At 71.4% G+C, this 43230-nt stretch carries 38 protein-coding genes and 1 pseudogene; 17 read left to right on the top strand and 22 right to left on the bottom strand.

Annotated features, from left to right (window positions below; genetic code table 11):
- The 3 genes and pseudogenes from ACWD4B_RS07280 to ACWD4B_RS07270 all read right to left on the bottom strand — a co-directional run.
- A pseudogene (locus ACWD4B_RS07280) lies at positions 1–209 on the bottom strand (hypothetical protein); the annotation flags it as partial.
- Between the two features lie 129 nt (positions 210–338).
- Entirely contained in the window at positions 339–2948 is a 2610-nt protein-coding gene (locus ACWD4B_RS07275; RefSeq protein WP_451419851.1) for a bifunctional FO biosynthesis protein CofGH, read from the bottom strand.
- Between the two features lie 132 nt (positions 2949–3080).
- A complete protein-coding gene (locus ACWD4B_RS07270) occupies positions 3081–3938 on the bottom strand; it encodes a TIGR03619 family F420-dependent LLM class oxidoreductase (RefSeq protein WP_451419850.1) in 858 nt (285 codons plus the stop codon).
- 152 nt (positions 3939–4090) lie between these two features.
- Between ACWD4B_RS07270 and ACWD4B_RS07265 the strand changes: the two genes are divergently transcribed.
- Complete coding sequence (locus ACWD4B_RS07265; protein ID WP_451419849.1) at positions 4091–5614, top strand: CehA/McbA family metallohydrolase; 1524 nt, start codon at positions 4091–4093, stop codon at positions 5612–5614.
- A gap of 84 nt (positions 5615–5698) precedes the next feature.
- Entirely contained in the window at positions 5699–6220 is a 522-nt protein-coding gene (locus ACWD4B_RS07260; RefSeq protein WP_451419848.1) for a DUF6624 domain-containing protein, read from the top strand.
- A gap of 7 nt (positions 6221–6227) precedes the next feature.
- Here ACWD4B_RS07260 and ACWD4B_RS07255 read toward each other — a convergent pair whose 3' ends face one another.
- The 4 genes from ACWD4B_RS07255 to ACWD4B_RS07240 form a co-directional block, all read right to left on the bottom strand.
- Entirely contained in the window at positions 6228–7013 is a 786-nt protein-coding gene (locus tag ACWD4B_RS07255; protein ID WP_451419847.1) for a helix-turn-helix domain-containing protein, read from the bottom strand.
- 784 nt (positions 7014–7797) lie between these two features.
- The gene (locus ACWD4B_RS07250; protein WP_451419846.1) at positions 7798–8643 is read right to left on the bottom strand and encodes a helix-turn-helix domain-containing protein; all 846 of its coding nucleotides are present in this window, start codon (positions 8641–8643) and stop codon (positions 7798–7800) included.
- A gap of 9 nt (positions 8644–8652) precedes the next feature.
- Entirely contained in the window at positions 8653–9177 is a 525-nt protein-coding gene (locus ACWD4B_RS07245; protein WP_451419845.1) for a DUF6879 family protein, read from the bottom strand.
- A complete protein-coding gene (locus tag ACWD4B_RS07240) occupies positions 9158–9556 on the bottom strand; it encodes a hypothetical protein (protein ID WP_451419844.1) in 399 nt (132 codons plus the stop codon). The genes ACWD4B_RS07245 and ACWD4B_RS07240 overlap by 20 nt, the downstream gene beginning before the upstream one ends.
- A gap of 178 nt (positions 9557–9734) precedes the next feature.
- Here ACWD4B_RS07240 and ACWD4B_RS07235 point away from each other — a divergent pair, with 178 nt between their 5' ends.
- From ACWD4B_RS07235 to ACWD4B_RS07225, 3 genes are all read left to right on the top strand, one after another.
- Positions 9735–10106, top strand: coding sequence for a DUF6415 family natural product biosynthesis protein (locus tag ACWD4B_RS07235; RefSeq protein WP_451419843.1), 372 nt, complete (start codon positions 9735–9737; stop codon positions 10104–10106).
- Positions 10107–10112: 6 nt separating this feature from the next.
- Positions 10113–10307 (top strand): hypothetical protein, encoded by a 195-nt coding sequence (locus ACWD4B_RS07230; protein ID WP_451419842.1) that lies wholly within the window; start codon positions 10113–10115, stop codon positions 10305–10307.
- Between the two features lie 221 nt (positions 10308–10528).
- Positions 10529–11149 carry a DUF1707 SHOCT-like domain-containing protein gene (locus tag ACWD4B_RS07225; protein ID WP_451419841.1) on the top strand — a complete coding sequence of 207 codons (621 nt, stop codon included), beginning with the start codon at positions 10529–10531 and terminating at the stop codon, positions 11147–11149.
- Between the two features lie 6 nt (positions 11150–11155).
- Here the strand turns inward: ACWD4B_RS07225 and ACWD4B_RS07220 are convergent, their stop codons facing one another.
- The 6 genes from ACWD4B_RS07220 to ACWD4B_RS07195 all read right to left on the bottom strand — a co-directional run bounded on the left by ACWD4B_RS07220 (position 11156) and on the right by ACWD4B_RS07195 (position 19228).
- Positions 11156–12709 (bottom strand): APC family permease, encoded by a 1554-nt coding sequence (locus ACWD4B_RS07220; protein ID WP_451419840.1) that lies wholly within the window; start codon positions 12707–12709, stop codon positions 11156–11158.
- A 220-nt stretch (positions 12710–12929) separates the two neighbouring features.
- Positions 12930–14693, bottom strand: a complete 1764-nt coding sequence (locus tag ACWD4B_RS07215) for an N-acyl-D-amino-acid deacylase family protein (protein WP_451419839.1) — start codon at positions 14691–14693, stop codon at positions 12930–12932.
- A 125-nt stretch (positions 14694–14818) separates the two neighbouring features.
- A complete protein-coding gene (locus ACWD4B_RS07210) occupies positions 14819–15949 on the bottom strand; it encodes an LLM class flavin-dependent oxidoreductase (RefSeq protein WP_336412961.1) in 1131 nt (376 codons plus the stop codon).
- Positions 15950–16038: 89 nt separating this feature from the next.
- Positions 16039–16809 carry an SDR family NAD(P)-dependent oxidoreductase gene (locus ACWD4B_RS07205; RefSeq protein WP_451419838.1) on the bottom strand — a complete coding sequence of 257 codons (771 nt, stop codon included), beginning with the start codon at positions 16807–16809 and terminating at the stop codon, positions 16039–16041.
- Positions 16810–17013: 204 nt separating this feature from the next.
- Complete coding sequence (locus ACWD4B_RS07200) at positions 17014–17949, bottom strand: TIGR03619 family F420-dependent LLM class oxidoreductase (protein WP_451419856.1); 936 nt, start codon at positions 17947–17949, stop codon at positions 17014–17016.
- Between the two features lie 46 nt (positions 17950–17995).
- Entirely contained in the window at positions 17996–19228 is a 1233-nt protein-coding gene (locus ACWD4B_RS07195) for an amidohydrolase family protein (RefSeq protein WP_451419837.1), read from the bottom strand.
- A gap of 177 nt (positions 19229–19405) precedes the next feature.
- Here ACWD4B_RS07195 and ACWD4B_RS07190 point away from each other — a divergent pair, with 177 nt between their 5' ends.
- The 3 genes from ACWD4B_RS07190 (at position 19406) to ACWD4B_RS07180 (ending at position 23865) form a co-directional block, all read left to right on the top strand.
- Positions 19406–22333 carry a BTAD domain-containing putative transcriptional regulator gene (locus ACWD4B_RS07190; RefSeq protein ID WP_451419836.1) on the top strand — a complete coding sequence of 976 codons (2928 nt, stop codon included), beginning with the start codon at positions 19406–19408 and terminating at the stop codon, positions 22331–22333.
- 283 nt (positions 22334–22616) lie between these two features.
- Positions 22617–22871 (top strand): hypothetical protein, encoded by a 255-nt coding sequence (locus ACWD4B_RS07185; RefSeq protein WP_336412965.1) that lies wholly within the window; start codon positions 22617–22619, stop codon positions 22869–22871.
- Between the two features lie 748 nt (positions 22872–23619).
- Complete coding sequence (locus tag ACWD4B_RS07180; protein WP_451419835.1) at positions 23620–23865, top strand: hypothetical protein; 246 nt, start codon at positions 23620–23622, stop codon at positions 23863–23865.
- A 132-nt stretch (positions 23866–23997) separates the two neighbouring features.
- Here ACWD4B_RS07180 and ACWD4B_RS07175 read toward each other — a convergent pair whose 3' ends face one another.
- Both ACWD4B_RS07175 and ACWD4B_RS07170 read right to left on the bottom strand, forming a co-directional pair.
- Positions 23998–24432: a pyridoxamine 5'-phosphate oxidase family protein gene (locus ACWD4B_RS07175; RefSeq protein ID WP_451419834.1), complete on the bottom strand. Its 435-nt coding sequence runs from the start codon at positions 24430–24432 to the stop codon at positions 23998–24000.
- Entirely contained in the window at positions 24423–26054 is a 1632-nt protein-coding gene (locus tag ACWD4B_RS07170) for a FadD3 family acyl-CoA ligase (protein WP_451419833.1), read from the bottom strand. Before ACWD4B_RS07170 ends, ACWD4B_RS07175 begins: the two co-directional genes overlap by 10 nt.
- Before the next feature lie 144 nt (positions 26055–26198).
- Between ACWD4B_RS07170 and ACWD4B_RS07165 the strand changes: the two genes are divergently transcribed.
- From ACWD4B_RS07165 to ACWD4B_RS07155, 3 genes are read left to right on the top strand one after another with little or no spacing between them, the layout of a single operon-like run.
- A complete protein-coding gene (locus ACWD4B_RS07165) occupies positions 26199–27371 on the top strand; it encodes a lipid-transfer protein (protein ID WP_451419832.1) in 1173 nt (390 codons plus the stop codon).
- Positions 27372–27375: 4 nt separating this feature from the next.
- Positions 27376–27837 (top strand): Zn-ribbon domain-containing OB-fold protein, encoded by a 462-nt coding sequence (locus ACWD4B_RS07160; RefSeq protein WP_451419831.1) that lies wholly within the window; start codon positions 27376–27378, stop codon positions 27835–27837.
- On the top strand, positions 27834–28601 hold the full coding sequence (locus tag ACWD4B_RS07155; RefSeq protein WP_451419830.1) for an enoyl-CoA hydratase/isomerase family protein: 768 nt from the start codon (positions 27834–27836) through the stop codon (positions 28599–28601). The genes ACWD4B_RS07160 and ACWD4B_RS07155 overlap by 4 nt, the downstream gene beginning before the upstream one ends.
- A gap of 27 nt (positions 28602–28628) precedes the next feature.
- On the opposite strand, the gene ACWD4B_RS07150 is transcribed toward ACWD4B_RS07155, so the two are convergent.
- Together ACWD4B_RS07150 and ACWD4B_RS07145 are read right to left on the bottom strand one after the other, a co-directional pair.
- Positions 28629–31133 (bottom strand): outer membrane protein assembly factor BamB family protein, encoded by a 2505-nt coding sequence (locus tag ACWD4B_RS07150; protein WP_451419829.1) that lies wholly within the window; start codon positions 31131–31133, stop codon positions 28629–28631.
- 172 nt (positions 31134–31305) lie between these two features.
- Positions 31306–32109, bottom strand: coding sequence for a VOC family protein (locus tag ACWD4B_RS07145; protein ID WP_451419828.1), 804 nt, complete (start codon positions 32107–32109; stop codon positions 31306–31308).
- Positions 32110–32418: 309 nt separating this feature from the next.
- On the opposite strand from ACWD4B_RS07145, the gene ACWD4B_RS07140 reads away from it, so the two are divergent.
- The gene (locus ACWD4B_RS07140; RefSeq protein ID WP_336412973.1) at positions 32419–33066 is read left to right on the top strand and encodes a TetR family transcriptional regulator; all 648 of its coding nucleotides are present in this window, start codon (positions 32419–32421) and stop codon (positions 33064–33066) included.
- A gap of 129 nt (positions 33067–33195) precedes the next feature.
- On the opposite strand, the gene ACWD4B_RS07135 is transcribed toward ACWD4B_RS07140, so the two are convergent.
- Complete coding sequence (locus tag ACWD4B_RS07135; RefSeq protein WP_451419827.1) at positions 33196–33705, bottom strand: nitroreductase family deazaflavin-dependent oxidoreductase; 510 nt, start codon at positions 33703–33705, stop codon at positions 33196–33198.
- Positions 33705–34907 carry an acyl-CoA dehydrogenase family protein gene (locus tag ACWD4B_RS07130; protein WP_451419826.1) on the bottom strand — a complete coding sequence of 401 codons (1203 nt, stop codon included), beginning with the start codon at positions 34905–34907 and terminating at the stop codon, positions 33705–33707. The genes ACWD4B_RS07135 and ACWD4B_RS07130 overlap by 1 nt, the downstream gene beginning before the upstream one ends.
- A gap of 89 nt (positions 34908–34996) precedes the next feature.
- Here ACWD4B_RS07130 and ACWD4B_RS07125 point away from each other — a divergent pair, with 89 nt between their 5' ends.
- The gene (locus tag ACWD4B_RS07125) at positions 34997–36169 is read left to right on the top strand and encodes a thiolase C-terminal domain-containing protein (RefSeq protein WP_451419825.1); all 1173 of its coding nucleotides are present in this window, start codon (positions 34997–34999) and stop codon (positions 36167–36169) included.
- A gap of 46 nt (positions 36170–36215) precedes the next feature.
- Positions 36216–36917, top strand: a complete 702-nt coding sequence (locus tag ACWD4B_RS07120) for a pyridoxine/pyridoxamine 5'-phosphate oxidase (RefSeq protein ID WP_451419824.1) — start codon at positions 36216–36218, stop codon at positions 36915–36917.
- On the opposite strand, the gene ACWD4B_RS07115 is transcribed toward ACWD4B_RS07120, so the two are convergent.
- Together ACWD4B_RS07115 and ACWD4B_RS07110 are read right to left on the bottom strand one after the other, a co-directional pair.
- Positions 36895–37494, bottom strand: a complete 600-nt coding sequence (locus ACWD4B_RS07115) for a GNAT family N-acetyltransferase (RefSeq protein ID WP_451419823.1) — start codon at positions 37492–37494, stop codon at positions 36895–36897. The two genes, ACWD4B_RS07120 and ACWD4B_RS07115, sit on opposite strands and share 23 nt — an antisense overlap.
- A gap of 8 nt (positions 37495–37502) precedes the next feature.
- On the bottom strand, positions 37503–37961 hold the full coding sequence (locus tag ACWD4B_RS07110; RefSeq protein ID WP_451419822.1) for a Zn-ribbon domain-containing OB-fold protein: 459 nt from the start codon (positions 37959–37961) through the stop codon (positions 37503–37505).
- Positions 37962–38036: 75 nt separating this feature from the next.
- Between ACWD4B_RS07110 and ACWD4B_RS07105 the strand changes: the two genes are divergently transcribed.
- The 3 genes from ACWD4B_RS07105 (at position 38037) to ACWD4B_RS07095 (ending at position 41861) form a co-directional block, all read left to right on the top strand.
- Positions 38037–40259: an acetate--CoA ligase family protein gene (locus ACWD4B_RS07105; RefSeq protein ID WP_451419821.1), complete on the top strand. Its 2223-nt coding sequence runs from the start codon at positions 38037–38039 to the stop codon at positions 40257–40259.
- A 61-nt stretch (positions 40260–40320) separates the two neighbouring features.
- Complete coding sequence (locus ACWD4B_RS07100; RefSeq protein ID WP_451419820.1) at positions 40321–41160, top strand: enoyl-CoA hydratase/isomerase family protein; 840 nt, start codon at positions 40321–40323, stop codon at positions 41158–41160.
- Positions 41161–41216: 56 nt separating this feature from the next.
- A complete protein-coding gene (locus tag ACWD4B_RS07095) occupies positions 41217–41861 on the top strand; it encodes a flavin reductase family protein (protein WP_451419819.1) in 645 nt (214 codons plus the stop codon).
- A gap of 71 nt (positions 41862–41932) precedes the next feature.
- Here the strand turns inward: ACWD4B_RS07095 and ACWD4B_RS07090 are convergent, their stop codons facing one another.
- Positions 41933–43063 (bottom strand): hypothetical protein, encoded by a 1131-nt coding sequence (locus tag ACWD4B_RS07090; protein WP_451419818.1) that lies wholly within the window; start codon positions 43061–43063, stop codon positions 41933–41935.
- Positions 43064–43230: the final 167 nt, after the last annotated feature.

The raw sequence follows: 43230 nt of genomic DNA, 5'->3' as shown, positions 1-43230 counted from the left end.
TACTCCTTGAGCAGCGGCGGGACCGACGCCCCGCCGGGCGGCGGCGGGGGCGCCGGCACCGCGGGCTGCCCGATGACGGTCGGCTGCGCATGTCCGGTGCCGTCCGGGCCCCACACGGGAGGCGGCCCGAAGCCGCCCTGCGGAGGCTGAGGGCTCTGCGGCTGCGCGGGCTGCTGTTGCGGATCTTGCGGGTTCTGGGGCCAAGACATGCGGGACACCTTATGCAAGGTGTGTAGCCGAGGGATCGGTGGGCGGCGACAGCTTGGCAACACTTGCGCGGGACGCGCCCCGAAGGGGCGCGGGGAACTGCGCGACCAGCCACATCCGGCCCGCACCCGTCAATCCGACCCCAACACGGGCAAAAGCTCGGGCAGATGCCCGTCCGACGCAAGGGCAGCGGCCTGTCGCTCCTCCGGCACGTCCCCGTACAACGTCGTACGCGCCCGCGCAGGCCGCCCCGCGGCATCGGCTATCGCCACCAGATCCCGGATGGACCGGTACGAACCGTACGAAGACCCCGCCATACGGGAGATGGTCTCCTCCATCAGCGTGCCGCCCAGGTCGTTGGCGCCCGAGCGCAGCATGTCCGCTGCGCCCTCTGTGCCCAACTTGACCCAGCTCGTCTGGATGTTGGGGATATGCGGGTGCAGCAGCAGCCGCGCCATCGCCGTGACCGCGCGGTTGTCCCGGGTGGTCGGGCCCGGGCGGGCGATGCCCGCCAGGTACACCGGCGCATTGGTGTGGATGAACGGCAGGGTGACGAACTCGGTGAAACCGCCCGTCTCCTGCTGGATCTGCGCGAGCAGCCGCAGATGCCCCAGCCAGTGCCGCGGCTGGTCCACGTGCCCGTACATCATGGTCGAGGACGAGCGGATGCCCAGCTCGTGCGCGGTCTTGACGACCTCGACCCACGTCGCCGTCGGCAGCTTGCCCTTGGTGAGGACCCAGCGGACCTCGTCGTCCAGGATCTCGGCGGCGGTGCCGGGGATGGAGTCCAGTCCGGCCTCCTTCGCCTCGGCGAGCCACTCGCGGATGGACATCCCGGTGCGCGTCGCGCCGTTGACGACCTCCATCGGGGAGAAGGCGTGCACATGCATGCCGGGGACGCGCTTCTTCACGGCCCGCGCGATGTCGAAGTAGGCCGTCCCGGGCAGGTCGGGATGGATGCCGCCCTGCATGCAGACCTCGACCGCGCCCACGTCCCACGCCTGCTCGGCCCGGTCGGCGACCTGCTCCAGCGAGAGCGTGAACGCGTCGGCGTCCGTGCGGCGTTGGGCGAAGGCGCAGAAACGGCAGCCGGTGTAGCAGACGTTGGTGAAGTTGATGTTGCGCGTGACGATGTAGGTGACGTCGTCGCCGACCGTGTCGCGACGTACGGCGTCGGCGATCCCGCACAGGGCGTCCAGCGCCGGGCCGTCCGCGTGCAGCAGGGCCAGGGCCTGGGCGTCCGTGAGCTTCGTCGGGTCGTCGGCGGCCACGGCCAGGGCCTCGCGCACGTCGGCGTCGATGCGCTCGGGGACCATGCCCGGCGCCGCGGCCTCGCGCAGGGCCTCCCAGTCGCCGTAGACCTCGTCGAAGTCCTGGCGCCGGTCGCCGGTGCGGCCCTCGGTGTCGATGGCGCGGTGCAGATCCGTACGGCCGGACGGGACGAAGGCCTCCTCCGGCTCCTGCCACGGCAGGCCCCGGACCTCCACGTCCTCGCGGGCCAGGCCCGTCTCCGGGTCGGCCAGCGCGCGCACGTGGGGCAGCAGCCGGGGGTCCAGCCAGGGCTCGCCGCGCTGCACGAACTCCGGGTAGACCGCGAGGCGTTCGCGCAGCACGAAGCCCGCGGCGGCGGACTGCTCGGCGAGCCGGTCGATCTGCGGCCAGGGGCGCTCGGGGTTGACGTGGTCCGGGGTGAGCGGGGAGACGCCGCCCCAGTCGTCGATGCCGGCGCCGATGAGGCGCGCGTACTCGCCGTCGACCAGGTTCGGCGGGGCCTGCAGACAGGCCGAGGGGCCCATGATGTGCCGCGCGACGGCGACGGTGGCGACGAGCTCGTCCAGCTCGGCGTCCGGCATGCCGCGCATCGCCGTGTCCGGCTTGGCGCGGAAGTTCTGCAGGATGAGCTCCTGGATGCCGTGGTAGGAGCGGGAGATGCGGCGCAGCGCGAACAGCGAATCCGCGCGCTCCTCGTACGTCTCCCCGATGCCGATCAGCAGCCCGCTGGTGAACGGGACGGAGCTGCGCCCGGCGTCCTCCAGGACGCGCAGCCGGACGGCCGGCTCCTTGTCGGGCGAGCCGTAGTGCGGGCCGCCGGGCTCGCTCCACAGGCGCTCGGCCGTGGTCTCCAGCATCATGCCCATGGACGGCGCGACGGGCTTGAGCCGCTGGAAGTCCGTCCACGACATGACGCCGGGGTTGAGGTGGGGCAGCAGCCCGGTCTCCTCCAGGATGCGGATCGCCATCGCGCGCACGTACGCGATGGTGTCGTCGTACCCCTCGGCCTCCAGCCACTCGCGGGCCTCGGGCCAGCGGTCCTCCGGCTTGTCGCCGAGGGTGATCAGGGCTTCCTTGCAGCCCAGTTCGGCACCGCGGCGGGCGATGGCCAGGACCTCGTCCGGCGACATGAACATCCCGTGCCCGGCTCTGCGCAGCTTGCCGGGGACGGTGGCGAAGGTGCAGTAGTGGCACTTGTCGCGGCAGAGGCGGGTGAGCGGGATGAAGACGCTCTTGGAGTACGTGATGACGCCGGGCCGCCCGGCGGCCTCCAGGCCTGCGTCGCGCACACGCGCGGCGGAGGCGCACAGGTCCACGAGATCCGCGCCGCGCGCCTGCAACAGGACCGCGGCCTCGGCGACATCCAGCGCAACACCGTCCCGCGCGCGTTTGAGCGCGCGCCGCATGGCGTTGGCAGTCGGCCGCCCTGATTCCTGTGCGGGTCCCGGTCCCTGTGCGCTGGAAGTCATTGTCCGAGCATACGAGCGGACACTGACAGCGACACGTAGCGGAGGGCGAAGGTCCATGTGCCTCTCGTCACGTCAGACGGAGGCAGCCTCCGCAGGGTTGGGGCCACGCGCCGGCAACCCGTCAGCCACACGTCACAGGAACTCCGCATGCACGTCCAGCGCCCGCAGCACTTCCCCCTCGCCGCCCGACGGAAGCCCCACCACCGTCTCCTCGATCCCCATGTCCGCGAGGTGCGCGAGCTTCCCCGCCGAGGGGTGCACCGCATACGGCACCACCGCCGGCTCGCCGTGCCGCCCCGCCTCCCGCCACACCCGGCGCAGCTCCGGCAGCGTCTCGCGCAGCCCCTTGCCGCCGACGGGCATCCAGCCGTCCGCGTACTCGGCGATCGCCGCGAACAGCCGCGGCCCGGCCCCGCCCCCGAGCAGCGTGCGCGGCCCGACCAGCGGCAGGTCCCCCTTGCGCTCCCGCGGCGCCTGCACCGGCTTGGGATGCGCCCAGCTGGCCCGTACGGCCCCGAACTCGCCCACGTACGCCGTCGGCTCCTCCGCCCACAGCGCCCGCATCAGCGCCATCCTGTCGCGCACCAGACGGCGCCGCACCGGCCACTCCACCCCGTGGTCGGCGGCCTCCTCCACGTTCCACCCGAAGCCGACGCCGAAGGTGAACCGGCCGCCGCTGAGATGGTCGAGCGAGGCCACCTGCTTCGCCAGCACGATCGGATCGTGCTGGGCGACCAGGCAGACGCCCGTCCCGATCCCGATCCGGTGCGTGACGGCCGCGGCCTGGGCCAGCGCCACGAACGGGTCGTAGGCCCGCCCGTACTCCGGCGGCAGCGGCTCGCCCATGGGGGCAGGGGTGTCCCGGCTCGCCGGGATGTGCGTGTGCTGCGGCAGATACAGCCCGGCGAAGCCGCGCTGCTCCAGCTCCCGGGCCAGCCGGACGGGGCTGATCGTCTCGTCCGTGAGGAAGATCGTGGTGGCGATCCGCATGGGGCACCTCCGTCGCGGGGGCGTGTGTGACCCACGGTATGCCCTGACGGGCCGCCATGCCCCAGACGGACACGGGTGCGACGGCGCCTGTTCCGCGAGGCGCCACTCGGGCGTACGACGGTGGAGGTGCAGCCTCAGGATGGAGACCGACCATGCAGCGTCGCAACGTTCTCAAGATGACGGCTATCGCAGGAGCCGCGAGTGTGCTTACGCTCGAAGGCGTGACGTTCGCTCACGCCGACGGGACCGGTTCGCGATCCCCCGGCGAAGAGACCCGAAAGGTCACCGGCCGGCTGACGGCCGGTGCTCCGGACTTCGTCCACCTCCCCGTGGAAGTCCCCGGCGGCGTCCGCGAGATCGCCGTCTCCTACACCTACGAGAGGCCCTCGGTACCGCCCGGCACCCAGGGCAACGCACTGGACATCGGCATCTTCGACGAGCGCGGCACGGAGCTCGGCGGCTCCGGCTTCCGCGGCTGGTCGGGCGGTGCGCGCAAGGAATTCGCCATCAGCGCGGAGCAGGCCACTCCCGGGTACCTCGCCGGTCCCATCAGACCGGGCACCTGGCACGTCGTCCTCGGCCCGTACACGGTGGCCCCGCAGGGCCTGGCGTACGAGGTCACGGTCACCCTGCGGTACGGGAGACAGGGCGTCACCCCGCAGCCCGTCTACCCGCCGCAGCGGGCGAGAGGCCGCGGGCGCGCCTGGTACCGGGGCGACAACCACCTGCACAGCATCTACTCCGACGGCCTGCGCACCCCCGCCGACATCGCGGCCGCGGCACGGGCGGCCGGCCTGGACTGGATCACCACCACCGAGCACAACACGACCTCCTCGCACCGCGCGTGGGAGGGCCTGTGGGGCGACGACCTGCTGATCCTCACCGGCGAGGAGATCACCACGCGCAACGGCCACGTGGTCGCGCTGGGCACCGACCCGGGCGTCTTCCTCGACTGGCGCTACCGCTCCCGTGACCGCGTCTTCCCGCGCATCGCCCGGCAGATCCACCGGGCGGGCGGCCTGGTCGTCCCGGCGCACCCGCATGCCACGTGCGTCGCCTGCAACTGGAAGTTCGGCTTCGCGGAGGCGGACGCGGTGGAGGTGTGGAACGGGCCGTACACCCCGGACGACGAGGTGACGATCGCGGAGTGGGACAACACACTGGTCGCCGCGGTCCGGGGCGACCGGCGGGGCTGGCTGCCCGCCATGGGCAACAGTGACGCGCACCGGGAGCCGCAGGTGGTGGGCCTGCCCCAGACGGTGGTCCTGGCGGAGGACCTCTCGCGCCCGGCACTGCTGGCCGCGATCCGCGCGGGCCGCAGCTGGATCTGCGAGTCGTCGAAGGTGCAGCTGTCCTTCGAGGCGACGGGCGGCCGGGGCGCGCCCGCGGGCATCGGCGAACGGCTGCCGGTGGACCGGGACGCGCCGGTGACGGCACGGCTGAAGGTGTCCGGCGTCCCGTCCGGCTGCACGGCCTCGTTCGTGACGGACCAGGGCACCCTGTTCACGGCTCCGGTGCCGAGCGGGGGCGGGACGGTGGAGTGGCGGACGACGCCGTCGTATGCGGCGTACGTCAGGGCGGAGGTACGGCACCCGGCAGGTTCGGGGAGCGAGCTTCCGGGGGCCATGGTGGCGATGACGAACCCGATTTTCCTGGGGCCGGAGTCATCGGCGTAGATCCATTATCGCCGGGGAGAGCGATGCCTGTCACCGTCCGGCAGAACGATCTTGAGGCCTGCGATCGCCCCTAGCGTTGAGGCCATGAATGCGACGGAACCTCGTAATGCCGCACTGGCGGCGGAACTTGTGAACATGGCGGAGGCGGACCGGCGGACGTCGCCGGGCGCGAACAGTGAGGACCCGGCTGAGCAACTGGCGTGGCGCCGTCTGACCGCTCAGCACGGCGATCGGCTCGCTCAGATCATGACCGAACACGGCTGGCCGACCGTGCAACTGGTCGGTGAGGAGGCGGCAACGAGTGCGTGGCTGATCGCTCAGCACGCGGACCGCCAGTTGGATGTGCAGCGGAGGGCGCTGCGTCTGATGGAACAGGGGGAACAGATGGAACAGGGGGACGCAACGCCCCGTCGCCAGTTGGCATTTATGCGCGACCGGGTGCTCGTGAACGAGGGCCGCAAGCAGGTGTACGGCACGCAGATAGCGGGGGTGGGGAAGGACGGCGCACCGGTGCCGTGGCCGTGTGAGGAGCCGGAGCGCGTGGACGAGTTGCGGGCGGGGGTGGGGATCGAACCGTTCGGGGAGTACGTGGCCAAGTTCATGTGAGTGCGCGTCACACTGCTGCGGGCAGCTCCGCCCGACAGTCACGGCACAGCCCGGACCGCTCGGCCCGGAAGGCACGTTCGCAGCCGTCGCAGGTCTGCAGCGGCAGGGGCCGCGGCTTCGGCGGTTCGGCAGCAGGGGTGGGGAGTGCGGGCGGCAGCCAGTTCGCGAGGCGGTGGGCCAGGAGCCGGGCGGGCCAGGTGATGGCGCCGACGGGCAGGTCTGCACTGAGCGTACGAACGATCTGCGCGGCGCCGATGCCTCGGTCGAGCCATGCGCGTACGGCAGGAGAGAGGCGACGTACGTCCTTGCCGGACAGCAGCAGCCGGGGGTCGCGCCGCCGTAGCCCGGCGAGCAGCTCGGCTGCGGGCGGGTCGACGGGCGGCAGAGGCTCGGGAGGCCGCTTCGCGGGGGTGACGACGGGCTTGCGGCTGGTGCCGGTGGCCCCCGGCCGCTCGTACCACCGCGTCACGGTCACGACCCGCCCGCTCTCGGTACGGACGCGCTTGCGCTCCAGGTAGCCGGCCTGCTCCAACTCCCGCAGGGCGCGGGCGATGGTGATCTCGCCTTCGCGGAAACGGCGGGTGAGGTCCTTGATCCCGACGGTCGCGCCGTCGGGCAGCGACTGTACGTAGACGCCGATGCCGATGGCGACGAGGGACAGGTCGGGGTGCTGGGCGAGGTGGTTGCCCACGACGGTGAAGTGGGACTCGTGCCGGTGCCGGATGTGCACGACTCCGGCACGGGGAGGCCCGGTGCGCACGCAGGCGTGCGCGCTAGACTGCGCGTCAGTCATAGGGAAGGTTCTCGCTTCCTCGATGATCAGGCCCTCGATCGGGATGCCAGTCCCGGCGGGGGCCGTCGTCTTTTTGCGGTTGTCGGCGCGACCGTACCGCGCGGTCTTGCGCTCCTGCTACGCGCATCACCTGATGGAGTGACGTGCGCGGGGTTGGGTTGGTATTGGTGCTTCGCCAGTTCTTCAACGGGATGTCGGGGAGCGCCAGTTCACGGTGCACCGGGACCTGGACACCTCGATACGGATCGACAACTCGACTGATTGCGCAACCAGTTGCGCGAAGCACCGCTATGCTCCACCTGCGATGAGGCACTGACGTGACCGCCTGCCCGGGGCGCCCCGCACCAGTCAGCCACCCGTAAGGGAGGGCCGTCTGAGGACCTGGCTCCGTCGGCTCCACCGCTTGACCACCCCCATCGTGGGGGCGGTCGCTGCGGCGGTCGTCCGGTGGTGGCTTGAGACGCGGCACCGGCCATGAGGACCGATACACGGTGTACCCCCACCACAGCCACTGGTGGGGGGCCACTCGGTCTTCATAATCCTTCTTAACCGGAGCCCATCGCCGTGTCCCCGGCGGTGGGTTCCACTCACCGCACACCCTGCCCGCACCTGGCCGGCACGAGCTGACCGACCGCCCATTGCCGGTCGAGCACGCGGCTCGCCACCACCGTACCGGCCGGATGCCGGGCCAGCCACCAGGACACCAAACGTCCTGGCCACGTCGGTACTTGGCTTCGCCCAAGTGAGCTAATCCCAAGGCCTGCGCACGCACACTTGGCGGCCGTCAGGCGTCACCGTCAAGCTCGCGAAGAGCAGCGATAATCAGTGCTCGAACCTGCTGCCCGTAGACCGCTGACTGTCGAAGCATCGAGAACGCCCGCCTGTAGAGCGCGATCTCTCTGGGCTGTGTGACGGCGAGCTCGGCCGAGTATGTTTCGACCACGACGAGTCGGTCGTCGAACATGCTGAACGGGTTGCCAGGCCAGATGAGTTGCTGAGCCCGACGCGGGATGATGCCCAAACTCAGACGTGGAAGGCTCATCACGGCCAGGAGCCGATCCAGCTGCCCGCGCATCACGTCCGGGCCGCCGAAGTCGGTGTAGAGGGCCTGCTCCCCCAGAATGACGCTGAACCTGCGGTCCCCTTGGTACAGGAAATGCTGCCGCCGCAAGCGCAATGCAACGGCTTCGTCTGTGTCGTCAGGAATCTGCAAGAAGTCGACGACCTGCCGGAACGCGGCAGTTGCATAGCCCGCTGTCTGCAAGGTTCCCCACACCACGGTGGGGTGATAGATACGGAAGGCTGTTGTCTTCTCGTACAGGGACAGCGAACGTTTTTGGGGAACTTTGGCCCCGGAGGCGAACATGCGCCGCCATTCCATCCACATGGCTTCGATGTGACGGACGGTGGCGATCAGGTCGGGGATCTGATCCTCTGCCGCAACGATGCGACACCAGGTGCGGATGTCGTCCTCACTGGCATTCTGCTTGCCGTGTTCAATCCGGGAGACCTTGGACAGGTGCCAGCTCGCAACGTCGGCCAGCGCCCGGCCGGTGAGCTTCGCATCTTTGCGGAGCTCACGCAGCCGGGCGCCGAGTGCTTCGCGCGCTTGCTGGGCCTGGTGGGACACCGGCGGGGATCAGTGGCGGTACTCGTCGTAGGGAGTAGCCGCGGACCAAAGACCATCCCGGACTCGGACCGCATGACCGATGACGGCCGGATCCGTCGTCAGCTCAGCACCCGCGAACCGTCCGTCAGGACGGAAGTGCGTGATGGCGAGTGTCGCGTCATCGAACAGCCACCAATCGTTCCCCTTCGCCGGGAACTCGAGCCCATCGGGGACTCGATGCCTCGGCAACCATCGGATCTCCTCGCCGGCTTCATGGTTCATCGGTGTCAGCTCAAGTTCCCACCGGATGTAGTCGGTTACCGGCTCGGAGACGACTCGAACACGGCGAATCGACCTCCCTGATTCGGTGAGCCTGCGAGCCTGTTCGAGCCACGGCCGGAACCAACCGAAGTCGTCGGGTTCGCCCTTGAGCCACTTCGCGTAGGGGCCGTCCTCGATGGAGACGCGATACTCGTCCTTGAGTTCCAGGTGAAACGCGTCGCGCTGGAACGTCGAGAACAGCTCGTCGCGCACGTCAGCCGTGACCAGGTCCATCGGCATTCTCCTCCAGCAGTGCCTTGATTGCCGCTTTGTCGACCTCTACGCAGTCTTCGTGATCCGGGATGTGCATCTGCCCCAGGGCTTCGGCATCACCGACGGTCTTCCCCTGCACGATGAAGTTGCCACTGTCCATCACGTGGACGATGGGGTGCGACCAGGTGGCCACCGTTCCGGCCAGACCGTCATTGACCAGGTGGCCGAATAGCGCAGCAGGCACCTCGACGATCGTTTCGTCGCCGGGAACGGCGAGTTTGCTCGTGATCCCGGCGTCCGTGACCTTCCACCCTTGGACCACATACGAATCCCTGTCCGTCGCATACAGGGTCGGGGATTCCGTGGGGTTGGACTCCTTACCGAGGAATGTCAGCCGCATGATCGCACTCCCGTCCTGAGGATTGCTGTGGTTTGCGGACCTCGACGAGACTCCAACGCTGAACCTGTCTCGTCAAGGTGACGCGCAAACCTGTGCAAACTCATTGGGTGCAACCACAGTTGCTCCCTACGTTCGCGATGGACAGCACCAGAATCCGTGACGATCCGGGAGTACCGCCGTGCACACCACAAGAAGCGAGCAACCCGCGCACACGACCGAGGCACCGGGGGCCGACCCCTTCGACCTCGCAGCTGTCCGCGCCGCAGTACGCCGCGCCCTGCAGGAACGCCCCCGTCCTCTGCCGGCCAGAGAAGTCCGCGAGATCACCGCCACCCTGCGCGCCCACCTCCAACGCATGTTCCGCGAGGCGCAGAACCGCGCCGACCGGCTCGAACGTGGCACCGAAGCCTGGATCCGGTGGACCGCGCTGATCATGCGCGCCGAGGACGAGCTCTACCGGGAATGCGCCCCCGGCGCACACGCGGCAGCGGCCCGCATGAACGATCTTGGGCGCACCTGCCGCCGCCTCGTCGACTGCCTCGACGAATAGCGCCCCATGCACGTGATCCACGGCCAGCACCTGGCGAAAGACCTCCGGCGCGACCACGGCTTCGTCCGCATCGGCCGTACAGCGGACGGCAACGCCGTCGTCATGCGCAAGGGCGACCGCTGGACCGTCGTGCCGCTCCGGTGGCTCACCAGCGAGGCCGTGGAGACCATCAAGGCTCAGGCCGGGATCACCCCGGCCTGAGCACCCGCACGGATCCGCCCGATCAGCGCTCCCCGCGCCGCCCCGCAAACCGCCCCCGGCGCCGGGGCGTGTCCGGACCCGGCCGGACTCCACGGGGCATTCCAGCCGACCGTCTCCGCCCCGGCAAGAGCGCAGTGAGCCCTTCCCGTAGGGGACGTTTCGGGGGTGCGTCGGGGGCTTCCCGGGGGCAGCGCACCGCTCGCCGTCCCTAGCATCGAAGCATGACGAATGAGACCTTCGAACCGGCGCCTTGGGGCGCACAGCGCGCGTCCCACGCGGACCGCGAAGCAGTGGTGGCGCGGCTGCAGCAGGCGGCGACCGAAGGCCGCCTGGACTTCGCCGAGCTGGATGCACGGCTGGAGCAGGCACTGAAGGCCAAGACCCACTCCGAACTGGCGGTGCTCACCGCCGACTTGCGGGGCGGGGGCGAGCCGGACCCGGGGCGGCCGCTGGTGCTCAAGGGGGGCCTGCCCGGCGTGGTCCGCAAGGGGCGCTGGCAGGTGCCCGCACGCGTGACTGCCCACGCTGGCATGGGCGGCGTCACGCTCGACTTCACCCAGGTCGACTGCACGCTGCCCGAGGTCGAGGTGGAGGTGCACGGCCAGATGGCCGGGGTCGTCGTCATCGTCCCCGACGGCTGGGCCGCACAGAGCGACGACGTGGAGCCCGGCCTCGGCGGCGTGACGAACGGCACCACCCCGGACCGTCTCCCGGGCACACCCCTCATACGCCTCACCGGCAACGCCGGGATGGGCGGCGTGGTCGTCCGCCACCCGAAGCCGCGGGAGCGCCGCAAGCTGAACAAGCTGAAGCGGGCGGCGGCTCTGACTGCGGCGGCCTAGCCCGCCTCACTCCTCCACGACCAGCACCGGCGTCCCCGCCGTCAGCGTCTCCCCACGGAAGAACCGCGGGCTGCGCCGCTGCATCGCCAGCATCAGCACCACCCCTAGCACCAGCAGCCCCACCCCGATGACGAACACCGACCCGATCCCGAAGACCGAACTCCCGGTCCCGTAAGCCGGGTTCCACATGTCGTACAGCGTCTTGCAGAAGACGGCGGCCAGCAACAGGCCGCCCAGCACCGGGAAGACACCCTTGAGGAAGGCGTCCCGCGCCGACCTCCACAGCTGCTCGCGGAAGAACCAGGCGCAGGCGAACGCCGTGATCGAGTAGTAGAAGCAGATCATCAAGCCGAGTGCATAGATGGTGTCGACCAGTACGTTCTGGCTCAGGAAGCTCATGACCGCATAGAAGGTGCCCGTTGCCACACCGGCCCAGATCGTCGCCCTGCCCGGCGACTTGAAGCGGGGGTGGACCCTCGTGAAGCACGCCGGCAGCGCCTCGTACGCGCTCATCGCCAGCATCGTCCGCGCCGCCGGCAGGAACGTCGTCTGAAGGCTGGCCGCCGCGGAGGCCAGTACCGCCACGAGCAGCAGCACCCCGAGTCCCTTGCCCATGACCGGCGTTGCCAGCGCCGCGAAGACGTTGTCCGCCGTGCGCGGGTCACCCAGCCGCTTCCCCGCGAACATCTGGGCCGCAATGGCCGTCATCAGATAGGAGCCGATCAGCACCACCATCGCCAGGATCGCCGCGCGGCCCGGCGTCTTGTCGCTGCCGGCCGTCTCCTCGTTGACGGTCAGGCACGCGTCCCAGCCCCAGAAGATGAAGATGGACAGCGACAGGCCCGCCGTGAACGCGCTCAGCGATTCGACGCCGAAGGGGTTCAGCCAGGTGAAGGAGAAGTCCAGCGAGTCCGGGAGGCCGCCCGAGCGCGCCTTCGTGATCGCCATCGCCACGAAGACGGCCAGCACTGCCAGTTGGAGGCCTACCAGCGCGTACTGCACCCCCTTTGTCGCCGTCATCCCGCGATAGCTCACGGCCGTCGCCACGGCAATGAAAGCCAGGCACGTCAGGACGTGCACGAGACGGTCGTCGTCAAGGGACGCCACCGCGTCGCTGCCCGTCACCTCGCCCAGCAGCAGATAGAAGAAGGACGTCGCCACCCCGGCCAGGTTCGACAGCACAATGATCGTGGCGATCACCAGGCCCCAGCCGCACATCCAGCCGATGCGCGGGCCGAAGGCCCGTACCGACCAGGTGAAGGACGTGCCGCAGTCGGGGAGCGCCTTGTTGAGCTCGCGGTAGGCGAAGGCGACCAGCAGCATCGGGAGGAAGCCGGCCAGGAAGACGGCCGGGGTGCGTACCCCCACCTGGCCGACGGTCGGGCCGAGGGTGGAGGTCAGGCAGTAGACGGGCGCGACGGTGGAGATCCCGATGACGGCACTGCCCAGCAGGCCCACCGAGTTGCCGCCGAGGCCCTTGGCGCGCACCTCTTCGCCGGCGCGGGCCGTCACGCTCACCACCGTGTCTCCGGCCTGGGGCCGTGGGGATGCCTGAACCATGGGCAGGACGGTAGGTGCTGCTGTTTCCGTATGCGGAGGTTCGAGATCCGTTCCCGCTGCCTTGAACATCCGGAACAGCCAGGCCAGTTGACCTTGCATTGCAAGGCCAGCGTCGAGTTACGACAGGTAACAGGCGGGCCCACCCCTCCCCCAGCCCCGCCGCGATATTCGCACCCCCACCCCATTTGTCCCGATTCAAAATTTTCCCGTCACGCCCCCGTCACGCCCCCGTCCCCACCGTCTCCGTATCCCTCCCCGACCGCAGCACCTTCCCCGGCACCGCCCCCGTCACCACGTCGTGCCGCACCGCCTCCACACCGTTGACCCGCACGCTCACCACCCCCAACGCCCGTGCGTCCAGGCGCGGTCCGTCCCCCGGCAGGTCGTGCACCAGGGTCGCCGCCCCCGCGTCGACCCGCTCCGGATCGAAGAGCACCAGGTCCGCCCACCAGCCCTCGGCGATCCTGCCGCGGCCTCGCAGGCCGAACAGCCGCGCCGGCTCGTCCGTCAGCATCCGCACCGCCTGCTCCAGCGGGACCAGCTTCCGGCCCCGCAGGCAGTCGCCGAGGAAGCGCGTCGGGTAGGACGCCCCGCACATGCGGTCCAGGTGGGCGCCCGCGTCCGAGCCACCGAGGAGGACGTCTTCGTGGACCCAGGTCCGGCGGCGCAGCTCCCAGCTGGCGTCGTCGTTGTCCGTGGGCATGGGCCACAGGACCGTGCGGAGCTCGTCCGCCGCGCAGATCTCCACCAGGCAGGCGAAGGGGTCCATGCCGCGTTCGGCGGCGATGTCGCGGACTACCCGCCCGCTCAGCCCGTCGTTCTCCTTCGCATACGTGTCGCCTATGACGTAGCGGTCGAAGTCGGCCAGCCGCCGGAAGACGCCGGCCTCCTCGCTCCGCGCCCCGCGCAGCAGTTCCGCCCGGACCGCCGGGTCCCGCAGCCGGTCGACGCGCTGCGGGACGGGCAGGGACAGGGCGTCGCCCCAGCCCGGGAGCAGGTTCAGGGCACAGAAAGTGCCCAGCGACATGTTCATGGGCGCGAGGACGGGCATGGTCAGCGCGACGATCCGGCCGCCCGCCGCGCGGGCACGCTCGCTCGCGGCGAGCTGGCGGGGGACGCGGTCGGGGACGGCCGCGTCGATGGTCAGCACGTTCCAGTTGAGAGGGCGGCCGGCGGCCGTCGTCATGTCGACGAGGAGCCGGATCTCCTCGTCGGCGAAGCGGTCCAGGCAGCCGTCGACGATGGCCTCCAGCTGTGTGCCCTCGTGCTGCCCCACGGCACGGGCCAGCGCGTGCAGTTCCGCGGGCCGCGCCCAGCGGGAGGCGACGGGCCGGCCGTCTCCGTCCGCATGGGTCGCGGAGCGGGTGGTGGACAGTCCCCAGGCGCCCGCGTCCATGGCCTCGTGCAGCTGCGCGGTCATCCGCCGCAGCCCCTCGGCACCGGGGGCGGCGTCCCCCACCGCGTCCGCGCCCAGCGCGTGGCGGCGCAGGGCGCAGTGGCCCACCATGAAGCCGGCGTTCACGGCGATGCGCCCCACCAGCGCATCGAGGTAGTCGCCGAAGGACGACCAGGTCCAGGGCGCGCCCTCCGCCAGCGCGGCGAGCGACATCCCTTCGACCTTGCTCATCATCCGTCGCGTGTAGTCCGCGTCCCCGGGACGGCCGGGATGCAGCGGGGCCAGCGAGAAGCCGCAGTTGCCGCCGACGACCGTCGTGACGCCGTGACCGAGGGACGGGGTGGCGTACGGGTCCCAGAAGAGCTGCGCGTCGTAGTGGGTGTGCGGGTCGACGAAGCCGGGCGCGAGGACGAGCCCGTGCGCGTCCTCCTCGGTGCGGGCGCGTTCGCCGGTCCGGCCCGGCGCCTTCACGGACGTACTCCTGTCGATCACTGCGATCCTGCCGGCCCGTATGCCGACGTCCGCCACGTAGGCCGCGGCTCCGGTGCCGTCGACGACGGTGACGCGGCGGTAGAGGTGGTCGAGCATGGGCGGCTTCCTCTCACTCGACGGATCTCGACGGATCACGCAACAGAACGTCCGTGCAGACGGCAGGCGGAAGCCGGGGCGGCGACCCGGGAGGCGCCGCCCCGGCGCACTGGGGGCGCGGGCGCTCAGCGGCGGCCCGCGGCCTGGCGGAAGCGGGTGGTGCGGTGCACCGGATCCGTATCGATCTTCGGTATGACGTGCTCGCCGATGAGCCGGATCGTCTGCATCGTGTCCTCGTACGGCACCCCGACCGGCAGCCCGAAGACCAGCTGGTCGGCGCCCGCCTGCTCCCACCGCTTGCACTGGCGCAGGACCTCGTCCGGGTCGCCGCAGATCATCAGCTCCTCGGCGACGAGCAGTTCTACGATCTCCTCGGTGTACTCGGGCAGCAGCTCGGGCCACCGCGGGATGCCCTCGGGGCGGGGGAAGGTGTCGTGGTAGCGGAAGAGCAGCGACTGGAGGTAGTTGAGGCCTCCGGCGGCGGCGATCCGCCGCGCCTCCTGCGAGGTCTCGGCGCAGATGGCCGTGGACGTCACCATCACGTTGTCGTTGACGTACGCGCCGACGGGTTCCGCGTCCTTGACCGCGGTCCTGTACGAGTCGAGGACCCACTCCATGTCGCCGACCTTCTGCACGCTGAACCCCAGCACGCCCAGCCCCTTGCGGGCCGCCATGGCGTACGAGGACGGGGACCCGGCCGCGTACCACATGGGCGGGTGGGCCGGGCCGTACGGCTTGGGCAGCACCTTGCGGGGCGGCAGGGACCAGTGGCGGCCGTGGAAGCCGGGGTACTCCTCGTGGAGCCACATCCTGGGGAACTCGGCGATCGTCTCCTCCCAGATCTCCTTGGTGGCGTCCATGTCGGCGATGCCGGGCAGGAAGCCGAGGATCTCGTGGCTGCCCGCGCCGCGCCCGGTGCCGAACTCGAAGCGCCCGCCGGAGAGATGGTCGAGCATCGCGGCCTTCTCGGCGACCTTGACCGGGTGGTTGACCTGCGGCAGCGGGTTGAAGATGCCGGAGCCGAGGTGGATGCGGTCGGTCGCGTGGGCGAGGTAGCCGAGGAAGACGTCGTTGGCGGAGAGGTGGGAGTACTCGTCGAGGAAGTGGTGCTCGGTGGCCCAGGCGTACTTGAAGCCGGAGCGGTCGGCCTGGACGACGTACTCGGCCTCCTCGAGCAGTGCGTGGTGCTCGGCGTCGGGATCGGCCCGCCGCCTGCTCGCCGGTACGTAGCCCTGCACGAAGATGCCGAATTCCACGGGGTCACCATCCCTGTTTCTGACGCTCCGTCAGATCGAGCTGGTGCGACTCTGGCACCGGCGTCATCGGACGTCAATAAGCGGGTCGTTCACACGGGCATCCGCCCTGCGGACAGCCAGCCGCCGTCCACCGTGAAGGACTGCCCGGTGACGTACGAGGAGTCCTCGGAGCTGAGGAATAGCGCAAGCTGCGCCACCTCCAGGGGCCGACCCATCCGCCCCAGCGGCACGAGCGTCCGGAACATCTTCTCCAGACCCGGACCGCTCTCCTGCGGACGCTCGTTGATCATCGGAGTGTCGATCCCGCCGGGGCACACGGCGTTGACGCGAATGCCCCGGGCCGCCAGCTCCAGCGCCGCCACCCGCGTCATGCCGAGCACGGCGGCCTTGGCTGCCGCGTAGGCGGTGAGCAGGGGCAGGCCCGACAGGGCCGCGTACGAGGAGATGTTGACGACCGTCCCGCCACCGGCCGCGGCGAGCGCGGGTGCCGCGGCGCGCATGCCCAGGAACGTGCCGGTCTGGTTGACGCGGACGACCTCGTGGTACTCGTCGAGCGAGGTGTCGACGAGGGCGGCGTGCCGCAGGATGCCGGCGTTGTTGACGAGCCCGTCGAGCCGCCCGAAGGCTGCCGTGGCGGAGGCGACAGCGGCATCCCAGTCGGCTTCCTCGCCGACATCGAGGTGGACGTAGCGGGCCGTCCCCTTGCCGCCGAGCTCGGCGGCAAGGCCGGCACCCTCCTCGTCCAGGACGTCCGCCAGGACGACCCGCGCCCCTTCGGCGGCGAAGAGACGCGCTTCCTCCGCGCCTTGGCCACGGGAGGCTCCGGTGATGAGAACGACGCGCCCGTCGAGTCGGCCCATTTGGCTTCTCCTTCCTCGGTCTTCACCACAGCGCCCCGGTAGGGGCGCGGGGAACTGCGCGATCAACCACCGCCGACCTGCAGCCGACGCACCACCCCAGGAGTCCGGGGCGAAGCCCCGAGAACTTCGACTGCGGGCGCGTCGTGGCTGATCGCGCAGTTCCCCGCGCCCCTACCGGGGCCGCCCGGACCGGCCGGGCAGGCCCTACCCGTTGAGCAACGGTGCAACCGACCCGGCGAACAGCTCCATCTGCTCGACCAGTTCACCCACCCCGCGGCAGCGGAACCGCACCTGGATCTGGTCCGCCCCCATCGCGCGGTACGCCCGCAGCGACTCCGCGAGCTCCTCCGGCCCGCCGGCCAGCACCCCTCCCCCGGAGAACGGGGACCGCCCCGGCCGCCCCGATCGCCCCGGCCGCCCCACGTACAGCGGCTCCGTGATCGCCCCGATCGCGAACGGGCCCGTCCGCCCCGCCTCCTCCCGCAGCCGCCGCAGCTCCGTCACCCGGTCCGGCAGCCGCTCCCGCGGGTCGCCCTGCGAGAGCCAGCCGTCGCCGCGCACCGCCGCCCGGCGCAGCGCGGCCGGCGAGGAGCCGCCGACCCACACCGGCGGCCTCGGCACCCGTACGGGCCGGGGTGCCAGCCCGAGCCCCGCGAACCGGAAGAACCGCCCCCGGAACTCCGGAAACTCCTCGGGCCCGAGCGCAGCGGTCAGCGCGTCGACGGTCTCGTCGAGGATCTCCCCGCGCCGCCGGAAGTCCACGCCCAGCGCCTCGAACTCCTCCCGCACATGTCCGGCGCCGACGCCGAGGACGAGCCGCCCGCCCGAGAGCCGGTCCACGGTCGCGTACTGCTTCGCGGTGACGAGCGGGTGCCGCAGCGCCGCGACCGCGACGTGGCTGAGCAGCAGTACGCGCTCGGTGACGGCGGCGACGTGGGCGAGGGTCGCCACGGGGTCGTACCAGACGGTGCCCATGGCGGCGGCGAGCCGCGCGGGAACCGCGACGTGGTCGCACGTGGCGATGTACGCGAAGCCCAGCCGGTCGGCGGCGCACGCCACTTCGCGCAGCTCGGCAGGACCGGCCGTGACCTCCCACGGTTCGGCGTACAGCGCGCTCAGCGACTGCACGGGCAGCTGCATCCCGTAGGACAGCCGGCCCTCGGGCAGCACCCGCAGACCCGTGGCCTCAGCCACGCGCCGCGGCCCCCGCCCAGAGTCCGTCCGGTGTCAGCCCCAGCAGGTCGATCGCGTTGCCGCGCACGATGCGCTCCACCACGTCCGGCGCCAGGTGCCCCATCTGTTCCTCGGCCACCTCACGCGAGCGCGGCCAGGTGGAGTCGCAGTGCGGGTAGTCGGTCTCGTAGAGGACGTTGCCGACGCCGATCGCGTCGAGGTTGCGCAGCCCGAAGGCGTCGTCGAAGAAGCAGCCGTGGATGTGCCGCGCGAAGAGCTCCGAGGGGGGATCGAGCACCTTGTCCGCGATGCCTCCCCATTTGCGGTTGTTCTCCCATACGGTGTCGGCCCGTTCGAGGATGTACGGGATCCAGCCGATCTGCCCCTCGGCGTACATGAGGCGGAGGTCGGGGAAGCGGGTGAAGGCGCCCGACATCAGCCAGTCGGTCATCGAGAAGCAGCAGTTGGCGAAGGTGAGGGCCGAACTGACGGCGGGCGGTGCGTCCTCGGAGGTCGAGGGCATGTGGGAGGACGAGCCGATGTGCATGGCGACGACCGTGCCGGTCTCGTCGCACGCGCGCAGGAAGGGTTCCCAGGCGTCGGTGTGGACCGAGGGGAGGCCGAGATACGGCGGTATCTCGGAGAAGCACACGGCCCGGACGCCCCGCGCCGCGTTGCGCCGCACTTCCTGTGCCGCCAGTTCCGCGTCCCACAGCGGCACGATCCCCAGCGGGATCAGCCGGCCGTGGGCCGCGGGACCGCACCACTCCTCGGTCATCCAGTCGTTGTAGGCCCGTACGCACAGCAGGGCGAGTTCACGGTCGGCCGCCTCGGTGAAGGTCTGGCCGCAAAAGCGCGGAAAGGTGGGGAAACAGAGCGCGGACTGCACGTGGTTGGCGTCCATGTCGGCGAGCCGCTCGGGAACGCTGAACGAGCCCGGCCGCATCTCTTCGTAGGTGATCCCTTCCAGTCCGATGTCGTCCCTGGAGTATCCGACAGCGGTATCCAGCCGTGTGAGAGGGCGGTGCAAATCCTCATAGACCCACCAGTCCGCCACCGGACCCGCGTCGCCGGGGGCGCCCATAGTCGGCGCGAAACGGCCGCCTACGAAGGTCATCTCCCTGATCGGAGCCCGCACGATCCGCGGCCCGGTGTCACGGAATTTCGCCGGAAGACGGTCCCGCCAGACGTCGGGGGGCTCGACCGTGTGGTCGTCCACCGAGATTATCGTGGGGAAGCTCTCCATGGCCGTCACGGTAGCGCTGATCTGACGGTTCGTCAGGAGAGTGTGGGGCGACCGGCCATCCGGTCGGTGAGATGGTCCTTGGCAGGCCTTGTGGAGAGGCCGGACCGCTGCTGACGTAAACGCCTAGGACAAGGCAGACTGGCCGGTGCGACCGAGCAGGACAGGCAGGGGGTCACGATGGCCGGCGACACAGGGCACGGACAGGCACTGCGCTTCACCGTGCTCGGCCCTGTCCGCGCCTGGCGCGGAGAGGAACTGCTCAACACCGGTTCTCCCCAGCAGCGGGCGCTGCTCGCGGCCCTGCTGCTGCGCGGCGGGCGCACCGCCACCGCGCCGGAGCTGGTCGACGCGCTGTGGGGCGAGGAGCCCCCGCACGCGGCCCTGGCCGCGCTGCGCACCTACGCCTCCCGGCTGCGCAAGGCCTTCGGCCCCGACGCCGACGCCCTGGTCAGCGAGTCCGGCGGGTACGCGATCCAAGTGGCGCCCGGCGGGCTGGACATCGACACCGCCGAGCGGCTGGCCGGCGAGGCCGACAAGGCCCGCGCCGCCGGCAACCGCCTGCGCGCCCGCGAGCTGATCGCCGACTCCCTCGCGGTGTGGGACGGCGAGCCGCTGGCCGGCCTGTCCGGCCCCTACGCCGAGACCCAGCGCACCCGGTTGGAGGAGTGGCGCCTGGGCCTGCTGGAGACCCGGCTCGATCTCGACCTCGAAGTCGGCTGCCACGCGGAGGCCGTCTCCGAGCTCACCGCCCTGACCGCCGCCCACCCCCTGCGCGAGCGACTGCGCGAACTGCTCATGCTCGCCCTCTACCGCAGCGGACGCCAGGCCGAGGCCCTCGCCGTCTACGCCGACACCCGCCGCCTCCTCGCCGACGAACTCGGCGTCGACCCCTGCCCCGAACTCTCCGAACTCCAACAACGCATCCTCCAGGCCGACGCCGACCTCAACCTCCACGGGGCCACCGGCGACCGCAACTCCGCAGGCCCTGCCTTCGTTCGTCCCGCCCAGCTGCCCGCCACCGTCCCGGACTTCACCGGGCGCGCGGACATGGTGCACGAACTGAGCGACCAGCTGGCCTCCGCCGAGGGCCGCGTAATGGCCGTCTCGGCGGTCGCGGGCATCGGCGGCGTCGGCAAGACGACGCTGGCCGTGCACGTCGCGCACGCCGCCCGGCACCACTTCCCCGACGGCCAGCTCTACGTCGACCTCCAGGGCACCGGCCCGGCGGTCGCCGAGCCCGAGGCCGTCCTGGGCTCCTTCCTGCGAGCCCTCGGCGTCCCCGACCCGGCCATCCCGGACGGGGTCGAGGAGCGCGCCGCCCTCTTCCGCTCCACGCTCGACGGCCGCCGCGTCCTGGCCCTGCTCGACAACGCCCGCGACGCCGCCCAGATCCGCCCGCTGCTGCCCGGCAACGAGGGCTGCGCCGCCCTCGTCACCAGCCGCATCCGCATGGTCGACCTCGCCGGGGCGCACCTGGTGGACCTCGACGTGATGAGTCCCGAGGAGGCGCTCGTCCTCTTCACGCGGATCGTGGGTGAGGAGCGTGTGGGCGCCGAGCGCGATGCCGCGATGGACGTGGTCGCTGCGTGTGGTTTCCTGCCGTTGGCGATCCGTATCGCGGCCTCCCGGCTGGCGTCGCGGCGCACCTGGACGGTCTCGGTCCTGGCCCGCAAGCTCGCGGACGAGCGCCGCCGTCTGGACGAGCTGCGCGCCGGGGACCTCGCGGTGACCGCGACCTTCGAGCTCGGCTACGGCCAGCTGACTGCCGAACAGGCCCGCGCCTTCCGGCTGCTGGGCCTGGCCGACGGGCCCGACATCTCCCTCGCCGCCGCGGCCGCCGTTCTCGACATGGACACCGAGGCTGCCGAGGATGTGCTGGAATCCCTGGTCGACACCTCGCTCCTGGAGTCCGCGGCACCCGGTCGCTACCGCTACCACGACCTCGTACGCCTCTACGCGCGTTCCTGCGCCGAGCGCGACGCCCCGGCTGAGAGGGCGGCCGCCCTCTCCCGCCTCCTGGACTTCTACCTCGCCACAGCCGCGGGCGTGTACGTGCTGGAGCGGCCGGGCGACCCGCTGCGCGCCCACCTCGCACCCACCATCCACCCCGGGCTGGCCTTCACCGACCCCGCAGCCGCCGGCAACTGGCTCTTCGCCGAGGCCGGATGCCTGCTGGCGTGCGTGCGCCAGCACGCCGACTCCGCCGGGGACACCCTGCGCCGCGCCGTCGACCTGCTGCTCGTCGCCAAGGACCTGGCCGAGTCCGGCGCCGACTCCCGGCAGTACGAACAGGCCGCCATCGCCCTGCTGGCATCCAGCCGCGCGAGCGGCGATGCACGCGCCGAGGGCCGGGCCAGGACCGTGCTCACGCACGTCTACCACTTCGCCGGACGCTTCGAGCTGGCCGACACCCACGCCAGCGCCGCAGTCGACCTCGGCCGCCTCTGCGACGACGCCATCCCGCTGTGCTACGCCTCCAACAACCGCGGGATCATCGCCAATTACCAGCACCGCTACGAGGACGGCGAGATCTACGGCGAACAGGCCCTCGCCGCCTTCCGTGCCGACGGCAACCGCCCGGGCGAGGCCAGCGCACTGTGCAACCTCTCCCGGGTGCACCTGTCCACCGGGCGCGTCGAATCCGCCCTCGCCCTCGCCGAACAGGCCATCCACCTCTACCGCGAGGTCAACGTCTCCTGGCGGCACGCCAACGCCCTGTACGCGTACGCCCTCGCCCTCACCCAGGCCGGACGCTACGAGGAAGCCATGGCCAGCCTGCTCGAAGCCATGCCGGTCTTCCGCGAGAACCGCCAGCGGATGTGGGAGGGCATGACCCTCTTCCGCATGGCCGAACTCCACCTCGCCACCGGACAGCTCGCCCAGGCCGCGGCGCACGCCGAACAGGCCCTGGCCGTGCTGCGCACCCTCGGCGGCGAATGGCGCCGGGGCAACGTGCTGACCGTGCTCGGACGCAGCCTCGACGCCCTCGGCCAGACCGTGCGCGCCCACGCCTGCTGGACCGAGGCGCTGTCCATCTTCGACCAGTTGGGCTCCTCGGAGGCGACGGAGGTCCGCAGCCTCCTCACTCCGGTGACAGCTGCCTAGGACGTGGCGAGAGGGGCGGATTCCGGGGCCGCTTTCCCGCTGCGGCCCCGGTAAAAACCCGTTCCACGTGCCCGTTCATCGATCGTTTATCGCGAGGGTCCATGCTGAGGTTCGTCGATCCGCTGCATCGGGGGGCAGGCGGGTCGTAGGTGAGGCCTCACCTTTAGGGTGAACAGCCCTGGAAGGCACGCACCCGTCCGGCGGTTCTCGGGGGAGTCGCCGGGCGGGTCGCACACTCCCCAGACCACCAACGACTCGCACTGAACAGACGGAGTTGACGAAAATGCGCGACGAGAGCCAGGTCAGTCCTGCGGCATCGCCCCTGGACGACCACGGCACGGGGACGCACGACCTCGCCGCACGACTGGCACCGGCCGACGACCACGGCACCGGCACGAAGGGACTCACCGCGAACGCGGGCGTCCATGGGAAGTCTCCCAAGGACGACCACGGGACCGGTCCGGAGCGCGTCATGATGGACGATCACATGACCGAGGCTCCCGTCTTCACCATGGAAGACGCCGAGAAGCCCTACTAAGGCCCACCGCCACCACCGGTCTTCGGTAACCGGGCAGAGCTCCGGGCCACAACCGGCTCAGGGCTCTGCTCCCGGGGGGGACGACGGGGGAAGTACGACGGGGGAAACGTACGGGGGAACGTACGGGGGATCCAACGGGGGACACGGGGAGGAGGACGGGGGGAAGCAATCAACGGGGGAACCGAGCTGCCGGAGAGGCACGGAGAGAGACGGGGGAACGGGGGACGTTCTCTCCTCGGGGGAAGCCTCTCGGGCCGGAGAGCCAACGGGGGAAACGGACAACTCTCCAGCCGGGCCGGCACATAGCAGGACCTGCAAGCAGCAACACCGGCAAATCCAGCACCACCTGCACATACCAGGCACCCGTTCCTCCGGGCGGCTTCGGCCCACCGGGGGATCGGGGAGGCCGCAACGGGGGATCGACAGGGGCCGGCACCGACGGCGCGGAGGGGGAGCCGTCGTTGCCGGTCCCTGCGGCTGTTTTCGACCGCGAACAGCAGCCCGCAGGGACGAACCGGCGCGAATGCCTGCGCCAAGGAACCGTCAGCACCGGGTCAAGGATGCTGTCGGGACAGCAGCGGAGGCTCCCGCACCCGGGTTCACTCGAACCGGACACCGGCACCTGTCACTTCATGTCCACTGTTCTGCAAGGCACTTGCGGCCGCACATCACGGCCGCCGGAGCAACTCACCGTCACATCGGTGCCCCGCCCCGCCGGGGCACCGCACCCCCGAACAGAGGAGTCGCAATGAACAGCACGAAGACCATCACCAAGGCCGCCACGAAAGCCTGCGCCATACTCGCGCTCACCACCGGAGCAGCACTCCTGAGCACGGCGCAGGCCTCCGCCGACGACCACACCATGGGCCGGCACCACACCCACCACGCGGTACAGAGCGCCGGCCCCGCCTTCGGCGCGGACGACCACATGATGGGCGGCGCGGGCGCCCTGGTGGGCTTCGGCTCGGACGACCACGGCATGGGCGACCGCTGACGCCAGAGGCCACCGCGCAACGACGGTCACTGACGTCTCCGTCGGCGTGCCGACATCGGTGCGGCTCGCCGGCGGACGGCCCGATGCACGGCCGGGCGATCTGCAGAGCACTCTGCAGGGCGAACGGGCGGCTCAGCCCGACGCCCCCAGATCCGCCGACAGCCAGCGCCGCGGCCGCATCCTGATCGCCACGGCCGCCCCGGGATCGGCCAGCACCTGCTCCACGTATCCGGCAACCGCCTCCTCCGTGGGCAGATACCGGGAACCGACCTCCCTCACCTCCTCCTCGGTGGCCGTGGTGACCGAGACGACCTCACCCTCCACGGAGACGTACCGGTAGGACGGGACCGTCCGGCCGACCAGGAGCGCGAAGCGCCCGGCCTCCGCGGCCAGCCTCGCCTTGCGGGAGGCGCGGCCGGTGATCACCACCACGTAACCGCCCGGACGGTAGGCGTACCAGACGGGGACGGTCACCGGCCCGTGCCCCCGCTCCCCGGAGTCGACCGCGAACGACGCCACATGCGCCTCGCCCAGGAACGCCTCGCGCTCCTGGGCAGTCAGCGGCACGGACACCTCCGCCGCAGCACCTCCTTGAGCACTTTCCCGGACGCATTGCGCGGCAGCTCCGCCACGAACTCCACCTCGCGCGGCACCTTGTAGTTGGCCATCTCCCTCCTCGCCCACCCGATCAGCTCCTCGGCCGTCGGCCCGGACGCCGCCGCGCCCGCACTCCGCACCACGAAGGCCCTGCCGACCTCCCCCAGCCTCGCGTCCGGCACTCCGACGACCGCGGCCTCGGCAACACCCGGGTGCCGGACGAGGAGTTGCTCGATCTCGGCGGGGAAAGCGTTGAACCCGCCCACGATGAACATGTCCTTGAGCCGGTCGGTGATCCGCAGGTTGCCGTCGCCGTCCAGGACGCCGACGTCGCCGGTGTGCAGCCAGCCGTCGGGGTCGACGGCCCGTGCCGTGGCGGCGGGGTCCTCAAAGTAGCCGGACATCACCTGGTGGCCCCGCACCAGCACCTCGCCGGGCTCCCCCGCCGGCCGCGCGGCTCCGTCGGGGCCGACCACCTTGACCTCGGTGCCGGGAACGGCCCGTCCCGACGTCCCCGCCACGGTCTCCGCGGAGTCCCCGCGCCGGCACATGGTCACCAGCCCGGTGGCCTCGCTCATGCCGTAGGCGGTCAGCACGACCGGTATCCCCATCTCGTCGCGCAGCCGCTCGACCAGCCGCCGGGGCACCGTGGCCGCACCGGTCACCACGACCCGCAGCGACGACAGGTCGTACGCCGCCCGCAACGGGTGGTCCAGCAGCGCCTGGTGGAGCGTGGGCGGCCCGGGCAGCACCGTGATCCGCTCGGCGGCGATCAGGGCGAGCGCCGCTTCCGGGGTGAAGACGGGCAGCGGGACCATCGTCGCACCGCGCATGAGCGCGGCGATGATGCCGGCCTTGTAGCCGAAGGTGTGGAAGAAGGGGTTGACGATCAGATAGCGGTCTCCTTCCCTCAGTCCTGCCAGCTCGCTCCAGGTGCCGAAGGCCCGCAGCGTCTGTGCGTGGGTGATGACGGCCCCCTTGGGCTCGCCGGTGGTGCCCGAGGTGAAGAGGATGTCGGAGGGCACATCGGGCCGGACGGCGTCGGCACGTGCCCGTACGTCCCGGGGGGAGACGGTCTTCCCCGCTGCGAGGAACTCCTTCCAGGTGAGGAAGCCGGCAGCTGCGGGTGCGGCTTCGGCGAGCACGACGACGCGGCGCAGGTGCGGCAGCCCGGGCAGGGGGCCTGACCCCGTGCCCCTGCTCGCTCCCGCCGCGCGGCGGAGCGTGGCGACGTAGGACGTGCCGAGGAAGGTGCCGGTGACGAACAGCAGCTTCGCCCGGGTGCGCGCCAGCGCATGGGCCGCTTCGGCACCCTTGAAGCGGGTGTTGACGGGAACCAGCACGGCTCCGGCCGTGACCGCGCCGAGGGCGCAGACGATCCAGTCCGTCGTGTTGGGTGCCCAGACCGCGACCCGGTCGCCGGGCTCGACCCCGGCGGCGAGGCACGCGGCGGCGGCCCGTTCGACGCGTTCGCCGAGCTGCCGGTAGCCGGTCCTGGACCGGCCCTCGACGACTGCTTCGCGGTCGCCGTACCGCTCGGCGGCGGTGCGGACGAGACGGGGTATCGATCCGAACTCCAGGTCACCGTGCATCGGACACCTTCGCCATCCTCGGCCACCCCGCATGCCGGTCCATTGAGCTGACTGTGCGTCAGATTAGCGATAGCCTTCCGCGCTGTCAGCAGCAGCACGGGCGACAGTGCCGGCACGGCCGGCGCCGACACCACCGAGGCGGCGATGGCGATGACGATGAGGACGACGACGGCACCGCTCAAGGACGCGACGGCAATCGTCGGCATTGGTCAGACTCCTTTCGCGAAACAACTCACCGAATCCGAAAAGACCTTGGCGTGCCGCGCCATCCTGGCGGCGCTGGACGACGCCGGCATCGCCCCGTCCGAAGTCGACGCCTTCGCCTCGTACACCATGGAGGAGACCGACGAGGTCGAGGTCGCCAAGGCCATCGGCGCAGGCGACGTGACCTTCTTCTCCCGGGTCGGCTACGGCGGTGGCGGTTCCTGCGCGACCGTGGCCCACCTGGCGGCGGCGATCGCCACGGGACAGGCGACCGTCGGCGTGGCCTGGCGCTCACGCAAGCGCGGCTCGGGCCCCCGCCCATGGCGCAACACCGGGGCCCAACTGCCCACGCCCGCGCAGTGGACGCGTCCGTATGGACTCCTGCGACCGGTCGACGAGATAGCCATGCTGGCCCGCCGCTACATGCACGAATACGGCGCCACCCGCGACCACTTCTTCAACGTCGCCCTCGCCTGCCGCAACCGCGCCAACCAGAACCCTGCCGCGATCATGTACGACCGCCCGCTGACCCGCGAGATGTACATGACCTCGCGCTGGATCAGCGAACCGCTCTGCCTCTTCGACAACTGCCTGGAGACGGACGGCGCCCTGGCCTGCGTCGTCGTCCCCGCGGAGCGGGCCCGGGACTGCCGGGCCGCCCCCGTCTACGTCCACTCCGTCACCCAGGCCCTGCCGGCCCAGCACCACGGCATGGTCAACTACTGGACGGAATCCCCCTTGACCGGCCCCTCCTGGACCGCCGCCCGCCACCTCTGGCAGCGCGCGGACTTCGGCCCGCGCGACGTCCATGTCGCCCAGATCTACGACGCGTTCACACCGCTGATCCCGCTCTCCCTGGAGGGCTACGGCTTCTGCGGACGCGGCGAGGGAGCGGCCTTCACCGAGGGCGGCGCGCTGGAGCTCGGCGGCCGGCTCCCGCTCAACACCGGCGGGGGCGGCCTCAGCGAGGCGTACGTCCATGGCTTCAACCTCATCAACGAGGGGGTCAGGCAGCTCCGCGGCAGTTCGACCGCGCAGGTCCCCGACGCCGCGACATGCCTGGTCACGGCGGGCGAGGGAGTCCCCACATCGGCGCTTCTGCTGAGGAGTTGAACTCATGTCCCCCATGATGAGGGCCACCACTGACAACGGCCTCCTGGCGCCGGTCCCGGACGTGGACGGCGCCCCCTTCTGGGACTTCGCAACACGGGGTGAACTTCGCATACAAACTTGCGCGGACTGCCGTGAACCCCGGTTTCCACCCCGCCCCTGCTGCCCAAAGTGCCAATCATTCGCCAGTAGTTGGCAATTGATGAACGGAACCGGTCACATCTGGTCGTACATTCTTCCCCACCCACCTCTGCTGCCCGGCTACGCCGCACACGCCCCGTACAATGTGGTCGTGGTCGAGCTGTCCGACGCGCCCGGCATCCGCATGGTGGGCAACCTGGTCGCCGCCCCGGACGCGGAGATCGACTCCGCGGCCCCGGAGGACCTGCGCATCGGCGCGCCCGTCCGGGCCGTCTTCCCGCAGGCCCAGGGGATCGCACTCCCCCGCTGGACACCGGAGCGGTCATGACCACGACCGTGGAGAGCGGCGCGGACGGCGTCGCACTGGTGGTCCTGAACCGCCCGGACCGCCTCAACGCCATCGACGCCCGGACGGCCGTCGAACTGACTGCACTCTGGCGGGAGTTCCGCAACGACACCGCCGTCCGCTGCATCGTCCTCACCGGGGCGGGCGACCGCGCCTTCTGCACAGGCCTCGACCGCACCACGGAGACACCTCAGCCCGCGTCCCCGTACTCCCTGGACGACCCGCTGCTGACGATCGGCCCCAAGGCCTCGGACCTGTGGAAGCCGGTCGTCGCCGCGGTGAACGGCATGGCCTGCGGCGGCGCCTTCTACCTGCTGGGCGAATCCGAGTTCGTCGTCGCGTCCCGCAACGCGACGTTCTTCGACCCGCACACCACGTACGGCATGGTCAGCGCGTACGAGTCCCTCTACATGGCCGGGCGCATGCCGTTCGGCGAGGCCGCGCGGACGGCCCTGATGGGCACGGCCGAACGCCTCTCGGCACAACGGGCCTACGAGATCGGCCTGGTGTCCGAACTGACCCCGCCCGGCGGCGCCGTGGAGGCCGCCCTGCGCGCCGCTGCCGTGATCGCGGCGCAGCCGACGGAGGCCGTGCAGGGCACCGTGCGCGCCCTCTGGGCGGCCAAGGAGCAGGCCCGTTCCCATGCGCTGGCCCTGGCCCCGCACCTCGTCACGCTGGGCAACCTGCCCCCGGCGCGCCAGGCGGACCTCTTCACGGCGCGCTCCCGCGACTACCGGTTGCGCTGAGGCGGGTGCCGGCCGGCACCCGCCCGGTCAACGCCGCGTGTGGCCCGTCCCCTTCGCGGCGTCCAGCGCGTACACGCAGCGGTCCTTGCTGCAGGCGTAGACGACACCGCCCTTGGCCACGGGCGAGCCGGTGATCTCGCCGCCCGTGGCCAGCTTCCAGCGGAGCTGGCCACCTGTCGCGTCGACCGTGTAGAGGCAGTGGTCGGCCGAACCGAAGTGCACCCGGCCGTCGGCGGCCACCGGGGCGCCCACGATGTCGCCGCCTGCCGCGAACCGCCACTTCGGCGTGCCCGTCACCGCGTCCAGCGTGTAGAGCGCGCCACCGCTGCCCAGGTGCACGGAACCGTCCGCCACGAGCACCGGCTCCGTCGACTGCCGGGCCTCCGTCGCTATGCGCCACCGCTCGCGGCCCGTGGCCGCGTCCAGCGCGTAGACGGTGCCCAGGTAGTCCGCGATGTAGGCACCGCCGCCCGTGACAACGGCGCCGGGCGCGAAGGAGGGCGGGCACAGGAAGACCGCCGGTGCCTCGAACCGCCAGCGCACGTCACCGCGCGCCACGTCGATGGCGAGCAGGCGCGTGCCGGCAGCGACGTACACCACTCCGTCCGGAGCGGCCAGCAGCCGCACGGGGACCCCGCCGCACGAGGCCGCGTCGCCCACCGGATACGACCACCGCTCGGCGCCCGTACGCGCCTCCAGGGCGCGCAGCCGCGCGTCGGCCCAGACGTAGACCACGCCGTCGTGGAGGGCCGGCCCGCAGTCCGGGGTCTCGAAGTCGGTCTGGACGCCTCCCGTCTCCCACAGCAGATCGCCGGTGGCGGCTTCCCATGCCTGGACGCCTCCGCCGCGGGTGCCGGTGACGACCGTGCCGCCCTCGGCCCGCAGCGAGTAGACCCAGCCGTCGGTCGAGAGCCGCCAGCGCTCCGCGCCGTCCGCGGCGTCGAGCGCGTACAGCGTGGGACCGTCCGAGGCGTGTATGCGTCCGTCGGCGACGGCCATGGCCCAGGCCACGTCGCGGGTCTTGAACTGCCGCCGCCCACTGGCGACATCGAGCGCGTGGACCTCGAACGAGGTGACGTACAGCAGGTCCCCCGCAACGGTGGGCGTGCCCCATACGTCGTTCGACATCCGGAACCGCCACGGCCGCCAACGTCCTTGGTCCGCCTGGATGTTGCTGCCGCCTGCGTCGGGCGACGCGGCAGGAGCGGGCGACGCGACCGGGGCGCCGGTCTGGCCCGGCAGCGCGGCGGAGGCTTCGGAAGGGGGCCGGACCCATCCGGCCGTGGGACCGGCGGCCGGATGCGCCTGGGCATCGGCGACCCGGGGGCCGGGGCCGATCGGCACCTGCGATCCGGCGAGCCGGACCGTCCCCTCGGGCGGGGCTGCGACGGGCGCTGCGGCATGCCGGCCCTGCGGCCCGGTCAGCCCGCCGCGCGGGTCGGGCGCTCCGACGACGGACCGTGCGGGGCTCGCGGGGCCCGCGCCCCAGCCGCTCGCCGCGTGGGCGCTCGGCGCGGGCTCGTAGCCGGGAGCGGGGGCCGGGCCGGAGGTGGGCGGCTGTGCGGGCCGGGGCGGCATGGCACGGCTGCGTCCCGTGCCCGCGGCGCCCGCGGCACCACCGGCGGAAGCGCGCTGCCCGGCCCTGCGGCCCTCGATCAGGGACACGGCGTTGTCCGGCAGCCAGGCCGACGCCGTGCCGCTGTCGTCGTCCCCGCCGGCGGCGAACAGGTGGGGGGCGAGCTGCGCCTGCAGGTCCGCCGGGCTGGGCCGGTGCTCGGCGCTCATCTGCATGCAGGAGTCGATGAGCGGCCGCAGCTCGTCGGGCAGGCCGCTCAGGTCGGGGCCTTCCCTCAGGAGCATGAAGACCGTCTCCACCGGGTTCGCACCGTGGAAGGGCGCGTGCCCGGTGGCCGCGAAGACCAGGGTGGAGCCGAGGGAGAAGACGTCGCTGGCACCGGTCACGCTGCGTGAGTCCCGCGCCTGCTCGGGGGACATGTACGCGGGCGTGCCGACGGCGACGTTGGTCATGGTCAGCCGGGTGTTGGACACCCCCGACGCGATGCCGAAGTCGATGACGCGCGGCCCGTCCTCCACGACCAGCACGTTCGAGGGCTTGAGGTCGCGGTGCACGAGGCCCGCCCCGTGGATGGACTGCAGCGCCTCGGCAATGCCCGCGGCGAGCCAGCGCACGGCCTGGGCCGGGAGCGGCCCGCACTCCGTGATGATCTCCTCGAGCGAGGGCGCAGGGACGTACGCAGTGGCCAGCCAGGGCACGGCCGCCCGCGGATCGGCGTCGACGACGGCGGCCGTGTAGAAGCCGCTCACTGCACGCGCCGCTTCCACCTCACGAGTGAAGCGGACGCGGAAGAGCTGGTCCTCCGCGAGCTCCGTGCGCACCGTCTTGATCGCCACTCGCCGGCCGGATGCCGAACGGGCGAGATAGACCAGCCCCATGCCGCCCGCACCGAGCCGGCCCAGCACCTCGAACGGGCCGATCCGTCTCGGGTCGTGCTGCGTCAGCTGCTCCACCACTGGCCTGCCACCTCCCCGTCGGGGCCCGGAAGGGTTTCCGGCCCCGCTGCAGCGTCTCACCGCGAATTATCCCGGGGAACGCACCCCGATTCTTCCTGGACTGGCCCGCGGTTGCGAACCCGGGTCGGGCTTCGTCGTGTCTCCGCCACATCCGGAACCCCGCCCCCCGCGGTCACCCCCTCTGCGCCTGCGCGGGATCGATGACGGCGAAGTGGGCTCCCTGGTCGTCGGCCAGCACGGCGAAGCGCCCGTAGGGGGTGTCCCGGGGCTCGCGCAGGACGCGGCCGCCGAGCCGCACGGCGGTGGCGGCCGCATCGTCGCAGCCGTCGACGACGAAGTAGACGAGGAAATGCGCGGGCATCTCCTGCGGGAACCCGGCGTCCATGACGACCCGGCCGCCGACCGCGTGCTCGGGGGCCGCGGGTGTTCCGGCGGGGGTCCAGACGGCGAACTCGATGCCCGCCTCCTCGCTCAGGTCGTCGGTGGCGAAGCCGAAGACCTGCTCGTAGAAGGGGTCGACGGCCTTGGCGTCACGGGTGTAGACCTCGGCCCAGCCGTACGAGCCGGGCTCGCCCCGCTCCTCGAAGCCCCCGTGGCTGCCGGCCTGCCAGACGCCGAAGACGGCTCCGCCGGGGTCGGCGGCCGTCAGCATCGTCCCGTACTCGCCGACGGTCATGGGGCCCACGACGATCTGGCCACCCGCGGCGTGGATCCTGCGTGCGGTGGCCGCGGCGTCGGGCGAGGCGAAGTAGAGGGTCCAGGCCGTGGGCATCCTCCCGTCGGGCTTGGGTGCCAGCGCCGCGACATTCTTCCCGTGGTGGAACGCCTGGGCGTAGTGCCCGTACTCACCGCCGCTGTCCTCAAAGGTCCAGTCGAGGAGTTCGCCGTAGAAGCGCTTTCCGGCGGCGAGATCGGACAGCATGACATCCGCCCAGCACGGCATGCCTTCCGTGAATCCTTCCGCGGCTGCGCTCATGGGCCCGGCTCCTTCTGCGTGTGCTGCATCCGCCTGTGCGGGGTGTCCCGCCGCAGGTTGTGCCCAGCTGTCACGGTATCGGCGGAGGGCCGTTCTCGCGCGGGCTGTGGATAACCGGGGAATGGGCGGGTGACGCGGTTGTCCACAGCTTGTCGATAGGACAATTCACCGGTACGGGCCAATCCGCTTCAGCCGTCTCCATACCCCTTCACACCCCATCTGACCTGCCGATACACACCATCACGCACCCCCGCCCCCATTTGCATGCGGCCGAATCGCGCTCCGATCACCCCTCGGTAAGCTGACGGCATGACAGGACAAGTACGCACCGTCGACGGCCGGGTGGCCGGTCGCCGAGGCCAGGCGACGCGGCAGAAGCTGCTCGACTGCCTCGGCGAAATGCTCAGCTCCTCGCCCTACCGCGACGTCAAGGTCATCGATGTCGCCCGCCGGGCCGGCACCTCGCCGGCCACCTTCTACCAGTACTTCCCCGACGTCGAGGGAGCCGTCCTCGAAATCGCCGAGGAAATGGCGAAGGAGGGCGCGAGCCTCACCGAACTCGTCGCCGGACGCTCCTGGGTCGGCAAGTCCGGCTGGCAGGCGGCCGAGGAACTGGTGGACGGATTCCTCGGGTTCTGGCGCAAACACGATGCGATTCTGCGCGTCGTCGACCTGGGAGCGGCCGAGGGCGACAAGCGGTTCTACAAGATCCGCATGAAGATCCTCAACGCGGTCACCAACTCCCTGACGGACTCCGTCAAGGAACTCCAGTCCAAGGGCAAGGTGGACAAGGACGTCAGCCCCGCGGCCGTCGCGGGCTCGCTCGTCGCCATGCTCGCCGCGGTGGCCTCCCACCAGAAGGGCTTCCAGAGCTGGGGCGTCAAGCAGGCCGAGCTCAAGCCGAACCTCGCGCTGCTCGTCCATCTGGGCATCACCGGCAAGAAGCCGACGAAGTAGGCGCGCTGCAGGCCCTCTTGCGGGCCTGTCCGCTCACATCTCTCTCGTGTGTCTCGCACGTCCTGTCATCGCGGCGGCGGGCCGCCCGGGCATGGCCCCGGGCGGCCCGCCGCGTCGCACTCACGGCGGTCAGGAATCACCGATCCCCGGCGCTTGCCGCCGCTCCAGCCGGAAGAGTCTGATCTCCCGTTCCACACGCGCCTGGTAGCGCTCGTACGGCGGCCAGAACCTCAGCAGCGCCGCCCAGACCGCCTCCCGTTCCGCTCCCCGCAACAGCCGTGCCTGCACGGGGATGTCCCGGCCCTTCCAATTGATCTCCGCGTCCGGGTGGGCCAGCAGGTTCGCCGACCAGGCGGGGTGGCCGGGGCGGCCGAAGTTGCTGCCGACGAGAACCCACCCCCCGACCGTGCCGTCGCGGCCGCCGTCCGGCATGCAGGCGAGCGGTGTCCGCCGCTGCTGCCCGGTCTTCGCCCCTGTCGACGTCAGGACGAGTCCCGGAAGCAACTTCGTGCTCAGCAGCAGCCTTCCGCCCGTCAGACGGTGCACTGTGCGGTCCAGGGCCGGTACACAGTGGGGTGCGATTCGCGCGAACGAGCGGGTGGACGAGACCTTCTGCACCAGGCGTTCGACTACAGGCATCACAGCACCACCGCTTCCCGACCGTCTGAAACGTCAAACAGCCCCGCCAGTTCGGCCGCATGGGCCCTCAACCGGTGCACGGGCCCGAACATCAGCTCGTCGGAAGCCGCTCGTTTGAAGTACAGCTGCACATCGTGTTCCCACGTCACCCCGATACCTCCGTGCAGTTGGACGGCCTCGCCCGCCACCCGCCACTGGGCCTCAAGGGCCTGTGCGAGCGCGAGCGCCCCGACGGCCCGCCCCCGTGCGGTACCGGCCACGGCCCAGGCGGCGTAGTACACGGCCGAACGTGCCGCCTGAACGGTCACATGGAGATCCGCCAGGCGGTGCTTGACGGCCTGGAACGATCCGATCGGCCTGCCGAACTGTTCGCGTACGCGCGCGTACTCCACGGTCTTCTCCAGGGCCCGTGCTGCGGCTCCCACCGCCTCTGCAGCCAGTACGGGAGCCGCGCTGCCTCCGAGCGCAGCGAGGGCGGGCAGCGCATCGCCGGTACCGAGCGGTTCCGCGTCGGTGTCCCGCAGCTCGATACGGGCCTGCGGCCGCGTCTCGTCCAGTGCGGTCAGACGCGTACGGGTCACTGCGTGCGCACGGTCCGGCCGCACGGCGAACAGGAGCGTGCGGCTGCGGGCGTATCCGCCGGTGTGCGCGGCGACGAGCAGCAGCCCCGCGCTGTGGCCGTCGAGCACCTGCCCGGCCTCCCCGTACAGCCGCCAGCCGTCGGCGGTGTGGCGCGCCTGCACTCCTCCGGACCGCCCGCCCCCGGCCCAGGCACCGTCGTCCGGCCCGGCGAGGCCGAGCGCCGTCGTCAGCGTGGTGCCGGGCAGAGCGAGTGCTCCCGTGAGCTCGCCGGAGGCCAGTCCCGGAAGCAGCTGCGCGCACTGCTGCGGCGTTCCGAGCGCGGTGACGAGCGGCACGGTGAGTGCTGCCGTGGACAGGAGGGGCGACGGCAGCAGGACCCGGCCCGTCTCCTCGGCGGCCAGGGTGAGTTCGAGGGTTCCGCAGCCCGTTCCGCCGTATCGCTGTTCCACTGCCAGGCCGGCCAGTCCAGGGGACGAGCCGAGCTGCCGCCAGAGGCCCGTGTCGTACCCGGCCCGACTGCGGACCGCTGAACGGACCTGCTTCGAGGAGGCCTGCTTCTGCAGCAACTCCCGCAGGGTGCGGCGCACTTCCTGTTGTTCGCCGCTCAGCCGGGCATCCATCGCGGACTCCCCTCATCCGATCCGACGGCGGGCATTATGGCGAGAGGAAGCCCACTTTCCCAGAGCGGATCTGATGTACCGTCAGATTCATGCCTTCAGGCCGACGCAAGGTCGCCGTCGTCGGTGTCGCCCTCTCGGACTGCGGCCGCCTCGACACCGTCACGCCCTACGCCCTGCATGCCCAGGCCGCACGCCGTGCCCTCGCCGATTCCGGTCTCGACAGAAGCGTCGTCGACGGCTTCGCCTCCGCCGGTCTCGGCACGCTCGCGCCCGTCGACGTCGCGGAGTACCTGGGCCTACGGCCCACCTGGGTGGACTCGACCTCCGTCGGCGGCTGCACCTGGGAGGTGATGGCCGCCCACGCGGCGGACGCCATCGCGGCAGGCCACGCGAACGCCGTCCTCCTCGTCTACGGTTCCACCGCACGAGCCGACATCAAGGCCGGCCGGCGCACCGCCAACCTCGCCTTCGGCGCTCGCGGTCCCGCGCAGTTCGAGGCACCGTACGGTCACACGATCGTCGCCAAGTACGCCATGGCGGCGCGACGCCACATGCACCAGTACGGCACAACCGTGCAGCAGTTGGCCGACATCGCCGTTCAAACCCGCGCCAACGCAGCCTGCAATCCGCACGCCCTGTACCGCGACCCGATCACGGTCGACGACGTCCTCGACAGCCCACTGATCGCCGACCCGTTCACCAAACTGCACTGCTGCATACGGTCGGACGGCGGCTGTGCCGCGCTGCTGGCAGCAGAGGACTACGTGCCGGACACTGCGAAGCCGCCGGTGTGGGTGCTGGGCGCCGGCACGGCGGTGTCACACATGACGATGTCGGAGTGGGAGGACTTCACCGTCTCCCCCGCTGCGGTCTCCGGGCGAAAGGCCTTCGGGCAGGCGGGCGTGGCCCCGCAGGAGATCGACGTGGCCGAACTGTACGACGCGTTCACGTACATGACGCTCGTGACGCTGGAGGACCTCGGCTTCTGCCCGAAGGGCGAGGGCGGCGCATACGCCGCGGACGGCAGGCTGACGACCGGTGGTGCGTTGCCGGTCAACACCGACGGCGGGGGGCTGTCCGCCTGCCATCCGGGGATGCGGGGCCTGTTCCTGATCGTCGAGGCGGTGCGGCAACTGCGCGGCGAAGCGGAGGAGGGGCGCCAGGTCCGCAGGCGCGGTGGACGGCTGCCGCAGCTCGCCGTGGCGTCGGGCACGGGCGGCTGGTTCTGCTCGTCCGGGACAGTGGTCCTCGGGCGCGGCTGACCGGCCCGGCACACGGCTCGCGCACCACCTCCTGTTGGATGGACACATGAGCAACGTGCCGGACGCCGGGCAGCAGGAGCAGGACGAGCGGCAGGAGTCCTTCCGGCACCTCCTGCGCTCCCTCCCTGTGTGGGACACCAAACTGCCGCACTTCGACCCGGCCACGGCACCGGACGACCCGCTGCCGCTCTTCCAGCAGTGGCTGTCCGAGGCGGCCTGGGCGGGCACTCCCGAGCCGCACACCATGAGCCTGGCCACCGCCGACGCCACCGGACGCCCGTCCGTGCGGACGGTGATGCTGCACGACGCCGACGGGCGCGGCTGGCACTTCGCCACCCATCGCACCAGCCGCAAGGGCCGCGAGCTGGCGGCACGCCCCGAGGCGGCCCTGGGCTTCTACTGGCCCGCGGTCGGGCGGCAGGTGCGCGTCCAGGGCACGGTGACGGCTGCGGACGCGGCGGAGAGCCGCGCGGACCTGGGCAAGCGGTCGCCCGGCGCGCTGGCCGCCGCCCTGGTGGGGCACCAGAGCGAGGAGCTGTCCTCGTACGCGGAACTGGAGCGGGCCTCGGAGGCGGCCTGGGAGCGGGCACTCCGTGAGCCGGATGCTCCGGTCGACAGCTGGACGCTGTACGTCCTCGCTGCCGACGAGATCGAGTTCTTCCAGGGTGACGCGCGGCGCCGGCACGTGCGCCTCGTCTACCGCCGTACCGGCCCGGGGTCCTGGACTACCGGGCTGCTGTGGCCGTGAGGTCGGGTGCCGGGTCGGTGGCGAGCCGGGCATGGAGGTGCACGTCCCACATCCGGCCGTCGACGCCCGGCATCGCACCGCGCATCGTGCCCTCGTAGGCGTACGCGCAGTGCCCGGCGACGCGGCAGGAGGCATGGTTGGGCAGGACGTGCCCCAACTCCACCCGGTGCAGCCCGAGATCGCCCCGGAACGCCCAGCGCGTGACGGTCTCCAGGGCGCGGGAGGCATAGCCGCGGCCCCGGTGCTCGGGCAGGACCCAGTACGCGACGCGGGCGGACCGCAGCACCTGGTCGATCATCGCGAGCCCCACATGGCCCACGACGGCGCGGAACCCGTCGTCCTCCGCGGTGATCGCGAACGAGGCCTGGTCCCCCATCCGCCAGCCCGCCGCGCGCCGTTCGAGGAACTCCTGGGCGCCGCACTCGTCCGGAGCGGGCACGGTGACGGCGTTCCAGCGGCGGAAGTCGGGGTCCGATATACCGCGCAGCACGGCATCGAGATCCCGTGCCTCCCAGGGGCGCAGCAGCAGGTCGTACTCACCGAGCCAGACCGGATCCAGTGCCTTGGGTTCCATCATGTGTACATTCAACACGCCCGGAACAGCGGTATCGCCAGGGCGAGTTCCGGATCCTTGCGGAAGGTGACGGTGAGCTCCATGCCCACGCGGAGCGAGCCCTCCGGGCAGTCGGCCACCTCGGTGGTCATGCGCGGCCCCTCTGCGAGGGAGACGACGGCAGGGACGTAGGGCAGCCGGGATCCGAAGGGTTGCAGATCGCTGACATGGACGACGGACCAGGTGTAGAGCGTGGCCCTGCCGCAGGCCTCCTCCCAGACGACGTCGTCGCTCCAGCAGTACGGACAGAACTCCCGCGGGTAGTGATGCGCCCTGCCGCAGCCGACGGCGTGGCAGCGGCGAATCAGCAACCGCCCTTCTCCGGCGGCCTCCCAGTAGGTCCGGGTGAAGTCGTCGGCCTCCGGGACATCGGCGCGCGGCCGTCCCTCCACGTCCGGCCTCCCTTCACGGGCCGTTCGCGGACGGCCCATTCCTGACGGTCCATCAGATCTGTAGCCTGACTGCACGTCAGCTTATCGGCCAACGAGCAGGAGTGGGCGAGAACGATGCTCGGATCGACTCATGGCACCCTCACCACCGCCTCCCGCCCGGCCCGCGTGGCGGCCTGCGGCGAGCGCCCCGGACCGGCCGTCCACGGCACCGCCGACGAGCGGGAGACGGACGTCAGCGGTCGTCCACTGCATGCCGAAGTCCACGATCTGGCAAGGCTCTTCCGGCCCCGGACCGTGGCCGTCGTCGGCGCCTCGGACGCCGAGGGGCGCCCCGGCAGGACCGTCACCGCGCAGCTGATCGACTGGGCCGGGCGCGTCGACGCCCGTATCCACCTCGTGCACCCCACGCGCGCCACCGTCTTCGGCCTCCCCTGCCACCGCTCCGTCCAGGACCTGCCCGAACCGGTCGACGTCGCCGCCGTACTCGTGGGCGACCCCCTTCCCTGCGTCCGTGAACTTGCCGACCACAAGGCCGGGTTCGCCGTCGTCTTCGCCTCCGGCTTCGCCGAGGCCGGCGCCGAAGGAGCCGCGGCCCAGGCCCGGCTCGCCGCCGCCGTCCGCGGCACGGACACCCGGCTCCTCGGCCCCAACACCAACCTCAACGCCTTCGAGCGCTTCCGCGACGACCTGGACGGACCGGCCATCGCGCTGATCACCCAATCAGGCCACCAGGGCCGCCCCGTCTTCGCCCTGCAGGAGCTGGGCATCCGGCTCTCGCACTGGGCCCCGACGGGCAACGAGGCGGACCTGGAGTGCTCCGACTTCATCTCCTGGTTCGCCGGCCGGCCCGAGACCGGCGCGATCGCCGCCTATGTGGAAGGGATCAAGGACGGCCGCTCCTTTCTCCTCGCGGCCGACCGGGCGGCCCGCCGCAAAGTGCCAGTCGTCGCCGTCAAGGTCGGCAGGACGGAGGCCGGGGCCCGCACCGCCGCCTCCCACACCGGCAAGCTGACCGGAGCGGACGACGTGGTGGACGCGGCCATGCGGCAGTTCGGCGTGATCCGTGTCGACGGGCTGGACGAGCTCCAGGACACCGCGGCACTCCTCGCCCGTGCCCGGCCGCCCCGGGCCGGCGGGGTGGCCGTATATGCGATCTCGGGCGGCACGGGCGCCCACTTCGCCGACCTCGCCAGCGCGGCGGGCCTCGACCTGCCCACGCTCTCCCCCGCCAAACAGGACGAACTGCACCAGTTGATACCCGGGGACCTGAGCGTGGCCAACCCCGTCGACTGCGGCGGCCATCCCGTGGGCGACGCGCGCGGCCGCAGGATCATCGACACGCTGCTCGCCGATCCGTCCGTCGGCGTCCTCGTCTGTCCCATCACCGGCCCCTTCCCTCCCCTCAGTGACCGGCTCGCGCAGGACCTCGTGGACGCCGCGGAGGAGACGGACAAGCCGGTCTGCGTGGTGTGGGGATCCCCCGTCGGCACGGAGGACGCCTACCGCACCACCCTGCTCGGCTCTTCGCGCGTTTCCACCTTCCGCACGTTCTCGAACTGCATCACCGCCGTCCGCGCCTACCTCGGCCACCACCGCTTCACCACCGGCTACCGCTCCCCCTTCGACGACGCACCGCGCGTCCCCTCTCCCTCGGCGGGCAAGGCACGAGCCCTCCTGCGCCCGGGCGAGCAGCTCAGCGAGCACGCGGCGAAGCAGCTCCTGCGGGCGTACGGCATACGCGTCCCCCGCGAACACCTGGTGACCAGCGCTGCGGCGGCCGTCCGGGCGGCGGGCCAGATCGGCTACCCCGTGGTCATGAAGGCCTCGGCACCGCAGCTCGCCCACAAATCGGAGCTCGGCCTGGTCAGGATCTGTCTCACCTCGGCCAGCCAGGTCCGGGACACCTACCGCGAACTCACCGACATCGCCCGCTTCGAAGACCTTCCGCTGGACGGCATCCTCGTCTGCCAGATGGTCGGGCGCGGCATCGAGACGGCCGTCGGCATCACGCACGACCGGACCTTCGGCCCCACCGTGACCGTGGGGCTGGGCGGCGTGCTGATCGAGGTCCTGGACGACACGGCCGTGCGCATACCGCCCTTCGGTGAAGGCGATGCCCGCGCGATGATCGGCGAACTGCGCGGGCGGGCTCTGCTGGACGGCGTCCGGGGACGCCCGTCCGCCGACACGGACGCCCTCGTCGAGACCGTCCTGCGCGTCCAGCGCATGGCACTCGAAATAGGTGACGGGATCGCCGAGTTGGACATCAACCCGCTCGTGGTGCTCGACCACGGTCAGGGCGCGGTGGCCCTCGACGCGCTGGTCCTCTGCCGCTGACACGGCACACACATCCCCGAACGGACCGCGCCCGGCCGCCCGCAGGACAAGGAGCTCCCCCATGAACCTCTCCCCCCGTGAAGGGCCCCCCGGCCCCTCCGCATCGGATGAGTCATTGGTACTGCACCCCACTGACAACGGCGTTGCCCGGATCGCCCTCAACCGCCCGCACACCCTCAACGCCATCACCCCTGACCAGCGGGAACAGTTGATTTCACATTTGTCCCGGGCCTCCGCCGAACCGGCCGTGGGAGCCGTGGTGATCACCGGGTCCGGCCGGGGATTCTGCTCCGGAGCCGATCTTCGTTCCGCGGCGGCGGCAGCCCCCTCCGAGCGCATTCCGGGCGACGTGGCCCGCACCATCCGCCACGGCGCGCAGCGGCTGATCACGGCGGTCCTGGACTGCGAGAAGCCCGTGATCGCCGCCGTGAACGGCGTCGCCGCAGGCCTCGGCGTCCATCTCGCATTGGCCTGCGACCTCGTCCTGGCCGCCGAATCCGCCCGGTTCACCGAGGCGTTCGTCCGCCGCGGCCTGGTGCCGGACGGCGGCGGGGCTTATCTCCTGCCGCGTCTGGTGGGGTTGCAGAGAGCGAAGGAGCTGATGTTCTTCGGCGACACGCTGTCCGCCGCCGAAGCGGAACGATTCGGCCTGGTGAACCGCGTCGTGCCCGACGGAGAACTGGCCCGCACGGCCCAGGCGTGGGCCGAGCGGCTCGCGGCCGGGCCGACCCGGGCCCTCGCCCTGACGAAACAGCTGCTCAACGCCTCGTTCGACGCCGACCGCACCGCCGCGTTCGCCGCCGAGGCGGCAGCCCAGGAGATCAATGCGGCGACGGCGGACGCAACCGAAGGCGTCCGCGCCTTCGCCGAACGCCGCCGACCCGTCTACCGGGGGCGGTGACGAGGCGTGCGGCGAGAGGACTTCCACTCTGACGCAGCGTCACTTTCAATGGCTGCATGATGGGACACGCGGGGATGGCCGCAGCCGCCGTGCGCCACTTGCGCCGGAAGGGGGCGCCGGCGTCCGCGGCACCGCCGGTCGATCCACTGCCCCGGCCGGAGCTCCGGGCCGTGCGGGCGGACGAGCCCCCTCCGCCGGATCCCGCCGAATTCCGGCGCGTCCTCGGCCACTTCGCCTCCGGCGTCACCGTGATCGCGGCGCCCGGCACGGAGAGCGAACCGCCCGCCGGCTTCGCCTGCCAGTCCTTCGCCTCGCTGTCCCTCGACCCGCCGCTCGTCGTGTTCATGGTGGCGCGGACCTCCGCGTCCTGGCCCCGCATCGCCCGTGCGGGGGTCTTCTGCGCCAGCATCCTCGGCGCCGAACAGGAGGCGCTGTGCCGGGGTTTCGCGGTCAGCAGCGCACAGAACGCCGACAAGTTCGCAGGGGTGCTCCACGAGCCCGCCCCCGTCACCGGGTCGCCGAGGCTCGCGGACGTACCGGCCTGGGTCGACTGCTCGGTCCACGCGGTGCACACGGGCGGCGACCATCTCGTGGTCGTGGGGCGCGTCGAGGCCCTGGGGGCGGACGAGAGCGCTGCGGGCGCCGGGCCGTTGGTCTTCCACAGGGGCGCGTTCGGGACGCTGCGCGCCACCGAGCGCTGAACGACGCGGGAGAGGCAGGAGAGGCGGGATCGGTGCACCCTGCCGCTACTTCCTGCCCTTACTTCTTGTCCTTACTTCTTGTCCTGCGACCCATGGTGCTCGCTCTCGCCGTGATGCTCGTTCTCTTCGCGGTGCACGGTCCCGACGCTCTGCTCGCCCGTGTCACCGTGCTTGTCGCGGTGCCCGTGCTTGCCGCCGTGCCCGCCCTTGACGACCTTGGTCAGCACGTACTTCTTGCCCGAGCCCGGCTTGCCGATCTCGTGGAAGATCCGGGGCTTCTTCTCCGTACCGGTGAGGCTCCAGTCACGGGCCAGCTCGCAGCTGCCGATCCGCATGGAGACGCCCTGGACAGGCCCCTTGCCCGGCAGGGGCGACCACGTCCCGGAGCCGTCGCAGTCCTTCGGCTTGTCCTTGCCCGTACCGTCCCACACGTAGTTGTCGAGCCCCTTGGCGACCAGGGCGCCGTGCGTCTCGAGCCTGACCGTGCCGCCGCGGCCGTCCGTCCAGGTGCCGGCAAGGTCCGACCCGGAGAGCCGGGGCGGCTCGTACACGTTCACCAGACCGGTCCCGTAGACCGTCGCACCCACCGCTCCAACGGCCAGCCATGCGATCGCACCGTTGCGGGTGACCTTCCGGGCCACGCTTCCGGGCCGGTTCTCGCGGATCCGGCGGGCGGCCGCTCCAGCGACCAGAGCGGCGGGCAGCAGGACTGCGGTGAGGGACGACCACCACAGCAGGTACGCGAGGGGGTGCGCCAGCGAGAGGCTGCCGAGTGCGGCGATGCCTCCGAACACGGCCACCGCACCGGCGGCGACCACCGGCACGGCCCCCAGCGTCCACTTCCACCCGCCGGGACGGCCCCGGCGCTCGGCCGCCCGGCGGGCGAGCGTCAGTGCAGGCATCACAGCGGCGGCAGTGACGAACCCGCTGAGCAGGACGACGAGCAGTAGAGCCCCCAGGGACACGGCGACGACCAGAAGGATTCCGCTGGGCAGTCCGTCGTGTTCGCGGGACAGCAGGACGAGCACACCGGCCGTCGCAGCGACCACCGACTCCGCACAGAGCGCGGCCATCGATGCGCAGAACGCTGCGCCGAAGCCGTCCGGGTGCGCCACCTGCTGCGCGGTCGTACGGGTCGTCCCCGGGGCGACGTCCTCTGTCGCCTCGTCGGGTATGGCATGCGGCTCAGCCTGCTGTGTCATGTCGCCCCTCTCTCCAAGAAAGATTCCCCCAGAGGCCGAGAGGTTCCGCTGCGGGGTCGTTCCGAGACCGTGCCCGGCTGTCGACCGGGCGACCATTCTTACCGAATAGTTCTGCTTGACCCGATACGGGCCATACAAGCCGGCCGCGCGCTCGGACGGCGGCCGCA

Source organism: Streptomyces sp. NPDC002536 (assembly GCF_053594995.1).
Note: the sequence above shows the minus strand (reverse complement) of the source record. Positions and strands in the feature narration are given on the sequence as shown.

Excerpts from the sequence above, each read along its gene's own strand:
- ACWD4B_RS07275 (WP_451419851.1), bottom strand. The coding sequence starts at position 2,948 with ATGACTTCCAGCGCACAGGGACCGGGACCCGCACAGGAATCAGGGCGG.
- ACWD4B_RS07255 (WP_451419847.1), bottom strand. The coding sequence starts at position 7,013 with ATGACTGACGCGCAGTCTAGCGCGCACGCCTGCGTGCGCACCGGGCCT.
- ACWD4B_RS07190 (WP_451419836.1), top strand. The coding sequence starts at position 19,406 with ATGGCCGGCGACACAGGGCACGGACAGGCACTGCGCTTCACCGTGCTC.
- ACWD4B_RS07145 (WP_451419828.1), bottom strand. The coding sequence starts at position 32,109 with ATGAGCGCAGCCGCGGAAGGATTCACGGAAGGCATGCCGTGCTGGGCG.
- ACWD4B_RS07225 (WP_451419841.1), top strand. The coding sequence starts at position 10,529 with ATGACGAATGAGACCTTCGAACCGGCGCCTTGGGGCGCACAGCGCGCG.
- ACWD4B_RS07160 (WP_451419831.1), top strand. The coding sequence starts at position 27,376 with ATGTCCCCCATGATGAGGGCCACCACTGACAACGGCCTCCTGGCGCCG.
- ACWD4B_RS07195 (WP_451419837.1), bottom strand. The coding sequence starts at position 19,228 with ATGGAGAGCTTCCCCACGATAATCTCGGTGGACGACCACACGGTCGAG.
- ACWD4B_RS07165 (WP_451419832.1), top strand. The coding sequence starts at position 26,199 with ATGGCGATGACGATGAGGACGACGACGGCACCGCTCAAGGACGCGACG.
- ACWD4B_RS07090 (WP_451419818.1), bottom strand. The coding sequence starts at position 43,063 with ATGACACAGCAGGCTGAGCCGCATGCCATACCCGACGAGGCGACAGAG.
- ACWD4B_RS07140 (WP_336412973.1), top strand. The coding sequence starts at position 32,419 with ATGACAGGACAAGTACGCACCGTCGACGGCCGGGTGGCCGGTCGCCGA.
- ACWD4B_RS07105 (WP_451419821.1), top strand. The coding sequence starts at position 38,037 with ATGCTCGGATCGACTCATGGCACCCTCACCACCGCCTCCCGCCCGGCC.
- ACWD4B_RS07260 (WP_451419848.1), top strand. The coding sequence starts at position 5,699 with ATGAATGCGACGGAACCTCGTAATGCCGCACTGGCGGCGGAACTTGTG.
- ACWD4B_RS07180 (WP_451419835.1), top strand. The coding sequence starts at position 23,620 with ATGAACAGCACGAAGACCATCACCAAGGCCGCCACGAAAGCCTGCGCC.
- ACWD4B_RS07130 (WP_451419826.1), bottom strand. The coding sequence starts at position 34,907 with ATGGATGCCCGGCTGAGCGGCGAACAACAGGAAGTGCGCCGCACCCTG.
- ACWD4B_RS07240 (WP_451419844.1), bottom strand. The coding sequence starts at position 9,556 with ATGCGGCTGACATTCCTCGGTAAGGAGTCCAACCCCACGGAATCCCCG.
- ACWD4B_RS07110 (WP_451419822.1), bottom strand. The coding sequence starts at position 37,961 with ATGGGCCGTCCGCGAACGGCCCGTGAAGGGAGGCCGGACGTGGAGGGA.
- ACWD4B_RS07215 (WP_451419839.1), bottom strand. The coding sequence starts at position 14,693 with ATGCTCGACCACCTCTACCGCCGCGTCACCGTCGTCGACGGCACCGGA.
- ACWD4B_RS07115 (WP_451419823.1), bottom strand. The coding sequence starts at position 37,494 with ATGATGGAACCCAAGGCACTGGATCCGGTCTGGCTCGGTGAGTACGAC.
- ACWD4B_RS07170 (WP_451419833.1), bottom strand. The coding sequence starts at position 26,054 with ATGCACGGTGACCTGGAGTTCGGATCGATACCCCGTCTCGTCCGCACC.
- ACWD4B_RS07155 (WP_451419830.1), top strand. The coding sequence starts at position 27,834 with ATGACCACGACCGTGGAGAGCGGCGCGGACGGCGTCGCACTGGTGGTC.
- ACWD4B_RS07095 (WP_451419819.1), top strand. The coding sequence starts at position 41,217 with ATGATGGGACACGCGGGGATGGCCGCAGCCGCCGTGCGCCACTTGCGC.
- ACWD4B_RS07265 (WP_451419849.1), top strand. The coding sequence starts at position 4,091 with ATGCAGCGTCGCAACGTTCTCAAGATGACGGCTATCGCAGGAGCCGCG.
- ACWD4B_RS07125 (WP_451419825.1), top strand. The coding sequence starts at position 34,997 with ATGCCTTCAGGCCGACGCAAGGTCGCCGTCGTCGGTGTCGCCCTCTCG.
- ACWD4B_RS07135 (WP_451419827.1), bottom strand. The coding sequence starts at position 33,705 with ATGCCTGTAGTCGAACGCCTGGTGCAGAAGGTCTCGTCCACCCGCTCG.
- ACWD4B_RS07100 (WP_451419820.1), top strand. The coding sequence starts at position 40,321 with ATGAACCTCTCCCCCCGTGAAGGGCCCCCCGGCCCCTCCGCATCGGAT.
- ACWD4B_RS07120 (WP_451419824.1), top strand. The coding sequence starts at position 36,216 with ATGAGCAACGTGCCGGACGCCGGGCAGCAGGAGCAGGACGAGCGGCAG.
- ACWD4B_RS07185 (WP_336412965.1), top strand. The coding sequence starts at position 22,617 with ATGCGCGACGAGAGCCAGGTCAGTCCTGCGGCATCGCCCCTGGACGAC.
- ACWD4B_RS07205 (WP_451419838.1), bottom strand. The coding sequence starts at position 16,809 with ATGGGCCGACTCGACGGGCGCGTCGTTCTCATCACCGGAGCCTCCCGT.
- ACWD4B_RS07220 (WP_451419840.1), bottom strand. The coding sequence starts at position 12,709 with ATGGTTCAGGCATCCCCACGGCCCCAGGCCGGAGACACGGTGGTGAGC.
- ACWD4B_RS07270 (WP_451419850.1), bottom strand. The coding sequence starts at position 3,938 with ATGCGGATCGCCACCACGATCTTCCTCACGGACGAGACGATCAGCCCC.
- ACWD4B_RS07245 (WP_451419845.1), bottom strand. The coding sequence starts at position 9,177 with ATGGACCTGGTCACGGCTGACGTGCGCGACGAGCTGTTCTCGACGTTC.
- ACWD4B_RS07230 (WP_451419842.1), top strand. The coding sequence starts at position 10,113 with ATGCACGTGATCCACGGCCAGCACCTGGCGAAAGACCTCCGGCGCGAC.
- ACWD4B_RS07200 (WP_451419856.1), bottom strand. The coding sequence starts at position 17,949 with ATGCAGCTGCCCGTGCAGTCGCTGAGCGCGCTGTACGCCGAACCGTGG.